This window comes from Vibrio sp. D401a (assembly GCF_030248515.1).
Lineage (GTDB): Bacteria > Pseudomonadota > Gammaproteobacteria > Enterobacterales > Vibrionaceae > Vibrio > Vibrio rotiferianus.
Window position 1 is genome coordinate 285,346 of record NZ_JAHGAI010000001.1, and the last position, 57,671, is coordinate 343,016.

Below are 57,671 nucleotides of genomic sequence, written 5' to 3' on the forward strand. Positions count from 1 at the left end.
TTGTATCTAAATCATGTTTAGCCGATGTGATTTGCGGCACAATATCAAATTGTGCTTAATCACATATTTAGTAGGCGGCACTGTTTGCGTCTACACGCTTTTATAAAAGGAATTAGGAAGTCTCTATGTCATCAAAGCAGAGAGCGATATCTAGGTTAGTCGCTCAGTCTGGACAGATGTTATTGGCCCATGGTGCAGAAAGCACTTTGGTGAGTGACATCATGCGTCGTATCGGTCTTGCATGTGGAGTATCTGAAGTTGCTGTAGCACTCTCTGCTAATGCACTTGTTGTGACCACTGTTATGGAAGATCACTGCATCACCACTGCGCGGAGCTGTGCTGATCGCGGCATCAATATGCGTGTGATAACCCAAATTCAGCGTATCTGTATCCTAATGGAGCGTGGACTGCTGGATTTCAATATGGCGCAAAAAAAGCTCAATCATATTAGCCCTGAACGTTATAACAGATGGTTGGTGGTATTTATGATTGGCCTATCGTGCGCTGCCTTTAGTCGCCTTGCCGGAGGGGATTGGGGGGTGTTCGCTATGACGTTTATAGCCTCAGCAGTTGGTATGACTGTACGTCAAGAGATAGGTCATCGTCACTTCAACCCATTACTTAACTTTGCTGCAACGGCTTTTGTTACCACTCTTGTTTCTGCTCAAGCGGTTATCTTGGATATCGGAAATCTGCCCACGGTCGCTATGGCGTCATCAGTACTGATGCTAGTTCCGGGTTTCCCACTCATTAACTCGGTTGCTGATATGTTGAAAGGCCACATCAACATGGGGATCGCGCGATTCACTATGGCGAGCTTGCTTACTTTAGCAACCTGCCTTGGTATTGTGGCGGCAATGGAGGTGACTGGCATTTGGGGGTGGATGAGCTAATGAGTGTGTTTGAACTGGCTTTAGGTCTTTTAAATGACATGTTTTTTGCAGCGATTCCAGCTGTCGGCTTTGCTATGGTGTTCAATGTGCCACAGAGAGCTTTAGTCTATTGTGCAGTGGGTGGTGCTATTGGCCATGGCAGTCGATATTTGATGATGCATTTTGGCTTACCGATTGAGTGGGCTACTTTTTTTGCCGCTACTCTGGTTGGCATGATTGGTGTTCATTGGTCGCATCGTTTTCTTGCTCATCCTAAAGTATTCACTGTTGCAGCCTTAATCCCTATGGTTCCTGGGGTATTTGCTTATAAAGCGATGATTGCCATGGTAGAGATAAACCACTTGGGTTACTCACCTGAACTTATTGCGACGTGCATGGAAAACTTTCTTAAAGCGATGTTTATTATTGCAGGCTTAGCGGTTGGCTTGGCAGTTCCGGGGCTGCTATTCTATCGCCGTCGACCAATAGTTTAAGGACCCAATATGATCATCAGCATGATTGCCGCGATGGCAGACAATCGTATTATCGGTAAAGATAACCAAATGCCTTGGCATCTTCCTGCCGATTTTGCATGGTTTAAGCGTTGCACCATGGGTAAACCAGTAGTGATGGGACGCAAAACTTATGAATCGATTGGGCGTCCATTACCTGGTCGTTTGAACATTGTCATCAGCCGTGATGCATCGCTTACAATCGAAGGGGTAACGACTGTTACGTCGATTGAGAATGCGCTTGACGTTGTTGGCGAGGTAGACGAAGTGATGATCATTGGTGGCGGGGCGATTTATTCTGCTTGTTTACCAATGGCTAACAAGCTGTATGTCACTCATATTGAAGCCGAAATTGATGGAGATACTCAGTTCCCAGATTGGGGAAGTGAGTTCAAAGAAACATACTCTGAAGCGTACCAAGCGGATGAGAAAAACGCTTACAACATGCGTTTTACTGTCCTAGAAAAGTAATCGGATAGAATTAGAAAAGCACCGCAAATGCGGTGCTTTTTGTTTTCTAGTCCGGCAATCAGAGCCGTTAACTGAGAGCTTGTTGAGTGAAGACTTGCTTGTCTTCCCAACGAATCATGGTTAGTGAGCCACCCCAAACGCAGCCCGTATCAAGTCCGATAATGCTTTCATCGATATGACCTTGAAGGGCTGCCCAGTGCCCAAATAGAATTGCTTTTTCTAGAGGGACTCGTTGTGGCAGTTTAAACCATGGCACAAGTTCATCTTCTGACACTTCTTGTGGTGGCAGTTTACAATCCATATCCAAGCGGCCATCTGGAAAGCAAAAACGCATACGAGTAAAGGCGTTGATGGTGTAGCGGTAACGGTCGAGCCCTGATAGGGATTCATCCCATAGGTCAGGTTGGTTGCTGTACATATTTTCTAGCAGCCAAGGCAATTGCGCACTTTGAATCATTGCTTCCACTTCACGAGCGCAGCTTCTAGCGGTCACCAAGTCCCATTGTGGAGAGATGCCCGCATGACACATGACAAAGTCATCGTGTTCTGCCAATAGTGGTTGTTGTGATAGCCAAGTTAGCAGTTCATCTTTGTCTGGCGCTGAGAAGATAGGCGCGGTTTTATCCTTATCTTTGACTTTTTTTAGCCCTTGAGAGACGGCCATTAGGTGCAAGTCATGATTACCCAGTACGACTTTTGCGTTATCTCCGAGAGATTTAACAAAGCGTAGTGTTTCTAAAGATTTAGGTCCGCGAGCGACAAGGTCGCCTGCTAACCACAGTTGATCGTGGTTGGCTGAGAAGTTGACCTGCTCTAACAGTTGTAACAACTCATCGAAACAGCCTTGAATATCACCAACAATATAGGTAGCCACTGACTCTCCTGATTAATTTAAAACATTGGGAACAGCCAAGCGGAATGGATCAATTTCGGTGATAAATTCCTGCCCTTTTTCGTCCAGAAGTATGTAATGCCCTTGCATTACACCAACGGGCGTTTCAAGTGCGGTGCCACTGCTGTAGGTGTATTCGTCGCTACCGGGAATAAAAGGTTGCTGACCGACAACACCTTCGCCTTCTACGGTCATTTGCTTACCATTGGAATCGGTAATCAACCAGCGGCGGCTGATTAATTGTACGGTTTGTTGGCTGAGGTTTTTTATCGTAATGACGTAAGCAAAAACGTAGCGTTGTAGTTCAGGGTTGGACTGTTCTTCAATGTATTTGGTATGAACTTGAATCTTGATGCAAGGTTGAATGACGTCCATGTGCACTCCTCGTAAACGACTATCTCAATAATAATAAGCCAAACCGCAAAGGGTTTGGCTCATCGTTTGAGTTATTGGTGCTGCGGGTTATCCGCAAGCCAGTTTGCCATGGCAACAAACTGCTGTAGCGTCAGGTTCTCTGGGCGCATGCTTGGGTTTACGCCCAACTCTTCCAATACTTCTGTGCTCAACAGTGATTTGTAGCAGTTACGTACTGTCTTACGGCGTTGGTTGAAGCCTTCGCGACATACACGCTCCAACAAACGCAAATCTTTTGCTGGATGAGGAAGGACTTCGTAAGGAACCAAGCGAACCACTGCTGAATCTACCTTCGGTGGCGGAACAAATGCAGTCGGCGGTACTTCTAGTACGGGCACAACTTTACAGTAGTATTGAGCCATTACCGTTAGACGGCCGTAAGCCTTGCTACCAGGGCCTGCTGCCAAACGGTTTACCACTTCTTTTTGAAGCATAAAGTGCATGTCTTGAATGTCTTTATGAAATTCAAATAGGTGGAACATCAATGGTGTAGAGATGTTGTATGGCAAGTTACCGAAGATACGTAGCTTGTTGTTTGGCTTCACTAATTGAGTGAAGTCGAAGCGCATCGCATCGCCTTCGTGAATGGTCAGCTTGTCAGCCAATTCTGGATGGTTGCGTAGACGCTCTGCTAGATCGCGGTCTAACTCGATTACGGTGAACTTATCGACTTCACGGCCGACAGGTTCAGTAATTGCACCAAGACCTGGGCCGATCTCAACAAGGTTCTGACCTGGTCTTGGGTTAATTGCTGATACGATGCCATCAATAATGTATGGGTCGTTCAGGAAGTTTTGACCAAAACGTTTACGCGCTTTGTGTCCTAAATGGACATCATTTCTCATTGTTTCTTCTCTACCAATTCTATCGCATGCGTGAGCGCTGTTCGGAAGCTCCCTGTATCCGCTTGACCTGTCCCTGCCAGTTCTAATGCAGTACCGTGATCCACCGACGTTCTAATAAATGGTAGACCAAGCGTAATGTTTACTGAACGACCAAAGCCTTTGTATTTTAATACAGGCAACACTTGATCGTGGTACATGCCTAAAACAGCATCAGCATCGTTTAAATACTTTTCATTGAAAATGGTGTCTGCCGGCAAAGGGCCGATCAGATTGATTCCTTTTTCTTTTTGAATCTTTTCCAATGTCGGAGTGATGGTTTCGATCTCTTCGCGACCCAAACAGCCATCTTCTCCCGCATGTGGATTTAACCCGCAAACATAGATGTTTGGTTGAGAGATGGCAAATTTTTCTACAAGATCTTTATGAAGAATATCGATGATTTTCTCTAATCGCTCTTCCGTGACGGCTTTTGAAACATAAGCCAAAGGAATATGTGTAGTAACAAGTGCCACTCTCAGACCTTCAGTTGCCAGCATCATCACGACCAACGGTGTGTTGGACTTCTCGGCGAAGAATTCTGTATGACCGCTGAACGCAACGCCTGAGCGATTAATCACCCCCTTATGTACAGGGCCGGTGACAATAGCATCAAATTCATCATTCATACAGCCCAAAGCGGCTCTTTCTAACGTTTTTAACACGTAGTGGCCGTTGGCTTCATTAAGTTGACCGGCTACCGCAGTCTCTGCGATTTCGATGTGGTCTACAATTAAAGTGCCAGCTTGTTGCGCTTTGGGTGCTTCTTCTGGATTGTAATCAAACAGTTGAACGTCTATGCCGAGCTGATTGGCTCTTTTTGCCAATACATTTTTGTCTGCACAAACGACAATTTGGTGTGCCCAGTCTTCCTTAGATAGGGCCAGCACCAAATCAGGGCCAATCCCCGCAGGCTCACCTGCGGTGACGACGATTCTACGAATCGAGTTAGTTTTCATCATTGTCATCCACGATTTCAACGAATGCACTCGCTCGAAGCTCTTGCATCCATGCGCCTACTTCTTCATTAAACTTGCGATTAAATAGAATACGGTAAGCTTTGTTCTTCATCGCTGAGTCAGTGCGGTCTACTTGACGGCGGTCTAGCACTTCAACAATATGCCAGCCATGTACTGTTTTGAACGGTTCACTGATTGAGCCGACTGGTAATGTCTCAACTTGATGTTTGAACTCTGGCACATAAAGATCCGGAGTTTGGTAGCCCAGCTCACCATCTTGTGCTGCTGAACCAGGATCTTGGCTGTATTGTGTTGCCAGTTGAGCAAACGTTGCTTCACCAGCTTTAATACGACGAATGAACTCGTTTAGCTGTTTTTTCGCACCATCGTCACTGAGAATAACCGTTGGTTTAATAAGAATGTGGCGAGCATTTACTTCGGTGACTGCAACAGTCTCAAGACCTTTTACATCCTCAATTTTTAGGATGTGGAAACCAATGCCGCTGCGGAATGGACCGATGATGCTGCCCTTATTTTGCATTTTGATTTGGTCAGCAAAGATGGTTGGCATTTCTTCTTTACGCATCCAACCCCAATCACCACCTTGCAACGCTTTAGGGCCTTTAGAATACGCGTATGCCATTTCTGCAAAGTCGGCACCCTTGTTCAACTCTTTGACCAGTTCTTTTGCTTGCGCTTCAACTTCTGACTTTTGCTTGTCATCGGAGAATCGTAGCTGGATATGGCCAATTTTGTATTGAACCGTCGCGTTGGTTTCTTGTGCAAGTTGCTCAGCAAGACCATCTACCTCTGCTGGAAGGATATTAATTCTGCGACGGACTAGCGCGTTACGAGCTTCGGATGCAGCAATTTCTTTACGAATTTGCTCTCGGAACTCCGCGTAGCTTAAGCCGTCTTGCTGGATTGAAGTCGTTAGCTGCTCAATCGTTTGGTTGTTGTTACGCGCAATTTCCGCAATGGCTTGGTTTAGGCGGTTGTCGTCAATGCGGACACCAATACGTTCTGCTTCTTGCTCTTGCAATGTATCCATGATGAGTTTTTCAACGACTTGTTCCTTCAGTACACTTGCAGAAGGTAAGCTTTGCCCGCTCTGTCTGGCATTGGCTTGAAGTGTTTTCATCGCGGTGTTGATGTCACTTTGTAGTATCACACCATCGTTTACAATTACGGCAACCTTATCTAGCTCAACAGGTGCAGCTACAACACCACAAGATAGTAGGGTGGTGAATAAGATGGATTTCCAAATTTTCATTAAATATTCCGTTGTTAAAATTGAGCGTCATCGATATATATGACGCTTAATTTGATTAATTGTTCAGATAGAATGGTCGGCCGTATTTGATCGCGTTGTCGGCTTGAGAAAGTTCATTAAATGCGGTTACACCTTGCTGCGTCGTTGAGAAGCCTTGAATACCGAAGTTGACACTGATGTTGTTGTCATACTCCGGATCTGCACCGTCTGCACCAATGATTGCGTTGTTCCAACCCAATAACTGATTTGTGTATGTTAGGCCCACATACCAACAATCAGAGGTATATCTCAAGCTTGCTAACCACTCTAAGTCGATTTTCTCATTTAGATCGTAGTAGTACTGACCACTAGCTGACCAGTTTCTATTTATCTCATATGAGGCGATCAGACCTGCTTGAGAAATACCATCTTTGGTGATTCGATCTAAGTCGGGTAGTTCGATGGTATCTTCAATGTAATCTCTTGTAACGTAACGGTAGTTAGCCTGTACAAAACCACCTTGGAACTGGTACTCCAAGGTGCTATTAGCAAGTTGCATTGCGCTTAGATCAATGTCGTACTGGATGCCACCATGGTAAAAAAGGTAGTCATCGTAGTTAAAGTCAGCTTCAACAGCCCATGATGAATAGTTAGATGTTTCGTCTGGTAAGCTAGGGTTATTGCTTAGCTTGGTCTTCTTGTCAAAATAGTAAATTTGGCCAAAAGATATGTTTAGACGCTCTTTATAGTCATCATCAAAGAAACGAGTACTGGCACCATAGCTTAACTGGTTAGCTGAGGCAATTTTGTCTATGCCACTGTATTTACGGCTACGGAACAGTCCGTAGTAGTCGGTTTGTAGCAGGGTTGTATCGTAGTTATATATGTTGCTTTGATCTTCATCAGGTACATATAGGTACTGAATTTGGGGTTCCAAACTCTGGGTGTAGCCTTTTAACCAACTTGTGTCGCGCTCTAAATAAATGCGAGCGTGGGAACGAAACTCAGGAATCAATCGACTTACACTCTCGTCCAAAGTTTGTTTTAGATTCGCGTCGGTTAAGCTATCTAACTTCTGTGAGTAATAGGTTGAAAGTACTCGAGCTTCAGTTGTCCATGATGCCCATGTAGTCGAGAGAGGAATCGTTAAGCCCGGCTCAATGTGCACTCGTGTAGCATCAGGTTTTGCATTATCCTCAGTATCGAACTGGCTCACTTGCCCGATAATATCGAAGTTTAGGTATGACCTCCAAAGAGGTGCGTAGTAATTAGCTTCTAGCTGAGGAAGAAGGCGATAAGGTTTATTACCGTTTTCTAATAGAATCTGAAAATCACGAACAGTAAGGCTAACATCCCAGTTTTCCTCTCGGTATTGGACGAACCCTTCATGAAGCAATTGGCCATCTTCACGATTACCAATGTCTGAGTCTAAGTCTTGGAAAAAATCGATATCACTTACTTCTGAGTAGTCTGCTTTGACTAACCAGTGCTCGTTAATTATTCCATCATGTCTAAATTGGTAACCCCAACGAGAACTTTCTGACTTTTTCTTAGCATCATCCGCAAGATACTCTGCTTTTAAAGAGCCGCCTCCCCATCCATCCGTTAGGTAGCGGAAGTCTGTGTCTAGCTTTGTTCCACGTTCCTGCATGTAGAGAGCAGTGATCGTCATGTCATAGTTTGGGGCTATATTCCAGTAGAATGGTACTTCTACTTCTAAGCCATCACTTGAACCATAGGAGATCGATGGAAACAAGAAACCAGTTTTGCGTGTGTCACCAATTGGAAGAGTAAGATATGGTGAATACATCACTGGTATGTTTAGTATCTCAAAGCGAGGATTATAAAGCGTTGCCATTTCCTCATCTTGGTCAATATCAATACCTGATGCAACGAGGCGCCAAGAGTTATCACCTTCAGGACAGGCTGTCATAGAGCCATCTTCTATTTCATACAAAGATTGACCAGTTCTAGATATGTAGGCTGCTCTACCACGCTTTGATTCACATAAAAACTTGTAGTCAGTGTTCTCTAGCGAAAAAGTGTTTTGATCTATGTCGTTGGTAGCGCGTGTGGAATTCGCTTTTACTTCGCCATCATTGAACGTTACGTTGCCTTCAGCTACGACGACATTGTCTTGCTGATGTAAAGTGACATTGTCAGCTGTGATACGCTTACGGCCCTGAGTGACTTTAACATTGCCAGAATAAATTGCTTTATCACCATTTATGGCTTGGAGGTTATCGGCTTCCACTTTGACAGGAATGCTTTGCGTATCTTCATTGTCGGTTTGGACCAAGCATTGATCTGTGGTGGGCATTTCCTGCACACTATCATGCATATTAGCTTCAGCGTGAGTTGTGGGTACAAACAGAGCGGTGCTGATAGAAGCCGCTAAAAACGTGCGGGAGAAATGTTGCATGGAATTGAACTGTCCTGTGTCACTGCTGCTCGATGGCTATTGGGGTCGTTATCCCTTCGCTACATAGCCAAATGAATCTAACTATAGCGGCGCGTATCTCAGAGCTCATATAGTTATGGCATAATTGCCAAATACATAAGTCACAAAGATAAATAGGCGAAATGGCCTGGCCGAAATAAAAACAATTCCCTTATCATAAAGGAAATCATCGCGTCCAGCACTATAAGACCGTCGTCGTCGATAAAAATTCATTGATAGAGAACACATAATGCATATTTTTGGCAAAATATTAGGAGCCTTTTTTGGCTTGTTGCTTGGAGGACCATTCGGTTTATTGTTTGGCCTATTTATCGGTCATCAATTCGATAAAGCGCGCCGTTTAAGCCAAGCTGGATTTTCTACAGGTGGTTTCGGTAAAGGGCCTAGCCAAGCACAGCGGCAAGAAGAGTTCTTCAAAGCGGCGTTTGCGGTAATGGGCCACCTAGCAAAAGCCAAAGGTCAAGTGACTAAAGAAGAGATTCAATTAGCATCAGCGATGATGGACCGCATGAGTCTTCATGGCGACCAGCGCCGCGCAGCACAAGACGCGTTTCGTGAAGGGAAAGAAAGTGACTTCCCTCTAGATGATGTGTTGGTACGTGTAAAGATATCTTCAGGCGGTCGTTTCGATTTATTGCAGTTCTTCTTAGAGCTGCAGATCTCGGCAGCATTTGCTGACGGTTCGATTCATCCAAGTGAGCGAAATGTACTACATAAAATTGCACGTGGCCTCGGGTTTTCTTCGGAGCAATTAGAGCGTCGTCTGCACATGCAAGAAGCGGCGTTCCGTTTCCAAAGTCAGGGTGGATTCCAAGGACAACATCAAGGCCAGTACCAGTCATCAGGTTCAGGTTGGCAACAAGCTTCGCAAGCGGATCAATTGGCTGATGCTTATAAAATTCTGGATGTGTCTTCAGATTCAGACGGTAAAACCGTTAAGCGCGCTTACCGTAAACTGATGAATGAGCATCACCCAGACAAGTTGATGGCAAAAGGTCTACCACCAGAAATGATGAACGTAGCGAAAGAAAAGTCGCAGGAAATTCAGAATGCTTACGATCTGATTAAAAAGGTCAAAGGCTTTAAATAAGTGCGTATTCTTATCAAATCTCAATAAAAAGGGCACCTAGTGCCCTTTTTTAGTTTCTGTCTGGTCTTTGGTTTGGTGATGGTTTCGAGCTTTCGGGTTAGCATGATCCAAAAGCGTATAGACCTACCAGTCCACATCAATTGGCTTGATTTAAATTCCAATCGTATTCGTATTTTACTTTTCCAGAAAAGCCTTGGTATTGCGGAGCATATTGAGCAATGTGATTAAATACTTGCTTCTCACCACCAAAATCTTCGGCAAACCAATCATAAATGGAAGAAAGCTGTGCCGTGTTTCCTTGGATGGATACGCCTTTGCTGCTGTTGATAAATGTTTTGGCGGCACTATCCAGTAGAGCTTGTGTGTTTTCAGCAGTGAATGCTTGAGTTTGTAGGTTTGGGCAACCTAAGCTGGCACAGTTAACCGCGTAATGGGTTCTTGGGTCATTCCAAATCGGGCGCAAAATTCGATGCTCAATATCGTTTAAAGTCAGCTCCTTACCGTTGACCACGACCACATCATCTCCCCAAGGTCCAAAGCTAAACAAGCCACCCAGCTTGGTTATCGATTTGACGGGATAGTTATCCAAAATCAGATCAATCGTGATGGCGTTGTAAAGGTTCACCCAATAGGCGTATTGCTCTGCTTGGTTGTATTGTAGAGGGTCAAGTTTCGCCAATCGTTGGATGTACTGCTTCAACTTCGCTTTGTCGGAAGCTGTGACTTTGCTGTAACGAAACAAGGTATTCTCTCCTTGTTCAACTAAATAAGCATCGAGTAATTGCTGCCAATCTTGATGAGAGATTTGACTTTGATTGGCTTGATTTGATTGTTTCCAATACGGCCATAAATCCGATTTAGGTGCGGCAAATGTTGAGAAAGAAACCAGAGCACACAATAGCAATAACAGACGCTTCATAGAGAGACCTTTGGGTTAAACCTTGTTGATAGTGTAGACCTGTCTACGATGGGATTTCTTTCCTGACACAATGAATATAAAGAAAAAAGGCTGGCCAATGCCAACCTTGTATTTGCTTCAATTACGATTTGAATTAGCTCAAGAAGCTTGGGATATTCGCCTCGTACTCGGCAATCTTGTCTTCGTGTTGAAGGGTAAGACCGATATTGTCCAAACCGTTTAGCAGGCAGTGACGACGGAATGAGTCGATTTCAAAGCTGTACTCTTTGCCGTTAGCACGAACGACATTGGCTTCTAGGTCGACCTCGATTTCTGCGCCTTCATTCGCCTCAACAAACTGGAAGATTTCATCCACTTCTTGCTCAGTCAAACGAACTGGCACCATTTGGTTGTTGATCGAGTTACCGTAAAAAATATCGGCAAAGCTTGGTGCGATCATCGCTTTGATGCCGTAATCCGCTAGTGCCCACGGAGCGTGCTCACGAGAAGAACCACAACCGAAGTTTTCACGCGCTAGCAAGATAGAAGCGCCTTGGTAGCGAGGAGCATTCATCACGAACTCTGGGTTTGGTTGTTCGCCAGCATCGTCCAGGAAGCGCCAGTCATGGAATAGGTGTTTACCAAACCCTAGGCGAGAGACCTTTTGCAGGAACTGTTTTGGAATGATGGCATCAGTATCAACGTTCGCTGCATCTAGAGGAACAACTAAGCCTGTGTGTTGTTTAAACCCTGACATTTGTTTGCTCCTTAGTCTAGTTCACGGATATCTACAAAGTGACCAGCAATTGCTGCCGCCGCTGCCATCGCAGGGCTCACTAGGTGGGTACGGCCATCACGACCTTGGCGGCCTTCAAAGTTACGGTTTGAAGTAGACGCACAACGTTCATGTGGACCCAAACGGTCGTTGTTCATTGCTAGGCACATTGAACAACCTGGTAGGCGCCACTCAAAGCCCGCTTCTTTAAAGATAACGTCCAAGCCTTCCGCTTCTGCTTGCGCTTTCACTTGCTCAGAGCCAGGAACGATTAGCGCTTGAACGTGAGATGCGACTTTGCGACCTTTCGCTACTTCAGCGGCTGCGCGCATGTCTTCGATACGTGAGTTAGTACAAGAACCAACGAAGACCTTATCGACGTTGTAATCAGACAATGATTTGCCTGCTTCTAGACCCATGTACGCCAACGCTTTTTCTGCCGAGGCTTTTTCTACTGGATCGGCAAAGCTTTCTGGTGCTGGGATTGGTTGGTCTACCGCGATCACTTGGCCGGGGTTAGTACCCCAAGTGACTTGTGGTTTGATGTCTGCTGCGTTTAGCGTCACGACCGCATCAAACTGAGCATCATCGTCAGTTTTTAATGTCTTCCAGTATTCTACCGCTGCATCAAAGTCCGCACCTTGAGGTGAGAATTTACGGCCTTTAATGTATTCGAATGTGGTTTCATCTGGTGCAATCAAACCGGCTTTCGCACCTAGCTCAATCGCCATGTTACATACGGTCATGCGGCCTTCCATTGAAAGGTCGGTGATCGCTTCACCACAGAATTCAACCACGTAGCCTGTACCGCCAGCAGCTGTGGTCTCACCGATGATCGCTAGCACGATGTCTTTCGCCGTGATGCCCGGCGCCACTTTGCCTTTCACTTCGATCTTCATCGTTTTAGCGCGCGCTTGTTTTAGCGTTTGAGTTGCTAATACGTGCTCAACTTCAGATGTACCAATACCAAAAGCCAGAGAGCCGAATGCACCATGTGTAGCCGTGTGCGAGTCACCACAAACAATGGTCATGCCCGGTAGGGTAATACCAAGCTCAGGGCCCATGACGTGGACAATACCTTGGTATTTGTGGTTGATGTCGTAAAGCGTAACGCCAAATTCTTCACAGTTTTTCGATAGCGTTTCCATCTGGATACGTGCCATCTCACCGGATGCGTTGATGTCTTTGGTTGTAGTAGAAACATTGTGGTCCATGGTGGCAAAAGTTTTGCTGACCTGGCGCACTTTACGACCTTTTTCACGCAAGCCGTCAAATGCTTGCGGAGACGTCACTTCATGTACCAAGTGACGGTCGATGTACAAGATTGGGTTTTCCCCTTCTGCTGCGACGGCAACGTGTGCGTCGTAGACTTTTTCGTATAATGTTTTGCCCATTGTTTGCTTCCTTTCCTCGTTATCCTTGTCGCTTTGTTTTAGCACCAATGACTTAGAGGTAAGCCATTGGTGGATAGAGGATTTAGTATTTATTATGAATCTGTTCTGTATTATGAGTTTAAGATGTACTCAGCGATCTTATCGCCCATCTCAGACGTCGAAAGTGCTGGGTTGTCACCGGCAAGGTCGCCTGTTAGCTCACCCGCTGATAGTGCTTTTGAAACTGCCGCCTCAATGTCTTGTGCCGCCGTTTCTTCACCTAGGCTGTAACGCAACATCAGTGCCGCTGATAGGATTTGCGCCACTGGGTTAGCGATGTTCTTACCTGCGATATCTGGTGCACTGCCGCCTGCTGGCTCGTACAGACCAAATTTGCTTTCGTTTAGGCTCGCTGAAGGCAGCATGCCCATAGAGCCAGTGATCATCGCGCACTCATCAGAAATGATGTCGCCGAAGATGTTTGAACATAGCATTACGTCGAATTGTGCTGGGTCTTTGATAAGCTGCATAGTTGCGTTATCAATGTACATGTGTGACAGCTCAACATCTGGGTAGTCTTTTGCGATTTCTTCGACTACTTCACGCCATAGGATAGAGCTTTGTAGAACGTTCGCTTTGTCGATAGAGCACACTTTCTTGCGACGTAGACGAGCAGACTCAAAAGCGATTTTTGCAATACGTTCGATCTCAAAGCGGTGATACACCTCAGTGTCGAACGCTTTTTCTGTTGGACCTTCACCTTCACGACCTTTTGGTTGGCCGAAGTAGATACCGCCTGTTAGTTCACGGACAACCACGATGTCAAAGCCGCGACCTGAGATGTCTGCGCGTAGTGGTGAGAAAGCTTCAAGACCTGAGTGAATTTGTGCTGGGCGTAGATTACAGAACAGTTGGAAGTGCTTGCGCAGTGGTAGTAGGGCACCGCGTTCAGGTTGGTCATTTGGTGGCAAGTGTTCCCACTTAGGACCGCCAACAGAGCCGAATAGGACTGCATCAGACTCTTCACACGCTTTTACTGTGCTTTCTGGAAGTGGACAGCCGTGATTATCGATAGCGATACCACCTACATCGTGCTCGTCACGCTCAAACGCAATGCCGTGCTTCTTTTCGATTGCATCCAACACTTTATGTGCTTGCGCCATTACTTCTGGGCCGATGCCGTCGCCTGGTAAAACGGCAATTTTGTATGATTTGTCTGTCATGTTAATCCTTTAAATTTTCTAATTTTTTTGAGCTTGTCTAAAACGAATTTGGTTGGAGCCTGCGTTGTGGGACTCAAGCTCCTTGAATTAATGATTAAACCGTCGCAATTCTCTTTTGCTTCATCTCTTCAATCTTGTCGGCACGATGAATGCTGTTGATGACGTGTAATAGCGCTTGGCCAGATGCTTCTACAATATCGGTAGAAACGCCTGTACCGTGGTACTTACGGCCTTTGTAGTTAGCGATGATGTCTGCTTGACCAAGACCGTCTTCACCTTCGCCTTTTGCGGTTAGGTCGAACTTGTCTAGGACGATCTCGTAACCGGTCACGCGGTAGATACATTGGTATAGCGCATCAACTGGGCCATTACCGACGGCAGCTTCACACATTTCTTCATCGCCACATTGCATTTTGACGCTGGTGGTTGCCATTACGCTGCCAGATTGCACGCTTAGGTAGTTCAACTTGTAGAAGTCGTCTTCTTCGCGCAAGTTCGAGAAGTGCATTAGTGCTTCTAGATCGTAGTCGAACACCTGACCTTTGCGGTCAGCAAGCTTCAAGAAGTCTTCGTACAGCGCATCTAGGTTGTACTCTTCTTCTTTGTAGCCCATCGCGTCCATGTGGCTCTTAACCGCAGCACGGCCACTGCGACTGGTTAGGTTCAATGCTTGGTTCTTAAGGCCAATTGACTCAGGCGTCATGATCTCGTAAGTGTTTTTGTTCTTTAGCATGCCATCTTGGTGGATCCCTGAAGAATGGCTAAATGCGTTGGCACCAACGATCGCCTTGTTGCTCTGGATTGGCATGTTACAAAGCTGGCTGACCAACTTGCTGGTACGATGGATTTCGTCGTGTTTTAGACCGGTATGCACGCCCATGAATTCTTGGCGCGTTTTTAGGATCATCGCGATTTCTTCAAGAGAACAGTTACCCGCACGCTCACCGATACCGTTGATAGTGCCCTCTACCTGACGAGCGCCCGCTTGAACGGCAGCGATAGAGTTGGCAACAGACATACCCAAATCATCGTGGCAGTGAACAGAGATGATCGCTTTGTCGATGTTTGGTACACGGTTGAATAGCGTCTCAATGATGCCGCCAAATTCACTTGGTACTGTGTAGCCAACGGTATCTGGGATATTGATGGTGCTTGCGCCAGCATCAATAGCCGCTTCAACCATACGACATAGATTGTCGATAGGGGTGCGACCAGCATCTTCACAAGAAAACTCAACGTCATCGGTGTAGTTACGTGCGTGTTTTACGGCTTTCACGCCCATTTCTACAACATCGTCGTAGCTGCGGCGCAGTTTGTCTTGAACGTGAACAGTCGAAGTCGAGATGAAAGTGTGGATTCGGAATGCGTCTGCGACTTTTAGCGCTTCAGCGGCAGCATCAATGTCTTTCGCAACGGCACGCGAAAGGGCACAAACTCGGCTGTTTTTAATGTGTTTTGCGATGGTTTGTACGGACTCGAAATCACCCGGAGAAGAAACAGGAAAACCCGCTTCAATAACATCAACGCCTAGCCTTTCCAGCGCATAGGCAATCTGCAGTTTTTCTTTAACCGTCAAGCTTGCTGACAACGCTTGTTCGCCATCACGCAACGTGGTGTCGAATATAATGACCTGATCGTTCATGTTTGCTTCCTTCATGATTTCTGCACTTTTCGTGCAATTTAATCGTTTACTTCCGGTATTTAGATATAAAAAAACCCGCATTTGCATGCGGGCTTCTTAGAAATTGGTGTGGTTATTTTTCTTCCACAGCCTACCCGCGCGAATTGGTCACGATCAGGAGGAGGCTAAGCAGGATAGAAAAACGTGCTGACATAGTTGTTAAGCATTCCACAAAATTAAGTTAACAAATTAGTACCGCACTCAATGGAACACGTCAACCCTAAAGTTGATTTTTTATTCATATTGGATGAGGTTTAGCTTATCTGACATGGGCTTTGCTATTCGGATAAAGGCTATGGGAGCGCCGTATTAGTTTCATATCCTTTAAACTTTGTTACATATAGCTTTTCCATGATTACCTTAAATGATGGATGTCAGCCGAATGGGAATTCAAGTTCTTATATAGATATATCGTTTGCGACTTAGCACACAAACGTCAGATTTTATTGAGATAATTCAATCCTTGCATTTTATAGTAGGGGCGTTACCAGGCAGATAGAATTAGGCGAAGGAAGGTGCCATGGGCTTAAGAAAACAACTTGGTCACTCAATGTTAGTTTTGAGTGCATTGCTTTTAGCAGGGTGTCAGATGCTGCATTTTCAACCGAAGATACAATCCGATCAAATATCAAAAGAAAAAGCGGCGAGCCACTCTGAGAGTGTCATGATAATGACCGAACAGATGGACCTGTACTTAAGTCAGCAGGGGCGAGATTATTTTTTAAATCAGATACTAGAAGCATTAGAGTCTGATTCTAAAAGTAACTGGAAAGGTAAAGACCCGTCCACTTATGCTTGGTGGAAAATTCACGTTCAACCAGTTGAATATAAATCTAAATCTATTAGTAAGTACACTGAAGAGGAAGTGAGGGGCTATCAGAATCTAGAGTTTTTGGGGGTTTCCTACCGCTCTAAAACTGTACTGAATTTAAGATCTGAGCCGGGCAAACATGCTGATAAACTTGGTGAACTTCAAAAAGGTGAGGTTTTTAATGCACTAGCCAAAGTTGTAGGTAAACCATGGTTGTTGGTAGAGCAAAAAGGAGTGATAAGAGGTTACGTTCATCGTGATTACGTGCGAAGCAACGTCGTTCAAAGAGATATTTTATCTACTCAACCTAACCCTTTATTGTCTGTAAACTACCACACTCAAGCTAATTCCGAGATTGATTTGCCGTTGAAAGGCTTCTTTGGTAACTACACTTGCAGATTCTTAAACTATGAACTTACTAAAGAAGGAGAACAATCATCTGGTGCTATTAAGGCGTGCCGCAAAGATCGAAAACTGTGGTTTATTGCAGATCCTATCTCTTCCCAAGATATTCATAGAACTTACTAATCCCTCTCATTATTTTATCGCTTTAGCCTCTTTACACTGATGATAAAGGGGCTTTTGTCATTAATTGTCCAACTTCTCGTCATGTAGTTGTCACCTTCAACGCCTACTTTTTCATACAAAGTCGTTGTCAAAGTAAAGGACAGTTACATGCGAGCTTTAGAGACAATTACCCAGCCAATCGCAAGCATTGCCAAGTTTGATTTGGCATTTTCCAGTGTGTGTTTGCAACACCGCTTCAATCAGCAAGTCGCGAATATTAGTAAAGGTGTCTCCCACAGTGGTGATGGGCATCTCTACATAGTGTTAGGCCTATTGGCTTGGTTTCTTGATAAGCAACATGGTCATTGGTTCTTATTTGCTGGATTGACCGCATTTGCCATCGAGTTACCCATTTACTGGATGTTGAAAAATAGTTTTAAGCGACGTCGCCCTGAAGAGTTAAGTGCTTTACTGCCTGCTTTTATCACCCCTTCAGATCGTTATAGCTTACCTTCAGGTCATACCGCCGCTGGATTTTTGATGGCTACGCTTATCCACCATTTCTACCCAGAGTTAGGTATGTTTGCTGTTGCTTGGGCTAGCTTGATAGGGATATCGCGTATATTGCTCGGTGTTCACTTCTTTACCGATATCATTATTGGAGCACTGCTAGGTAGCATGTGTGGTTCGCTTGCTATTGCTATCGTAGGAGGCTAGTTCATGAAAATACTATATGGTGTTCAAGGGACGGGAAATGGTCATATCGCACGTGCAAGAGCCATGAGTGAAGCATTTAAGGTTCACGATGTGCAGGTTGATTTTTTGTTTTCTGGCCGCGCTCCAGAGAAGTACTTTTCGATGGAGCCATTTGGAGATTATCAAACTCGCCGAGGCTTTTCTTTTATTACTGAAAAGGGGTCAGTTAATTACGTTAAAACGGCATTGAACTCCAACTTTATTCAGTTCTTCAAAGAGGTGAATCAGCTTGATTTATCGCCCTATGATTTGGTTATCAATGACTTTGAACCTGTTTCGGCATGGGCGGCACGCAAGCAAAATACACCTTGCATTGGCATTAGCCATCAGAATGCATTCCGCTACCCAGTACCTTCAAAGGGTGCTAACTGGCTTGATAAGTCGATGATTAAGCATTTTGCTCCATCACAGTATCTGCTTGGATTACATTGGTATCATTTTGAGCAGCCCATCTTGCCGCCTATCGTTCATACGCTTGACTATACAGCTGATAGTCAAGATTTTGTTTTAGTGTACTTGCCATTTGAGTCAATAGAAGACATTTGCGATTTGTTATTCCACTTCAATCAACAAGCGTTCATCTGTTATCACCCTGATGTAATTGAAAGTGAACGTATTGAGAATGTTGAATTGAGGCCGCTGAGTCACACTCACTTTCAACATCACCTCCAAAGTTGTATTGGAGTGATTGCGAATGGTGGTTTTGAGTTGCCATCAGAGGCGCTCTCTTTAGGAAAGAAGCTATTACTCAAACCTTTATCCGGGCAGTTCGAGCAACAAAGCAATGTTGCAACATTGGAAGCGTTAGGCCTGGCATATTCTATGGACGCTCTAGATGTTGGGACGGTGAGGCAATGGCTATGTGAGGAACAAGCTGAAAGTATTCATTATCCGGATGTAGCCAGTGCGATTGCCGAATGGGTTGTTCAGGGCGTATGGGACTCACCTGAATCTCTTGCAAAACAGTTATGGGATAAAGTGGATTTCCCCAGTTATGCAGAAGTGTCTCTATAGCTATTTGATTAATACAATCAGTCAATATGACTTATCAGTGAGCGTTTGCCCGTGCGCTTCTAGACTTATACTCAAGTAACCTCGAGATGCTTGGTTTAGTGAGAATGATTTGGTTTGAAGGCGAGGCATTAATTTGAAGCTCGTTCTTTGATAACTAAGTCGCATCGCCAAACAACTTGGAAAGAGCGAGCTATTCCGCTTCGTTGTTTTTCTTGCTTATTTTCACTAAACAGGGAAACAGTGACAACGCTTTGAATCCTGTATCTTGAAGTGACTTGAGTATATATATTTACGCTTTCTATCATTCATCTTATTCAGCTGAAAAAGTGTCCCTTTTCTCCACCTTCTCTCAGTGGATGAGAATTACTCCTGCCTTGCATATATATCTAGGTTGAACAAATTGGTTATGATCTGGCTTAACTGTTGAGATTTGCATCGGAACCATAACCCCCAGTTTGTGAAAGTTTGTCGAATTAATAGCTGTCGTCAATTTGTATTCTTCGGCCATTCGATAGCCATAACTCTCCTCAATAGATTGCTTTACTTCCTCATTTTATCTTTTTTATGGTTTTTTATATTTTTATCAACTGGTTGATTTTTAATGATTAAATAATAAAAAGGCTAAAATATAGTGATTAAATATCAATCTAGTTGATAAACCATGATTGATTAGTTGATAGTACGGGTCGAGCCGGAATTATCCGGACGATAAATATAATAATAACTCGGTTTTCTATTCGTTAAATATGTGAGAACTCAATGAGTGCCAGTGGTGCGTAAACTTGAGTCCATATTTAATAAGAATTCACTGAACCAAATTGACGATTACACAAGAGGCGCACTCAATGTTAGACAAAAAAGACGCGATGAGCGCAATTGCAAGCTACCGTATGGAAAGTACCCTACGTGGGGTAGATTTGAACCTATTAACGGTTTTTGATGCAGTGATGCAAGAACAGAATATTACCCGCGCAGCGCATAACCTAGGTATGTCACAGCCAGCGGTTAGTAATGCCGTTGCACGTCTAAAAGTGATGTTCAACGATGAGCTATTTATGCGTCAGGGCCGTGGTATTCAGCCAACACAACGCGCTCGCCAACTGTTTGGCCCAATCCGCCAAGCACTACAGCTTATTCGTAACGAACTACCAAGCTCAGTATTCCAACCAGAGTCTTCGACTCGTCTATTTAAACTGGCGATTTGCAGCCCGTGTGATATGCGATTCGCGCCTAAAATTATGGCTAGCATTAATGAGCAGGCACCGAGTGTGCAACTTCATTTGGATGCAGAATTCGACCGCCTTCTATCTGAGCGTATGCGCTACCAAGAAATCGACTTTGTAATTGACTATGCGCGCTTCGATGATCAGGGCTTCTCAAGTACTGAGATCTTCAAAGATGAGTTGGTTGTGATTGCTTCTAAGACTCACCCTCGTATCCAAGGCGGTGTTTCTGCAGAGCTACTGATCAACGAAAAACACGCAAAACTATCACGCGTACACGGTCAACGTAGCTTCTCTGAGCAAGCATACCGTGAGCTTGATTGCCAAGCAGCATACGAAGGTTCAAGCCTAAGCAACCTACTATACGTAGTGAGCCAATCTGAGCTTGTGACTATCGCACCACGCTGGATGGCTGAGAACGCAGTAAACAGCGATCAACTACAAATCCTAGATTTCCCATTTGAAAACAAAGAAATCAGTGGTTACCTAAGCTGGCATGAATCAAGTGAGAAAGATAAAGGTCACATTTGGCTACGTGATCAACTTATGATCACTTGTGGTGAAGTGGTAGCGCTTAAATAAGCTGGATTTTTAGCCTGACTAACTGGTCAGACTGGATTTGTAATCATCAATTTTTACAATTCCTTGGCCCCGAGAGAACTTAGTCTCTCGGGGTCTTTTTATTTCTACCAATTAATAGCTGAAACAGCGACTTAACTTGATTAAACCTTCAGCAGTTAAAGGCATGCTAAGCTCTCATTAGTGATAGTGCTCTCTTAATAATGATAAGTTTGATAATGGTCAGTTGCGTTTTTAGGCGTCGAGGTTACACTTGTTCGCTCAAATAGCTTACGCCTGTAAGCCAAAAGGTAATGTAGAGAATGGCCAAGTTAGATTTTCATATCGTTAAACGTATTCGTGAACAAATTGCGAAAGGTGGTACCCGTGTTGCACTCAAACATAAAGTGGGTGATGCGTGGCAGGGTATTACTTGGGAGCAGTTTGGGCAGCAAGTAGATGCTTTGTCACTTGCTCTTTTGGCTCAAGGATTGGGCGTTCAAGATAAGATCGGTATCTTCTCAAACAACATGCCGCAATGGACCATCGCTGATTTCGCGGCGTTGCAATTACGTGGTGTGACTGTTCCTATCTACCCAACTAATACCGCTGCACAATCGGCTTATATTATTGATAACGCTGATGTAAAAGTGCTGTTTGTTGGTGAGCAGCCGCAGTTTGATGCTGCCGTCAGTATTTTCGATGAATGTAAGCAGCTTGAGCTAGTCGTAGCGATGTCTGACGATATTGAGTTGGGTGAGCATGCATTTGCCATGACTTGGCGAGACTTCGTTGCAAAAGGTGACAATTGTCATCAACCAGAACTTAATGCTCGTTTAGAGCAGGCGCAAGAAGCAGACTTGCTGACGCTGATCTATACCTCGGGTACAACGGGGCAGCCAAAGGGTGTGATGTTGGATTACGCTAACATCTCAGCTCAGCTTGAAGGCCACGATGAGCGCTTGAGTTTGACTGAAGATGACGTATCGCTGTGCTTCTTGCCACTATCACACGTATTTGAGCGTGCGTGGACATTTTACGTACTCTATAAAGGTGGCACTAACTGCTACCTACAAGACACTATGCAAGTGCGAGATGCGCTGAGCGAAGTGCGTCCGACGGTAATGAGTGCCGTTCCTCGCTTCTATGAGAAGATTTTCTCTGCGATCCACGAAAAAGTGTCGCGTGCTCCATTCCACCGTAAGATTATGTTTACTTGGGCAGTGAATATGGGCGCGAAGATGGCTGCTTGTCATCAAGAGAAGCGCAAGCCATCACTCATGCTGCGTAAGTCATACGCTTTAGCTGACAAGTTGGTTCTAAGTAAGCTACGTGCATTGTTGGGTGGACGTATTAACTTCATGCCATGTGGTGGTGCAAAGCTTGATGAAACCATTGGTCGCTTCTTCCATGCAATCGGTATTAACGTAAAACTTGGTTATGGTATGACTGAGACCACTGCAACGGTTTCATGTTGGGATGACCAGTGTTTTGACCCAAGCTCTATCGGTATGGCAATGCCGGGTGCGCAAGTTAAGATCGGTGAAAATAACGAGATCTTAGTGCGTGGTCCTATGGTGATGCGCGGTTACTACAAAATGCCGGAAGAAACCGAAAAAACGTTTGATGAGCACGGTTTCTTAAAAACAGGTGACGCAGGTTACATTGATGAAAATGGTAACTTGTTCATTACTGACCGTATCAAAGAGTTGATGAAGACCTCCAACGGCAAATACATTGCTCCGCAAGTTGTAGAAGGTGCAATCGGTAAAGATCACTTTATCGAACAAATTGCTGTGATTGCTGATACTCGTAAGTTCGTATCTGCCCTGATTGTTCCTTGTTATGACTCATTAGAAGAGTACGCAAAAGAACTGAATATCGCTTACCACGATCGTGTTGAACTTATTAAGCATCACCAGATTGTTGAGATGCTTGAGAAGCGAGTGAATGACCTACAAAAAGAACTGGCTAAATTTGAACAAGTTAAGAAATTCAAACTGTTACCAAAAGCGTTTTCGATGGATGATGGTGAGTTGACCCCAACACAAAAACTTCGTCGTAAAGTCATTAATGACAAATACCAAGATGAAATTGAAGAAATGTACAAAGAAAAGTCAGATAAAAAGTAACTTAAGCTGACTTAGATTTCAGATTGATGAAAAATTCCCCAGTTGCCTAGTATTGTGCTGCTGGGGATTTTTTATGACCGCTTTTCACACTTCTTTCCTCTCAATAAAGAGAAAAAAACACGCTACGCCGCTATTTTGAGTGAAATCATTCACTTTATTTTTGGCTTGTTTGTTCTATTGGTTCTGATTTTGCCGTTCTTAGTAGCGTCTAACCCTGTCTTTGTTCTGATTTGTAGCATCTTGTTTAAAATTTGATTCAACTCTCATTAGACCCGTTGATAATAAAACGTTACATTTGTTGTGTTACCTTGCGTTTTGTTATGACAGGCGCAAGACATAGCTGAAAAAGTGGAAGTATTTCTATTAGGCTACGAATAAGACCTAGACTATGTAAAACCAGACCAAACCGTTGGCCTTACGGAGAGGAATACTGGTAAGGAGAGCAATTATGACAGCAATGTTGTCAGGTGCAGAGATGGTTGTGCAATCTCTGATTGAAGAGAGCGTAGAACAAATCTTTGGTTACCCAGGTGGTTCCGTATTAGATATCTACGACGCACTGCACGCCAAAACCGATCAAATCAAACACGTACTAGTAAGACACGAACAAGCCGCTACCCATATGGCAGATGGCTATGCACGAGCAACGGGCAAGCCTGGTGTAGTACTGGTATGTTCAGGTCCAGGCGCGACCAATACCATCACAGGTATTGCAACCGCGTATATGGACTCCATTCCAATGATCGTTATCTCTGGTAACGTACCGAACAACCTGATCGGTAATGATGCCTTCCAAGAGTGTGACATCGTGGGTGTTTCTCGCCCAGTCGTTAAACACAGCTTCCTAGTGAAAAAAGCGGAAGATATCCCTGAGACGATCAAAAAGGCGTTTTACATCTCGACAACTGGTCGTCCTGGCCCGGTTGTGATTGATTTGCCAAAAGACATTTTGAATCCGCAAATCAAGCTTCCTTACGAGTATCCTGAAAGCATCTCGATGCGCTCTTATAAGCCAACTACGTCTGGTCATAAAGGCCAGATCAAGAAAGCGCTGAAATCGTTGGTTGAAGCGAAGAAGCCGGTATTGTATATCGGTGGTGGTGCAGTGATTTCTGGCGCTTCTGAATATATTCAAGAGTTGTCAGAGCAACTGAACTTGCCAGTAGTGAGTACATTGATGGGGTTAGGTGCTTTCCCTGGTACGCACAAGAACTCATTGGGTATGCTAGGCATGCATGGTACCTATGAAGCCAATATGGCAATGCATGAAGCGGATCTGATCTTTGGTATTGGAGTGCGTTTTGATGATCGTACCACCAACAACTTAGAAAAGTACTGTCCTAACGCGAAAGTGATGCATATCGATATCGATCCTTCTTCTATCTCGAAAAACGTAAAAGTGGATCTTCCGATCGTAGGTTCTGCCGACAAGGTTTTAGCAACCATGGTGGGCTTACTAAACGAGCAAGGTAGCAGCAGCGATCAGGATGCAATTGCTAACTGGTGGGAAGAGATCCAAGTTTGGCGCAACCGTAATTGCTTAGCTTACGAAACATCTTCTGAACGTATTAAGCCTCAACAAGTGATTGAGACGCTGCATAAGCTAACCAATGGTGATGCTTATGTTGCATCGGATGTGGGGCAGCACCAGATGTTTGCTGCGCTTTACTACCCATTTAATAAGCCACGCCGTTGGATTAATTCTGGTGGTCTTGGCACGATGGGCTTCGGCCTACCTGCCGGTATGGGCGTGAAATTCGCAATGCCAGAAGAAGAAGTGGTCGTGGTCACTGGTGATGGCAGCATCCAAATGAATATTCAGGAGTTGTCGACGGCCATGCAATACGACATCCCTGTAAAAATCATTAACTTGAATAACCGTTTCCTAGGCATGGTAAAACAATGGCAAGACATTATTTATCAAGGTCGTCACTCCAATTCATACATGAGTTCTGTTCCTGATTTTGCAGCGATTGCAGAAGCTTATGGTCACGTCGGTATTCGTATCGAAACGCCAGATCAGCTTGAAGCGGGTCTACAAAAAGCGTTAGATATGAAAGATCGTTTGGTGTTTGTTGACATCAATGTAGATGAAACTGAACACGTTTACCCAATGCAGATCAAAGGCGAGGGTATGGACAAGATGTGGCTAAGCAAAACGGAGCGTACTTAATATGAGACACATTATTTCTTTGTTAATGGAAAACCAACCTGGTGCTTTGTCTCGTGTTGTTGGTTTGTTTTCTCAGCGTGGTTACAACATTGAGTCTTTGAACGTATCACCAACCGATGACGAAACACTGTCGCGTTTAAACATTACGACTACATCCGATGAAATGCAGCTTGAGCAAATTCAAAAGCAGCTTCATAAGCTGATCGATGTACTCAAAGTTCAAGAAGTGACAGAGTTTGAGCATATTGAGCGTGAACTGATGATGGTGAAGGTGAAAGCAAGCGGTTTTGCTCGTGCTGAAGTCAAGCGCACCGCTGATATCTTCCGTGGTCAAATCGTCGATGTCACCGCTTCTCAGTATACGGTTCAGCTAGCGGGAACGAGTGAGAAATTGGATGCTTTTATCCAAGCGATTTCAGAAGTTACTGAAGTGGTGGAAGTTGCGCGAAGTGGTGTTGTGGGTATTGCGCGTGGAGAGCGTTGCCTCAAACCGTGATGTAAATGGACACATTTTAGAAAAGCCATCGCTAGTCGATGGCTTTTTGTTTAGAAATTAGTAAACAGTGATATAATTGCTGCTTTAGTAACCAGTAAGAGTAGTAGAACGCGTGAAAGTCAGGAAGTTGGTCAGTGCTTTGCTGGCAACGACGCTATTTTTTAGCGCGCTCATCTCAGTCTATTACTATCAGAAGTACCAAAATCTGCTGGCAAATAACATTGAAAATACGGCAAAAGAAGCCTTACATCAGCTAGCTTACTCTGAACGTGAGTATGAGAACGTTCAGGATCAAATCTTTTCTATCAGTGATCTTCTCGGTCACAGCCAAAGCCTATATGACTACTTACACCAGCCCAACCAAAAGAATCTTGCTATTTTGGAAGAGGTATGGAGCTCCGTTGCCGTTAACCAGAAGTGGTATCGTAAGATTCGCTTTCTAAGCCTTGAGGGGCAAGAGCGTGTACGTATCAATTATGACTTCAAAACAGGACAAGTGACATCAGCGGACAAGTTGCGAGACAGTTCTGGTCGTCGTTACTTCCAATACGCAAAAAATTTAAAAGATGGGCAAATAGGCTCATGGGGTATTGAGCTAGAAGAAAATGATGGTGTGCCAATATACCCTTATAGTCCATCTGTCCGGATCATGATGCCCGTTGCTATGGATGGAATCCGTCAGGGGTACCTTATTCTCAATATCGATGTCCAGTATTTGTCATCTCGCCTAAACTACTCTCCAGTGAAGGATTTTAATATCGAGCTGCTTAATCAAGCGGGTTATTACGTCACTAGTCCGCATAGCGAAAAGCTGTATGGCGATATTATTCCAGACCGCTCGCGCTTTAACCTTGGGTTATTTTACCCGCAGATATGGCAGCAAATGGGAACTGAGAAAATAGGTTATGAGTACATTGGTAAGCATTTGATTGTGTTCAACACAATAGAGTTTGTGCGCGGTGAGTATCTACACCTTGTTATTGATTTATCCCAAGAAAAATTGTTACAGCGTGCGGAACGCGACATAGATGATTTGGTACAAGAGGCATTATTTGTTCTTAGCTTGATGCTCGTGTTTGCTTTGCCTATTACCGGCGTCGCATTGCACTATCGTCGCTTTAGTATCGAATCTAAGCTCGCTCGTGCGGCATTGGATGGTATGACGGCTGTGATGATTACAGATACTTCTCATCGCATCATGATGATCAACCAAGAATTCGAGAATATGATGGGGTATTCCACCAAGAGGGTAGAAGGATGGAATGCTCAGAAGCTGCTCTTTTTGCCAGAAGATTTCGAATACATTCTGCAAATCTGGGGACTGCTTGGTAAGGAAAATATGTGGGAAGGAGAGGTGCGTTGTCGAACCAAGCTCAACCATGTGTTTACTGCAATTATGCGTGTGCAAGCGATCAAAGCAAAATCAGGTAAGGTTCGCTATTACATTACTTCACTTGTTGATATCTCTGAACGTAAGCAGCTCGAAGATCAGTTGCGTAAATTGAGTGAAAAAGATGGTCTCACTGGCCTTTGGAACCGCCGTAAGTTTGAAGAGCAACTGACATATAATGCGAATATGTTAGAGCGATACCCAGAGACGCCGACATCTTGCTTAGCACTGGTCGACATCGATCATTTTAAACGTATAAACGATGAACGTGGGCATGACGAAGGCGACCGAGTCATTAAACTTGTTTCGAAAGTGCTTCTTCAAGGCGTACGAAATACCGATTTTGTCGCTCGGGTCGGTGGCGAAGAGTTTGCTGTCATTATGCCGCATACCAGTGCAAAAGAAGCTGAGATCGTATTAAGTCGATTGAGAGTTGCTGTCGAAATACACGTAGAACTTAGTGTGACTATTAGTCTTGGTTATACGGATTTAACAGCGAACAGTACACGAAGCTACAAGTGTGCCGATATTGCGCTTTATGAGGCAAAAAGCAGCGGAAGAAACTGTGTCTCTTTTTGCTATAGTGGTGATGATATTGCGTAAAAAAAATCGGGCATGTGCCCGATTTATAGTCATTGTTACTACGAAGTACGCGTTACGCTATCTCAAGTACAGATTCGATGCGCTGCATCGATTTTAGTAAATGATCATCCAGTAATTGCATCGCTTCTTCGCTGTTTTTTGCTAACACGAGTTTCATGATCATCTCATGTTCATCGATATCAAATATTGCGCCGTTCTCCGAACTAAGAGTTTGCATAGCAAAGTAACGGTAACGTTTGATCTGGTGGATCAAATCACTGAAGAACTCAAACATGTTTTGTGAATCTGCACCTTCTAACAGCGATACGTGAAACTGATGATGTCGCTCTTCCCATTCTTGCCAACAAAAAGTGTCGTCAAAATTAACACGAGAAAGTTTATGGTAAGAGGTTAGTACATCTAGTTCCCAAGCTTCATCTCCAGCAAGAATCGCCTTTTTCAATAGTACTGAAGAGACGACACGCAGACTTTCATAAAGATCGTTGAGCTCTTTTTTGCATACTGGAGCGACCCAACAACCTTTTTGTGGTTCAAGTTTGACGTATTTAGTCCAAGATAGTTGTACTAAGGCTTCTCGAATTGGTGATGCCCCAACGTTGTATTTATTTTTTAGTTCGGCAACAACGAGCTTTTGACCTGGCTTTAACTCGCCTGTCAGGATGTCTTGGCGAATCATTTTCGAGACTTTATCAGTAAGAGTTGGGCTAGACACATGCACCTCATAGATTTTTATCGTGACGACAATTAAACAGTACGTAGTTCTGTTGTGGTTGATAATATAGCGTACTGAATACTAGGGCAAGTGAAATATATAAAAAAAGAGGGCCGAAGCCCTCTTTTTTATTTAACTGATGATTGAATTCTTCAGTCTTATAGAACGTGTACAGAAGCTGTGTTTGTTGTGCCTGAAGCTACTAGAGCACCAGAAACCATAACAACGATGTCGCCTTTGTTACCTAGACCAGATTCTAGAGCAAGCTCTTTACCTGTTACGTAGAACGCATCAGTGCTTTGGATAGAATCAACAACTACTGGAGTAACACCTTTAGTTAGAACTAGCTGTGCAGCAGTCTTAGTGTTAGTTGTTAGTGCTAGGATGTTTGCAGTTGGGAAGTATTTACGTACTGAACGTGCAGACTTACCACCTTCCGTTGCAACAACGATAAGTGGAGCAGCTAGTTTCTCAGCTGTGTCTACTGCGCCTTTACATACTGCTTCAGTGATGCGTAGACGTGGGCTGTCTAGACGAGAACCTAGCTCAGCTTTTAGAGCTGAATCAGTACGGTTCGCGATTTGAGCCATGATAGTTACCGCTTCAACTGGGTACTTACCTTTAGCAGTTTCACCAGAAAGCATTACTGCGTCAGTACCGTCCATTACTGCGTTAGCAACGTCGCCAGCTTCCGCACGAGTAGGACGTGGGTTGTTGATCATAGAATCAAGCATTTGAGTTGCAGTGATAACCATCTTACGTGCACGGTTACACTTCTCGATCATCATTTTCTGAGCGAAGATTACTTCTTCAGCTGGGATTTCAACACCTAGGTCACCACGAGCAACCATGATGCCGTCAGAAAGCTCTAGGATCTCGTCGAAGTTATCAACACCTTCTTGGTTTTCGATCTTAGAGATGATGTGGATGTTCTCGCCGCCGTTTGCAGCAAGTACTTCACGGATTTCTTGAACGTCAGAAGCTTTACGGATGAAAGAAGCAGCTACGAAGTCAACGCCTTGCTCACAACCGAATTTAAGGTCGTTCTTATCTTTTTCAGATAGTGCAGGTAGGTTTACAGAAACGCCAGGAAGGTTAACACCTTTGTTTTCGCCTAGAGCACCGTTGTTAAGAACTTTACACTTAACTTCAGTTTCAGAAGTTGCAAGCACTTCCATTTCGATTAGACCGTCGTCTACTAGGATAGTGTTACCAACGTTTAGGTCGTTAGCAAAACCAGCGTAAGTTACTGCAACTTTGTCTTTGTTACCTACAACTGAGATGTCAGTTGTGAAAGTGAATTCTTGACCAGCTACTAGATCAACGTCGTTGCCGTCTTCTAGTTTGATAGTACGGATTTCTGGACCTTTAGTGTCTAGAAGGATTGCAAGTTGCTTGCCTGTAGCTTCCATTACTTGGCGGAAGTTCGCGATACGAGTGCCGTGTTCTTCGTAGTCACCGTGAGAGAAGTTAAGGCGCATAACGTTCATGCCAGCATTTACTAGTTCAGTTAGCTTCTCTACAGATTCAGTTTTAGGGCCAATCGTACATACGATTTTGGTCTTTTTCATGGAAGATACTCTCCGGTAAGTATTGTTACAATTTGAAAGTCGGTTGTTTACTCTGAAGTTTAGGCGTTTTGACGACATTTAGAGCCTGCCATCTATCGATTTTTCGCCACATTATTGGAACTTCAGATTCTGAAAGTCTTTCACCAAGTTTAGTCATTTTATGACTAAAAGATCGGCAATTTTGGTTACCTTTTTGTGACTAATCCCACTTTATATGCAGAAAGTTGCAAAAAAATAACCGTCAATTCTGTAATTTTTTTTCTTTTCGGTGGCGAATTCTACCACTGAATGAATCCAATATCACTGTTTAAGAATTGTCTTAGGACAAGGTTTTATCGAGAAATATTAATTTTTTGGATCGAAATAAATGGACTTAAAAGTTTCGACTTGACTATAATAAATTTCAAATCGAAACTTATAGTCAAAGAAAAAATGTCGAAACGAAACACTCAACTAAGAAGACATACTATTTCTAATCTAGTAAATGAGCTTGGGGAAGTCAGTGTTGATGAACTGGCACAAAAATTCGAAACCTCAGAGGTCACGATAAGAAAGGATTTAGCCTCTTTGGAGAAAAATGGACAACTATTGCGTCGTTATGGTGGTGCAATTGCGATTCCAACGGAAGTTATCCATGAAGAAATGAGTTCAAATGTTTCGGTTCGAAAGTTGAGATTGGCAAAAGCGGCCGCATCACTGATCCGAGATCATAACCGTATTGTGATCGATAGTGGCAGTACGACAGCGGCGTTGATCCAGCAATTAAATGAAAAACGTGGTTTGGTCGTGATGACAAACTCATTGCACGTCGCCAATGCACTTAACGAATTAGAAAGCGAACCAACTCTGTTAATGACAGGCGGTACTTGGGATACGCACTCAGAATCCTTCCAAGGCAAAGTAGCCGAATCTGTATTAAGAGCTTACGACTTTGACCAGTTGTTTATTGGTGCAGATGGTATCGATTTAGAACGCGGTACCACCACGTTTAACGAATTAGTTGGCTTAAGCAAAGTCATGGCAGAAGTGTCGCGTGAAGTCATCGTCATGATTGAGTCAGAAAAAGTAGGACGCAAGATCCCGAACTTAGAACTCGCTTGGGACCAAATTAATGTGTTGGTTACTGATGCAGAGTTACAGCCAGAACACAAAATACAGATTGAACAACATGGCGTTAAAGTCATTTGCGCCTAATCTAATAATGTAAACAGTTTCATATTTCACTTCCCTCTGGATAAAGGCCTTTGCTTGCTGCCTCTATTTGAAATCATGGTCAGGGAAGAACAAAACTACAAACGGAGACAAACACATGTGTGGAATCGTAGGTGCAGTAGCACAACGAGATGTTGCAGAAATTTTAGTTGAAGGCCTACGTCGCTTGGAATACCGCGGTTACGACTCTGCGGGCGTTGCGATTGTTGATGGTGAGACGAACCTAACGCGTATTCGTCGTCTAGGTAAGGTACAAGAGCTGGCAGACGCAGTAGACGAAGCGAAAGTGATCGGTGGTACCGGTATTGCGCACACTCGTTGGGCAACACACGGTGAACCTTCAGAAGTGAACGCACACCCACACATGTCTGGTGACATCGCAGTGGTACACAATGGCATCATCGAAAACCACGAAGAGCTGCGTGAGCTACTTCAATCTCGTGGTTACGTATTTGAATCTCAAACGGATACTGAAGTTATCGCTCACATGGTTGAGTGGGAACTTCGCACTTCAGAAACGCTACTAGAAGCGGTACAGAAGACAGCAAAACAACTGGATGGCGCATACGGCACGGTAGCGTTGGATCGTAAAGATCCTTCACGCATCGTTGTAGCACGCTCAGGCAGCCCAATCGTCATTGGTTTTGGTGTGGGTGAAAACTTCCTTGCTTCTGACCAACTTGCGCTTCTTAACGTAACACGCCGTTTCATGTACCTAGAAGAAGGTGACGTAGCAGAAATCACTCGTCGTGACGTGACTGTATTTGATGCAACAGGTGAGCGCGTAGAACGCGAAATCACAGAATCAAACGCGGAACACGACGCAGGCGATAAAGGCCAATACCGTCACTTCATGCAGAAAGAAATTTACGAGCAACCAACAGCGCTGATCAACACAATGGAAGGTCGTATCACGGCTGATTCTGTTGTTACTGAGGCAATCGGTGTTAACGCGGCAGAAATCCTAAGCAAAGTGGAACACGTACAGATAGTAGCTTGTGGTACGTCTTACAACGCCGGTATGACAGCACGTTACTGGTTCGAAGACATTGCAGGTGTCAGCTGTGACGTAGAAATCGCTTCTGAATTCCGTTACCGCAAGTTTGTGACGCGTCCAAACAGCTTATTGATCACGCTTTCTCAATCTGGTGAAACCGCCGATACGCTAGCAGCACTTCGTCTAGCAAAAGAGAAAGGTTACATGGCGGCAATGACCATCTGTAACGTAGCGGGTTCTTCTTTGGTTCGCGAGTCTGACTTCGCATTCATGACTCGTGCAGGCGTGGAAATCGGCGTGGCATCAACTAAAGCGTTCACGACTCAGCTTTCAGCACTACTGATGCTGGTAACTGCTCTTGGTAAGCAACAAAACCGCATCAGCAGAGAGAAAGAAAAAGAGATCGTAGAAGCGCTTCACGCTCTACCAAAACAAATCAATGCAGCGCTGTCTTTCGAAAAAGAAATCGAAGCACTAGCACCAGACTTTGCAGATAAACACCATACTCTATTCCTAGGTCGTGGCGAGTTCTACCCAATCGCGATGGAAGCATCTCTAAAACTGAAAGAGATCTCTTACATTCACGCAGAAGCGTACGCAGCGGGTGAGCTGAAACACGGTCCTCTAGCGTTGATCGATGCAGATATGCCAGTTGTGGTTGTTGCACCAAGCAATGATCTTCTGGAGAAACTGAAATCAAACGTTGAAGAAGTACGTGCTCGTGGTGGTCTGCTTTACGTATTCGCAGATGCTGATGCAGGTTTCGAAGGCGATGAGACCATGAAGATCATCACTATGCCACACGTTAGTGAAATTACGGCGGCGATCTACTACACCATCCCAATGCAGCTACTGTCTTACTACGTAGCGTTGATCAAAGGTACGGACGTAGACCAACCTCGTAACCTAGCGAAAGCGGTAACCGTAGAATAAGCAACGCGAGGTGTGATTAAGATTACACTTGTTTATGTTGTGCTATGTAAGTAGCGAGTACCTAGAGCGAAGTCATATGACTTCGCTTTTTTTCTCGGTCCAAAATAACCTACTTCAGTCGCTGGTTATCACCCACTTAGGCTATTGCTGATAGAACTGCTAATGCTAAATGTCAATGTACCTTTTATTTTTCCAGAAGTTAAAGAGTACAAACAACATTAGTAGATGCGTTCAAGTGTTCATGTCTTGTAGGGGAGGGGCACACTATATAGTGCAAGCTCTAAAGTATCGATTTAGGTTCTTGAAGAACAATATAACTAGAGAAGTTAATCGATGTATTTGTTTATGTTTATTGTAATCAAATGGAATATGAAGTAATGCAGTTAGATGTAAAAGCGATTCAGTCGTCTTCCTTACCTCAGAAAGATAAGCCTTTAGGCTCAAAATTTCTAAAAAAAGAGGATGTTCTTGATGTCGCCGAACTAATAAGAGAGGTATAAAAAGCGCCTTCTTTAGAAGTTAGTACTTTATAATCTAAAAGTAGTTTTTCTTCTTAACTGCCCAAGTTAACCTTCTTACTCCCCTTCAGGGTTTTAACTATTACTCATAAAAAATACACCTGCTCTTTCTTGATAATTAAGTCTCTTAGTAGAAATATAGCTGTTAAATTTTGGATAAAAGTCACTATAAATGTGGCTAATTTGTTGTTATTTATATGATTTGTTGTTGTTTTTTATTGTGTTTCGTTTGTGATTTTAATATTAGTAATATCAATTATAAGAAAATCAATAAATACTTGACTTTAATTCATTTAATTAATTGACACATTACTTTATAAAATTTAATTTTTTTATTTATTAAGTATAAATATGCAATTCAATTATTAAAATTAAAGGATAAGACATGATTAAAAAATTTTCGCTTGTAGCTGTTGCTGCGTTGCTTACAGCGTTTAATGCTAACGCAGGAAGTAGTTGGTATGTCGGATTTGATGTTCACCAAAGTAAATTGGATCTTGATTCAAATATTGATTCCGCTGCTACAGTGAGTTCCGGAGTAAAAAAACTTGATGATACTGGCGCCGGTGTGAGTATTTTTCTTGGTCGTCAGATCAATTCTTGGCTTGCATTAGAATTTAGCGGTAGTAGTGATCATGTTGATCTTTTAGATTACGAAAACTACTACAATTCAGGTTCAAGCTATGAATATGCTTTGTACCGAGCGAATATATATTCGTTCGGGGTTTCAAGTAAGGTTAGCTACAATACAGCATTTCAATTAAGTTTGTATGCAAAACCTGGCCTAGGTTACACAATCACTGATCTTGAACTAAATGGCGGGGCGTCAGATCCGAACTATAAAGTAGATATTGATGAAAAAAATACAACTCTTCATTTTAACTTTGAAATCGGTGCCGAGTATTTCCTAACTGACTCATTTTCAGCAAGTGTTGCGTATGAACGTAGGTTCGATGCAGTCGATGTCCCTAACGTCGATGAGATGTCTCAAGACTTGATCAAAGGTGGCATAAGATACCACTTCTAAGCCCTCGAAAAGCGGTTCAGTGTTTGAGCCGCTTTTTTGCATCTTTTGGAAGGTGCTTATATATTAGATTAGTTGTTGGGTGACAATACAGTTTTTATTCCACGCTTTCTTATAGCGACAATATAAGAGTAAATCCTCTTTGAAAGAATGAGGAAAGTTAGTGTTATTCAGTATGACTTTAAGTTAGAGCTATTGAGTGGTCACCAACACTAACTTGGAGTGTGTCCTAGCCTAGTTAGCCAAACGGGTCTACTAGTGGAATCACTTCCTCAAGAGACGCTTTAATGATGACTTTGTCTTCGAGCTCTGGCAGAGGTGGAAGTAAATCCGGAATCATTACAGCTTGGCATTTCGCAGCGAGTGCGGCTTTGATGCCGTTGTTCGAATCTTCCAATACTAAGCACTGCTTGGCGTCCACACCTAAGTGGCGATAAGCCATCTGATAGCAATCAGGGTTTGGTTTGCCACGTTCTACATCTTCTGCGGTAATCACTAAATCGAACTGTGCAAGGTACTCGCTGCCTGAGAAATTGTGTTTTACCTCAGGAAGGTGAGAAGAGGTAACAATCGCGGTTAATAAGCCATGTTGTTTGATGGCATAAAACAGTGCGTCGAATCCGGGTTTGAGCGCAATGCCTTGGTTTCTTAGATTATGGAAGTGCTCATCTCGCACGGCTTTATAGCGTGTCATATCGATGGCGTCTTGAAAATGCTCGGCGAGTATTTTTTCACATTCAGGATCTTGGACACCGATGAACTGTTGGTAGAAATCATCGGTGATGGTTAAGCCTTGCTCGGTCGCGGCGTATTGCCAACTTTGCTTGTAGATGGATTCGGTATCGAAAATCAGTCCATCCATATCAAAAAGTACAGCTTTTAACATTGGGTAGGGCTCCTACGTTTTTGGGTGTAGAGCGGCTGACATTGTTATTTTGTTATACCTAAGCAACCTCGAATCCTTTTGAAGGTAGCTTGGGTATAAAATGTGGCGTTAGAATGGGCTCTCTTTGCCGAGTTCATTGCAGATCTCGACAATCGCAAGCGAGAGCCCTGACTTAATGATTTGTTGTTGACGTTGCAGTTGTAGCTGATAAAACTCAAGGTCGATGTCGTCATCTGGTTCGTTGACTTCCAGTTGCACCATGCCCATCTTCTTCACCAAATGCAGCTTTTTGATTGGATCTAGAATATTAGGGTCAGTGAACTCGTAGTCAGAAGCGTCACTATTGAGATGGTTTTTGAGCTTAATGATGTCTTCGATGTCGTGGTAAATATCATCGGGAAGCACACCCAAGCCAAACAATAACTTCAAACGAACAGACAGATCGCCCAGCGGTCCCGAGTCTTGTAACAGCGGACCGACAACCGATTGAACAGCGAAGTTATCTTTACGAAAAATTCTTTGCACTAACCCGTCGATCGAATCGTTAAAAACGTCGACTGCTGCAATGAAAAAGCCTCGTACCGATGGTGCGCTGTTTAATCGCTCAATGATCTCGGTTTCGTTGATGTTATCTGCCATATACTGAATACATTTCTAATTATTAGCTATTCCAACTCTTCATGGAGATGGATATAGAAGGGGAGCCAAGCTCCCCCTAGGTAAATCAAAGTTGGTTGTAAAGTGTCTCGATTTGAGTCACTTCAGCACTGTTTTCTGCAAGACCTGTGTATGTCGCTAGCGTCTTCTTCACACCCACTTCTTTTAATGAGTTTTGTAGCTCTACGGCTTGTGGGTCAGTGTCGTTAGTGTACTTCAACGCAGCGGCAATGCCTTTCAAAAGTGTTTTATTTTCAGTGCCATACTCAATTGTACCGAGTAAAGGCTTCACTAATCTATCGTTTGCACCTAATTTACGAATTGGTTGACGACCTACGCGATCAACCTCATCCACTAAGTATGGGTTGGCAAAGCGTCCTAGAATCTTCTCGATGTAAGCATTGTGCATGTCACGGTCGAAACCGTAACGTTTGATCAGCACTTCACCACTCTCTTGCATCGCCTGTTTTACTTCAGCATGAATACTTGGGTCTTCAATCGCTTCACGAATGGTGCGATGGCCTTTCAAGCAACCTAGGTAAGCGGTAATGCAGTGACCTGTATTGAGAGTGAACAGCTTGCGTTCTACAAATGCCATTAGGTTGTTGGTTTTTTCCATGCCTGCGATATCAGGGATTTCGCCCTTGAATTGCTGTTCATCCACAATCCATTCGCTAAAGCTTTCTACCGTCACTTCTAGTGGGTCATCGTTCGCCGCTTCTGCTGGTGGCACGATGCGGTCTACCGCTGAATCGACAAAGCCAACCAACTCGTCTGCTTTTGAATGCAATGATTCATCTAAGTGTTTGTACACCTCACCTTTTAGGTGTGTGGTGCCACGAACCATGTTTTCACACGCGATGATGTTCAATGGTTTATCGTTACCTGCTGCAAAGCGTTTAGCAATGCCGGTGGCGATGGTTTTTGCAATGATGTCCAGTACGTTAGGGCCCACTGCTGTTGTTACCAAGTCGGTTTTTACAATGCGGTCGATGACATCTTCACTGGCTGAGTTAACCGCGGTAACGTGAGTTACTGTGTCGATTTGGCATTCAGTACCCACCACTTTTACTTTGTATTCTTGCTTGTGGCTCAGCTGATCGACGAGTGGTGCATCAACGTCTGCAAATGTCACCTCGACTTCTGCGTCTGCTAATAGTTTACCGATGAAGCCACGACCAATGTTACCTGCGCCAAAATGAACTGCGTTTTTCATAATTCTTACCTACCAATGTCTGAAATGTTGACTAAACGAATTTAGGGTGAGGCCAACCGCATAGGGGGTGACAGCTGACCTCGGTTTGCTCAGGAGCAAATAAAAGGGAGTGTTTAAGCCGCTTGCTGGCCGCCAAGGATGTTCAGAATCTCTTCTACATCGTTGGTGCTAGTTAGCTTCTCAATTGCCTCCGGCTCATCGAGCGCGTTTGTAATGGTGGTAATCACCTGGATGTGCTCATCGTTCTTAGCGGCAATGCCGATAACCAGTTTCGCTACATCATCGTCGTCTTCAGTAAATTGGATACCCGATGGGTATTGGCAGATTACAATGCCGGTTTTCTTCACGCGGTCTTTCGCTTCTACCGTACCGTGAGGTACTGCGATAGATTCGCCTAGGTAAGTTGGAACCAACGCTTCACGCTCAAACATCGCGTCTACGTATTCTGGTTCTGCGTAGCCAAGTTCAACCAATTTGTTGCCTGCAAAGCGAATGGCTTCTTCTTTGTTGGCTGCTTTCAAACCTAGGTGAATGTTCTCACGTTGGATTTGGAATACCGATGGTTGTTGTGGCTCAAAGCTGTCGTCGTTCGCCGCCATGACTGACACTTTTACCATCTGGTCGTCATTGGCTGCGGATTGGTTTTGTGCTGCTAGTAGTTTGGTGACTAGCTGGTTGTACATTTCGCTGTCTAGGAAGTTAGTCAATGAAATGTGGTGTGCGTTTGGAGCATGCTTACGTGCACGATCCGTTAAGTCTTTATGAGTAATCACGATATCTGCACTCTCTGGTAAGCTGTTAATGGCAAGGTTGGTTACGTGGGTGTTCAGACCTGCGTCTTGAACCTTTTTGCGTAGCATGCTTGCACCCATTGCGCTTGAACCCATGCCCGCATCGCAAGCGACAATGATGCTTTGTACTGTCGCTAGGTCTACGTCACCTTTGCTTTGGCTGTTTACCACCGCATCGTTTTTAGATGCAGATTTCATGTCTTTCATTTGTGATGTTGCTTTCTCTAGTGCAGCTTCATCACCGTCTTCTTCTGTTGACGTTTGCGTCTTCATTAGTAGTGCCGCTACTGCGAATGACACACCTGTTGCTGCTGCGATAGACGCTAGAACACCTACGATTGAACCTTTCTGAGTCATCAACAAGATAGCGAAGATTGAACCTGGTGATGCTGGAGAAACGATACCTGCGTTAAACATTGTTAGAACGAATACGCCAGTCATACCACCTGCAATAGCTGCTAGGATTAGGCGAGGGTTCATTAGGATGTATGGGAAGTAAATTTCGTGGATACCGCCGAAGAAGTGGATGATTGATGCACCACCGGCAGTTTGACGAGCCGTTCCTTTACCAAACACCATGTAAGCCAGCAAGATACCTAGACCAGGACCTGGGTTCGCTTCGATTAGGAAGAAGATAGATTGACCTGTCTCAGACGCTTGTTGGATACCTAGTGGAGAGAAGATACCGTGGTTGATCGCGTTGTTTAGGAACAGGATCTTCGCAGGTTCAACGAAGATTGAAGTCAGTGGTAACAGGTGAGCAGATACTAGGAAGTTAACGCCAGCTGCTAAGCCACCAGATAGAATTTTTACGAATGGACCGATAAAGATAAAAGCAAGAATCGCACATAGCATGCCGATGATGCCTGCAGAGAAGTTGTTAACCAACATCTCAAAGCCACTTTTTACTTTACCGTCGATGTAGTTATCGAATTTTTTGATCGCCCAGCCGCCCATTGGACCGACCATCATTGCACCCATAAACATTGGGATGTCTGTACCGACAATCACACCCATTGTTGTGATTGCGCCGACTACCGCACCACGATCGCCACCAACTAATTTACCACCGGTGTAACCGATAAGTAGTGGCAGCAAGTAGGTAATCATTGGGCCAACCATAGAGGCTAACGTTTCGTTTGGTAGCCATCCAGTTGGGATAAATAGAGCAGTGATAAAGCCCCACGCGATAAACGCGCCGATGTTTGGCATTACCATGTTTGACAGAAAACGACCAAAATTTTGTATCTTGATCTTGGCATCTGGTGATATCATAACAATTCCCCGTTCGATGTTCTGATGAATCTTGTTGTAGTAAACGGTTCGCCAAAACCGTTTGTTTGATTGCTTAGTACCCAATCAATTTACCACACATTTTCCAATTGGAACTGACAACGGGTTTTTCGTGATCTACGCCCGCATTTCTTAGGCTGAGAAACGGTTTTTAAGTGACCAAGTTCAACTTATTAACTTGTAACTTAATAACAAAAAGCCACTTTCAAATCTGTCAATAAAAATCTTAGTGATCAATTCGATCTTCTGACAAATTTAAAATAAAAATATTTTGTGACTTAGATCACCTTTGATTTCTTTTGAAATTCAAATTAAATACCAGTGACGATCAATGTCACATTTTGTGTTGGTTTGGTCTGGGTATAAAGTGTGATCTGAGTCGTTTTTGGTGTTTTGTGAAAGTTTGCGACGGGATTGGTGTGATCAATGTCATTGCGACTCTTCGATAGAATGTATTTATAAGAGTCTTTTCGGCGTACTTCACGAAGCGTTCTTATCTAATTGATAAAAAAGTAAAAGAGAGTCGCTACACTGCTTTTTATTGACTCACAACTCCCTTCTTACTCACTGTTCTTACTTATGGTTGCTATTAGCATGGTAGGTGAGGTATTCATGAGTTTGTTCGCGCCCCATATACCTTGCCAACGTCTTTTCTTGAACATCGCGCAAGTCCACCGTAATTAACCCATCTAGAGCGTTATTGAATGCAGGGTCGACATTGAAGCACACCAGTTTGCCATTGAGGCTTAAGTACTGACGCAGTAAAACGGGGACACCTTTTCCTTCATCGATTCTGGCAATTACGCGTGATAGTAACTGTAAATCTCCCAGAGCAGTAAGCATGCTGGTGTTCCAGTCACGGTGGTGCTCGGGAAGTGGGTTAGAAGGCGTGACGTACTCTGCGCAATTGTTGTCGTAGTGGTGCAGCGTCATTGATTGGGCAAGCAGTTGGCGTGCAGTATCGCTATAGTCGTTGCTAATGCTTACCGGACCAAATAGGTGAGTGTAATCTGGGTTTTGATGCACGAAGGTTGCGATGCCTTTCCACAGCAGCAGCAGCGCGCTCATGCTCTTTTGATATTGCTGCGCAATCACTGAGCGCCCCATTTCGATGGATTTACCCATTTGGTCGATAAAGCGTTGGTCATAGTTAAACAACGTTCGTGAATACAGACCTGCTACACCCCGCTTTTCAATCAGTTGATCAACCAGACCTAAACGATACGCGCCCACCAAGCATTGGTTTTCTCTGTCCCACACAAACAGATGCAGGTAATCATGATCGAAATGGTCAATGTCTATTGCTAGTCCCGTCCCTTCACCAACCTGTCGAAAATTGAGCTCACGTAGGCGACCAATTTCATGCAGTAGGGAAGGGATATTCTGCGACTCCGTGCAGTAGACATCGAACTCACCACTTGTTAGCAGCTTGGACTCTTTTGGTAAGTTGTTCAGCTCTTCAAGCAATTCGCCTACGGGTAACCCTGCCGCTATTGGAGAGAGCCGTTCTGATGAGGAAGAGGGTTTCACCGATTGGGTTTCACGATTGAGTAAGTATGTGTTGAGCCGCAAGTAGTTCACCACTTGATCATCGTTAAGCGTGTTGAGCTCTTTGAATTTGATCGCTTGGCCAAAAGACAAGTTGATGGTTTGCGCCTGTTTGTTTAGCAGTTCTCGCCCGAGCAGTAGGGTACGCAAAAGAGGATGGATTTTCCCTGCCATATAGAAGCGTTTCGAGTTCTGGCCTCTGATGAATGCTGGAACTGTCGTTGCTTTGTTTTTGCGGATCAGGCTACTTACGCTTCGACTCCACGCTTTGTCTTCCAAGCGTTGCTGTTTGGCATCGACTAACTGGGACACTTCACCGGCAGGAAAGACAAGCAATAAACCACCATTTGCGAGGTGTTTATTGGCCGCTCTCAGGGCTTTCATATTCGATTTGACGGCGTCTTTACCTTCAAACACATCAACACCAATAAAGAGCTGATCTAACTCCGGCACGGTTTTAAGGTATTGATTGGCTAGGATCTGGATATCGTCTCTGACCATCAATAGCAGTTCAGCCAAGATCACGCCTTCCACACAGCCAAGCGGGTGGTTCGCCACAATGACGGTAGCACCTTGTTTAGGAACTGAATCGAGTGAACCATGGGCAATGCGATAGTCGATACCTAAGATATCCAGCGTGAAGCGAAGAAAAGTTTTGGTATCGGCATTAACGGGGCGTTGGGCGTAGAACTTATCAAGTTGGCTTAAACCGGTTGCCCATTCAGCAACGTTTTCACCAATGCCAAACGGCGTTCTACGTGGGAGACGAAAAGGGGTCGAACTATCCATATTTACCTCAGCGTACAAGTTGCTGATTGGATAGTAGAAATTACAGATGACAGTTAAGAGGCAAAAGCATGAGCCTTTGGTGACAAACCAATGAAGCTTTATTGACCAAAGGCATTGAGGCAAGAGTTACCAACGGTTGCGTTAGGTTTTATCCCCAGCAAACATTAAAAAACTCAGCGAGTTCAGCGTTTCACCCAGGCTTTCGAGAGAGCTCAATACCTGCTTGGTTGGCTCGTTGTCTAACAGAATACGCCCATCAAAGCCCTTACCTTCGCAATGTTCCTCAGTACAAGCAATCGCTGACTCGTCTAGAGCTGCGTTTTCGACAATTTGTTCTTCATTCATCTCTTCAGAGGCAATCTCGTCAGCACTCAGACAAGACGCAGAGACGAGTAGGCCACTGAGCAACACCATCAACTTTGTTTTTAACATAGTAATGAAACTCGAAAATAAAACACTGTTCGATTTTATGTTATTGTGATCATCATTTCGAGTGATATGACACAAATTTAGCTTTCGATCGCTATTTTTTTGCCATTAGCGAGTTATCTTATCTACATGACAAATCGTTTTGTTTAATGAAATCAGGAGGATGAATGGAGCGCATTTCTAATAAGGCGTCTATATGGTTAGGGCTATGCTTAATTATAGGTTTGGGTACTCTAGGTTATTTTATCCAGCAGACCGCAGTTAAATACAGAACATATGAGCGAGTTGTTACTGTTAAAGGTCTATCTGAAAGAGAGTACCCAGCCGATACCGTAATTTGGCCAATCCAATTTACGGTAGCGAGTAATGATGTCGGTACCATGTTTGATGAAATTGATAAACAAACTAAGTTGGTTGTTAGCTACTTAACGAGTAAAGGGCTGGATAAAGGAAACATTTCATTTTCTTCTCCAAACGTATTTGACAAGAAAGCGCAACAGTATGGGAGTGAGCAAGAAGCGGAGTTCCGCTACATTGCCTCTCAAACAGTGACGGTGTTTAGCCATGAAGTAGAGCTTGTAAGAGGCGCAATAACTGAGATTGGACAGCTAGGTAAACAAGGGATTTTGCTAAATCAAGACCCATACTCAAATCGCATTGAGTATAGCTTTACTAAGCTGAATGATATCAAGCCAGATATGATTGAAGAAGCGACCAAGAACGCACGTGAAGTGGCAGAGAAGTTTGCCAAAGATTCAGAGAGCTCACTAGGAAAAATCAAACGTGCAACGCAAGGTCAGTTTTCGATCTATGACCGTGATAGCAATACGCCTTATATCAAGAAAGTACGTGTTGTTTCGACCGTTCAGTATTACCTCTCGGATTAGGCCTTTCGCTCCTTTCCTAGTTTTATACACTTACACAAAACCAGCGCTTATGTGCTGGTTTTTATATTTAGTTAATTGCACTTTGACTGATGGGCTCTTGTGGCTTTGTGCAAGCGATTTTTTATAAAACTAAGTTCTTATTTGTTTGTCGATGAAGTTGATAAAAGTCAATTCAGCGAGTGAATTAGAGGCGTAATTTTGAGCGCACTAATTAGCTAGAAGGAATTACTACGATGACATACAAATATTACCTCAGAGAGCTTGTTGGCTTAGCCATTGTTGTTTCTGTGGTGTTTGGAGTGTTGAGTGTTTTACTTGATTTATATGCGTTGATGGCATGGTGCGAACATCAAGACAGTATTGCTCATGTCTTTTTCCACGAATCATTCTACTTTATCGCTTTTCTTATCCCACCTTACTTCTTATGGAAGTTCATCAATCGCCCTGATTTGGTTTCAGCAGCGCAGCAGTACCAAGCGAGTAAGCTTGAGTTAGAGCGCTCATTATAAAAGCGTTGTGGGCAGAAACGAGAAAGGCTCGTAGATTTCTCTACGAGCCTTTCAGAATATGGTGGCCCCTCCCAGACTTGAACTGGGGACCAATCGATTATGAGTCGACTGCTCTAACCACTGAGCTAAGGGGCCTTAATAGGTCAACGATTATAGGGGAAGCGTTGCAAGCTGTCTAGATACTAGGTAGGGCAATTGCGCTTAGTTTTTATTCACTTAGCTTCACGGATAATAAAAAAGGTGACACTCGGTCACCTTTTTTGCTTTTAATCGTTGCGATTACTCGTCTAGGAAGCTGCGCAGCGTTTCTGAGCGGCTTGGGTGACGTAGTTTACGTAGTGCTTTCGCTTCAATCTGACGAATACGTTCACGAGTAACGTCGAACTGTTTACCAACCTCTTCTAGAGTGTGGTCAGTGTTCATATCGATACCAAAACGCATGCGAAGTACTTTTGCTTCACGAGGAGTTAGGCCTGCAAGAACGTCTTTTGTTGCACCTTTCAAGCTGGTCATTGTTGCTGAGTCTACTGGTAGCTCAAGCGTTGTATCCTCGATAAAGTCACCTAGATGCGAATCTTCGTCGTCACCGATTGGTGTCTCCATTGAGATAGGCTCTTTAGCGATCTTCAGTACTTTACGGATCTTATCTTCTGGCATTTGCATACGCTCTGCCAGTTCTTCCGGTAGCGGCTCACGACCCATCTCTTGTAGCATTTGACGAGAGATACGGTTTAGCTTGTTGATCGTTTCGATCATGTGCACCGGGATACGAATTGTACGTGCTTGGTCTGCGATTGAACGAGTGATTGCCTGACGGATCCACCACGTTGCGTAAGTCGAGAACTTATAACCACGACGGTATTCGAACTTATCTACCGCTTTCATCAGACCAATGTTACCTTCTTGGATAAGATCCAAGAACTGTAGACCACGGTTGGTGTATTTCTTAGCGATAGAAATTACTAGACGTAAGTTCGCTTCAACCATCTCTTTCTTAGCACGGCGAGCTTTCGCTTCACCGATAGACATACGACGGCTGATGTCTTTGATGTTTTGTACTGTCAGAGAGGTTTCATTCTCAATCATCTTTAGTTTAGCGATTGAGCGGCGAATCTCTTCTTCGTTACGTTTAATCTTTTCAGCGTATGGCTTGTCAGAAGCTAAAACTTCATCTAGCCATGCATCTGTAGATTCATTACCAGTAAACAGTGCAATAAACGATTTCTTCGGCATTTTGCCGTATTCAACCGTTGACTTCATGATCAAGCGTTCTTGAGTACGAACACGATCCATAGAAGTACGCAGTTCGTTTACTAGGTGATCAAACTGTTTTGGTGTCAGACGGAATTCTTTGAATACGTCTAGCATCAACTCGTTTGCAACGGTCGCTTTCGGGCTTTCGTAGCCGTGTTCGTTGATTGCAAGTTGAAGGTTTTGGTATGTGCTGCGTAGCTGGTTGAATTTCTCAAGCGCTAGCTCAGGGTCGATACCTACATCTTCCTCTGCATCATCATCGCTATCGTCACCATCTTCGTCTTCATCAACGTCTTCATCATCTTCATCTTCTAGCTGAGATTCAGTTAGTTCAGAACCAATGTGCGTTGCTGTCGGAGCTGTCGTATCGTCAGCATCTGGATCGACAAAACCAGAGATTAGGTCAGTAAGACGTAATTCTTCTGCTTGTACTTTATCAAACTGCTCAAGGATGTATGGGATAGTGCCTGGGTATTCAGCAACAGACGATTGAACTTGGTTAATACCTTCTTCAATACGTTTTGCGATGTCGATTTCGCCTTCGCGAGTCAACAGCTCAACCGTACCCATTTCACGCATGTACATGCGCACTGGGTCAGTGGTTCGGCCGATTTCACTCTCTACGCTTGATAGCGCAGCAGCAGCAGCTTCAGCTGCATCTTCATCGGTAATGTTGTTGTCATCGTTCAGAGCTAGGTCATCAGCATCAGGAGCAGTTTCTACTACCTTGATACCCATGTCGTTAATCATCTGAATGATGTCTTCTACCTGTTCTGAATCTACGATTTCAGCAGGTAGGTGGTCATTTACTTCGGCGTAGGTCAGATAGCCTTGTTCCTTGCCTTTAATAACAAGTAATTTTAGCTGTGACTGCGGATTTTGATCCATAGACGGTATCCAACTTCGTAATCTGGTGAAGGAATCAGTATGCGAAATGCAAACCACTTACTATAACAAATTAAATTGTTGCTGACTAATTAAACAGGGTTACGCTTTTAAATCTAGCATAAGTGCTAGCAGCTCCCTTTTCTCTTCGGCTGATAAACCGACACTTCTTGCTTTGGCCTGCAGGTTTTCAATTTGCTTTTCTACGCACTGGGCAATTATTTTGTCCAGTGAGTCTAAAAATATTTCTTCTTGGTTGTCCTCATCAAGTGGGATATCCCAACTCGCGAGACGAGACAGAAGGGTCTCATTTTGGCTATTTCGCCAATGCTCTAATAATTGGCCTGTGTTGATATGGGGATGTGCCTGACATTTATCAAGTACATCAACAAATAAACTTAGGCCTGGTATGGATAAATCTCTCACTGAGGAAAGATCCGGTACCATTTGAGCATAGCTTGGATTCTGAATAAGTAGAGCGATTACCTCACGCATTGGAGTTCGTTTGATCTCTTTGTGCGGCTGAGGTCGAGTTTCGCTTGCTTTCTTACGTGGTTGGCGTAAACGGTTATCAAAACCCGTGCGCTCATCAAGCAATTTTTCGAGTAACTCCTGAAAGTATGGATCAGGAATCTTGTCGATCAAGGCGCTAGCATAGGCACGTAGTGCCGACTTACCTTCATTGTTGCCCAAGTTAATTTGGTGCAATTCAATCAAGTTATCAAATAAGTAGCTTGATAATGGAGTTGCTTGCTCAATTTGTTGCTCGAAGGCCTGTTTGCCATATTTGCGAACATAGCTATCTGGGTCTTCACCATCAGGCAAGAACAAGAACTTCAATGTGTTACCTGTTTTTAGGTATTGAAGTGCGTTCTCTAATGCGCGCCATGCAGCTTCTTTACCTGCGCGGTCACCATCGTAGCAACACACTACGGTATTGGTCTGACGGAACAGCATTTGGATGTGATCGCCAGTTGTTGACGTGCCCAATGAAGCGACAGAGTAATCTACGCCATATTGCGCTAACGCGACAACATCCATATAGCCTTCAACCACTAAAACTCGTGGTGGTTCACGATATGCCTGCAAAACTTCATATAGGCCGTAAAGCTCTTTACCTTTATGAAAAATAGGTGTTTCTGGTGAGTTGAGGTATTTCGGAGTACCATCACCAAGTACACGGCCACCAAAGCCAATCACTCGACCACGGCGGTCACGAATCGGGAACATAACACGACCACGGAAGCGGTCATAGCGGTTACCTTTATCGTTTTCAATCAACATGCCGCCAGTAACCAGCATGTCTTGGTTGTCTTTATTCTGGCCAAAGTTCTTACGGACTAAGTCCCATTCATCCGCTACATAGCCGATGCCAAACTTCTGCACGATTTCGCCAGACAGCCCACGATCTTTTAGATACTCAATGGCGACTTTGCTTGCTGGTTGCTTGAGTTGGTTACGATAGAACTGAGCAATACTACCCATCAAATCGTACAGGCTACGTTTCTCGCTGCTGCTTGCTTGAGGGGCAGAGTTAAATTGACCACCGCCGCCGCTGCGCTGTTCGCGTGGCACATCCAAACCAAGATAAGACGCCAGCTCTTCAATCGCTTCGACAAACTCTAAGCGCTCGAACTCCATGATAAAATCGATGGCATTGCCGTGCACGCCACAGCCAAAACAGTGATAAAACTGCTTTTCTTGGCTTACGCTAAATGATGGGGTCTTTTCGTTGTGAAACGGACAACAAGCACCGTAGTTTTTACCTTTTTTCTTAAGTTTCACGCGTGCGTCGATGATATCGACAATATCGAGTCGAGCTAGGAGGTCATCAATAAAACTGCGAGGGATGTGTCCAGCCATAAAACCTAACAAAAAAAGAAAATCATGATTGGTATGAATGGTTTACAGGGAAAAGCATGAGCACTGCTTTTGTTATTCCATTCTGCCAGATACAAACAAGCCGTGCGTTCCAAAGGATAGCACGGCTTGCTGCAATTGGGTGGGGTATTAAGCCAATTTAGCGCGAACTAGACCGCTTACTTTACCCATATCTGCACGCCCTTGAATTTGCGGTTTCAGAACGCCCATTACTTTGCCCATGTCTTGCATGCCAGCTGCACCAGATTCAGCAATTGCATTCTCGATAAGAGTAGCAACTTCTTCGTCTGTCAGTGGTTGAGGCATAAAGTCCTCAAGAACCGTAATTTCAGCTTGTTCCGCATCAGCTAGATCTTGACGACCCGCTGCTTCAAATTGCGTTACAGAGTCGCGACGTTGTTTAACCATCTTAGTCAATACAGCAAGAATGTCGTCGTCGCCCAGAGTGATCTGTTCGTCAACTTCACGTTGCTTAATTGCTGATAGAGCTAAACGAATAGTACCAAGGCGCAATTTGTCCTTGGCTTTCATCGCTAATTTTTGCTCTTCTTTGAGTTTATCAATCAGAGCCATAACTAAATTCCTTTCCGGAGCTCAGTTATTAGTACAGGCGAACGCGACGAGCGTTTTCGCGAGCAAGCTTCTTAGCGTGACGCTTTTGAGCTGCTGCTTTAGCGCGTTTGCGAACTGTAGTTGGTTTTTCGTAGTGCTCACGACGACGCACTTCAGAAAGGATACCTGCTTTTTCGCAAGAGCGCTTGAAACGACGTAGAGCAACGTCGAACGGTTCGTTTTCACGTACTTTAACTACTGGCATATGCCTTTCACCTCAGGGGTTATTCGTTAACGCTGGAATTTAATGAACCAAATCACAATTGTTTGGTCAGTTACCAGCTTGATCAAAAATGGTGCGGAATTTTAATCCGATCAACACAGCTTTGTAAAGCCTTTTATCGCTTATTGTCTGTACAAAATTTGTTTGAAGCATCAAGGCAGGGTAATATGACGCCCAAATTTCCTCTATATAGAAAGCATACTGAGATAACCATGCGCATTATTGGTATTGAAACCTCTTGTGACGAGACTGGCATCGCGATTTATGATGATGAAAAAGGTCTTTTATCACACAAGCTTTACAGCCAAGTAAAACTTCACGCAGATTATGGCGGCGTGGTGCCTGAGTTGGCTTCACGTGACCATGTTAAGAAAACCATCCCTCTTATCAAAGAGGCGCTGAAAGAAGCAAATTTGACTTCTAAAGACATCGACGGTGTAGCATACACAGCAGGCCCTGGTTTGGTGGGCGCACTGCTTGTTGGTGCAACTATTGGTCGCAGTATTGCTTACGCTTGGGGTGTGCCAGCGGTGCCAGTTCACCATATGGAAGGTCACCTATTAGCGCCTATGTTAGAAGATAATCCACCACCGTTCCCATTTGTGGCGGTATTGGTATCGGGCGGCCACTCAATGATGGTGGAAGTGAAAGGCATCGGAGAGTACAAAATCCTAGGTGAGTCTATTGATGACGCTGCGGGTGAAGCATTCGATAAGACCGCGAAACTAATGGGCTTGGATTACCCTGGTGGCCCACTATTATCTAAGCTGGCAGAAAAAGGCACGCCGGGTCGCTTTAAATTCCCACGTCCTATGACCAACGTACCTGGCTTGGACATGAGTTTCTCTGGTTTGAAAACTTTTACTGCGAATACCATAGCTGCAAATGGTGATGATGAACAAACGCGTGCAGATATTGCTTTAGCATTTGAAGAAGCGGTATGCGCTACTCTAGCAATCAAATGTAAACGTGCATTAGAGCAAACAGGCATGAAGCGCATTGTTATTGCCGGTGGTGTAAGTGCTAACCGTCGTTTACGTGCAGAGCTAGAAAAACTCGCGAAGAAAGTAGGCGGTGAGGTTTACTACCCTCGTACTGAGTTTTGTACCGACAACGGTGCGATGATTGCTTATGCAGGTATGCAGCGCCTTAAAAATGGCGAAGTATCAGATATGGCAGTAGAAGCGCGTCCACGTTGGCCAATTGATCAGTTAACACCAATCGCTTAATCAAACTTTTGAGTAAAGGTTTGAAATAGATATAAGCCAATAAAGGTCTCTGCTTATCAGAGGCCTTTATTTTTAGCTATTTTGCTGAAAAATATCATGAAGGGCATCGACTGATGGGAGCAGTTCTGCTTCTTTTCAGTGATAGGATAGTGCGCAAGAATAATAAATGGACATAACAATGAACAAGTTTGAAATTGAAGGCCAGCAACTTGCTTACCTCGATAAGGGGGAAGGCCCAGTTTTGCTATTTGGTCACAGCTACCTTTGGGATTGCCAAATGTGGGCACCACAAATTGAAGTGTTGAGCCAATCTTACCGCTGTATTGTGCCAGACCTTTGGGCACACGGTGAGTCGGATGCTGCACCCGCTTCAACACGATCTTTGGTGGATTACGCTCAACATATGCTGGCGTTGATGGATCATTTAGAGATCGAGCAGTTTTCTATTGTGGGCTTATCTGTGGGCGGTATGTGGGGGGCTGAACTTACTGCTCAAGCACCGCAGCGCGTGAAATCATTGGTTTTGATGGATACATTCATTGGTCTAGAGCCAGAAGTGACGCACAAAAAGTACTTTGCAATGCTAGATACTATTAGCCAAGTTCAAGCCGTGCCAGCTCCGATTGTTGAAGCCGTAACACCGCTGTTCTTTGCCAACAATGCCGAGCAAGTGAATCCGGAGTTGGTGGCTTCATTCAAACAAAGCTTAGCAGCATTGCAAGGTGAGCGCGCAGTCGAAGTGGCTCGTGTTGGGCGTATGGTGTTTGGCCGTCGTGATGTGATTGAAGATTCTGAAATGTTCGCATTGCCAACTTTGATTGCGGTTGGTCGTGAGGATAAGCCACGTCCGGTCTTTGAATCTTACTTAATGAATGATTGCATTACGGGCAGTGAGTTAGTGGAGATTCCCGAAGCGGGGCATATTAGTTCTCTGGAGCAGCCAGCTTTTGTGAACCAAATGCTATTGAGCTTTTTAAACAAAGTACACGCATAGTTCAGCTATCAGCGGCTCAAGACGAAAAACTCGGCATTAGGCCGAGTTTTTTTCTGCTAATTTTTTCTCACCGATTTTAGGTTCTTCTCCTGACAAGAGGCGACGAATGTTCTGATGGTGCTTAAGTACGATTAAGCAACAGAGCATAGCTACGGGGAGAGTATATTGCGGTTTAAACATCCAAGCATAGAAGGGGGTTACCAATACCGTGACGAGAGCCGCCAGAGAAGAATAACGAAACAGAATGGCTACTGAGAGCCAAGTCAGCATCACGAGTCCTGTTAGATCTAAACCTATCGGGGCTATCGCACCAAGTGCTGTTGCGACGCCTTTTCCACCTTTAAAATGGAAGAAGATCGGATACATGTGACCAAGACACGCTGCAATAGCGACTACGCCAAGAATGATAGGATCGATACCAAGAAAGTAACCACTCCAGACGGGGATGGTACCTTTTAGCATGTCACATAATAAAACTGCTGCTGCTGCTCCTTTACCTCCAATCCTTAATACATTGGTGGCTCCGGGGTTGTTTGACCCTACATCCCTTGGGTCTGGCAATTTAAGCAGACGACAAATCAGCACCGCACTAGAGATTGACCCCAGTAAATAGGCTGCCATCGTCATTATCAGTGCCAGTGCGTCCATAGAAGTCCTTGATGGATTGGAATTTAATGCTCATATCCCCGGTTGTTGGTATCATACCGCGAATTTACATATTGCAAAAATACTCTCTGCGATTGAACTTGCATTGTGTCATGTTCTGTATATAAAGAATTCTCGCAGATAGCTAATTTTACGATCAAAACCCTTCAGTCGGGTATCCGACCTCTGCAATAAAGGACAGAAGATGGCTCTGGATAAAGTATTTATTGAACAGTTAGAAGTAATCACCACTATCGGTGTATACGATTGGGAGCAGCAGATTAAGCAAAAGTTGGTTCTCGATATCGAAATGGCACACGACAACAAACCGGCGGGCAAAAGTGATGATGTTCAAGATGCGTTAGATTACTCTCAAGTGAGTGAAGCGGTATTGAATCACATCGAAAATGGTCGCTTTTTGTTAGTTGAGCGTGTTGCAGAAGAGGTCGCAGAGCTAATTATGCAACGCTTCTCCGTGCCTTGGGTAAAAATTCGTTTGGCAAAACCAGGCGCAGTTCCTCAAGCTCGTGCTGTTGGTGTGGTCATTGAGCGAGGCGCCGCATGATAAAAACGTATATCGGCGTGGGCTCCAATATAGATAGAGAGCATCATGCGCATGTTGCTTATCAAGAACTGCAAAAGTTAGGATTCGATCTTTGTGTGTCGCCGATATATGAATGCGAGCCAATCGGCTTTAGCAGTCAAAATTTCTACAACTTTGTAATTAGTTTTGTTACGGAGTTGTCACTCGAAGAGTTGAGTGTTCGTTTACGCGAGATTGAATTTAAGTGGGGACGTGAGGAAAATGCGCAGAAATATCAGGATCGAACCTTAGATCTCGATATAGTCCTATTCGGTGAGAGCATATCGCAGCAAAAGCCCGAGCTGCCGCGCAGTGACATCTACAAATATCCTTTTGTCACGAAGCCCTTATATGATCTCGAACCAAATTTAGTGATCCCCGGCGATGGACGAACAATCGCAGATATTTGGCAGACCATGAAGTCAGTATCTTCGCTTAAACCCGTTTCTTTTTCGCTTTAATTTTTGAGTTGTTTACATGAGTTACTTTGAAGCCTTTATTTTGGCTCTGATTCAGGGGCTGACAGAGTTTTTGCCAATTTCCAGCTCTGCTCACTTGATCCTGCCATCAGCCATTCTTGGTTGGGAAGACCAAGGCTTGGCATTTGATGTTGCCGTTCACGTTGGTACGTTGATGGCGGTGGTGATCTATTTCCGACAAGAAGTGATCACGCTTTTCCAAGCGCTATTTGCCTCGATCTTTAAAGGCGATCGCAGTAAAGAAGCAAAACTAGCATGGATGATCGTGATTGCGACGATCCCGGCGTGTGTGTTCGGTTTGCTGATGAAAGACATCATTGAGGTTTACCTTCGCAGTGCTTACGTTATTGCGACCACTACGATTATTTTCGGCCTGCTACTTTGGTGGGTGGATAAGAATGCCAAGTTGGTTGCCGATGAGTACCAAACAGGCTGGAGGAAAGCTCTATTTATTGGTATCTCACAAGCGCTGGCAATGATCCCTGGTACGTCACGCTCTGGTGCAACAATTACGGCAGCACTTTACTTAGGCTTCACCCGTGAAGCTGCGGCGCGTTTCTCATTCCTAATGTCTATTCCAATCATCACTTTGGCTGGTGGTTATCTAGGCATGAAGTTGGTGACCAGTGGTGAACCAGTACACATCGGTTTCTTGCTGACAGGTATCGTGACTTCATTTATCAGTGCCTACATCTGTATCCACTTCTTCTTGAAGATGATTTCACGTATGGGCATGACTCCATTTGTGATTTACCGTTTGATTCTAGGTTTCGGTCTGTTTGCGTTTCTGCTAACGGCTTAAATCCAATCCAAATGAAAACGCCCGCTTTCTATAGCGGGCGTTTTTGTTTGTTCGTTATGTACCTATTGGTCTATTTTCCTAGCGTGACCCTGACCGCTTCAATGCGACGTTTCTCTTGTTCATCGCGAATCGCTGGGCCTTTGAAGCCATCTTTGATAATCACTTGTACATCGACCGCTGCTGCGGCTTGGTAAGCTTGCATAAACAGCTGTGCTTGTGGGTAAGGTTGGTTTTCTAACCCTTTACGGCCAGCGTGGTCGGCTTGGCAGCAAATCAAGATATCTTGTAAGCGTTCGGGCTTACGCCATACATCAAATTTGTTAAGGATCTTAATGATGGTTTGTGGTTTGAGTTCACCAGCACGATGGATATTCGAGTGCTGCTCACACACCATTAGCGCTAAGTCGCGGAACTCATTCGGTACGCGTACACGATCACATAACTTTTTAATCAGCTTCAAGCCAGTGTGACAATGCATTTTATGGCTTGGCCACTCATTCTCTGGCGTCACACCTTTACCCAGGTCATGTACTTGCGCTGCAAATCTGACTGGCAGCGAGTTACTGAGCTTTGCAGCCTGTTCTGCCACCATTAAGGTATGGATTCCAGTGTCGATTTCTGGATGCCATTTTTCAGGTTGAGGTACACCAAAAAGTGCATCAATTTCAGGCAATACGACTGCTAATGCACCGCACTCTTTAAGTACAGATAAGAATACATCTGGACGTGATGTAGAAAGCGACTTGTACCATTCTTGCCAAACACGTTCTGGTGTCAGCGTGCTCAGCTCACCAGATTCCGCCATTTCGCGCATAAGCTGCATGGTTTCATCTGCTACACTGAAATTTAAGTGCGCTAACTTAGCTGCAAAACGGGCTACGCGGAGGACGCGAAGAGGATCTTCGCTAAATGCGTTAGAGACGTGCCGTAACAGTTTAGCCTGTAGATCTTGCTGGCCTCCGTAGGGATCGTAAAGTTTGCCGTTATCATCCATTGCCATGGCATTAATTGTGAGGTCTCGACGGATCAGATCATCTTCTAAGGTAACACTTTGATCAAAGAAACACTCAAAGCCGGTATAGCCAGAGCCTGACTTTCTCTCAGTTCGCGCAAGGGCGTGCTCTTCTTTACTTTTGGGGTGCAAGAACACAGGAAAGTCTTTACCTACTGCTGTATAACCTTGGCTGAGCATGATTTCTGGCGTTGCTCCAACCACAACCCAGTCTTTGTCATAGCTATCAATGCCAAGTAAATGATCTCGAACCGCACCGCCAACTAAATAAACTTGCACGCATTACCTCTTAATTTATTGATATGACGTTGGACATTGTAGCAAGCAATGGTAATTTGCATTACTCCTAAAAGAACTAAAACGAAGATGTCGAGTCTCTTTTAGGTCTATGAAGGAATTTCCCGATTCAATTACGGGAGGGTTTTAGCTGGAGATCCTATGTATAAGGACTTTTTCGGGTTTGTTGAACTGCCATTTTCTATTGTTCCAAACTCGCGTTATCTGTATTTGAGTCAACGTCACAAAGAGGCAATTACGCATCTTCAGGCGGGGTTAGGAGATGGTGGTGGTTTTGCCATGCTAACCGGTGAGGTAGGAACAGGTAAAACCACGGTTGCAAAAGCCATGCTCGCCAACCTGAATGAGGACACTAAAGCAGGGTTAATCCTTAACCCGACGTTCTCAAGTCGAGACTTACTAGAGGCTATTTGTGACGAATTCAACGTTGCCTATCCGCAAGAAGCGACGCTTAAGCAGCTCAATCAAGCTATCTATGAATATTTGAAGCACAACCATAAATCTGGTTGGCAAACGCTACTAGTGATTGATGAAGCACAGCATTTAGCAGCAGATGTGCTTGAACAATTGCGTCTGTTGACCAACCTAGAAACGGATACTCGAAAACTACTTAAAGTACTTTTGGTCGGTCAGCCAGAGTTGCAACGCTTATTACAAACGACACAGCTACGTCAGCTTGCGCAGCGTATTACAGGTCGTTATCACTTGCTACCACTGGATGAAAAGGAAACCGCAGACTACATCACGTTCCGACTGCATACTGCTGGTGGTGATAAACAGTTGTTTGATCGCAGTTCGACCAAGTTGATTGCAAAATACAGTCACGGTATTCCGCGTCTGATAAACCTGATTTGTGATAAGTCCCTGAACATCAGTTACCACAAAGGTAGCGTGGTCGTGGATAAACAAACGGTGCATCAAGCTTGTGAAGAGGTGATGCAGTTCCAAGCAGAGATTTATCAGCAAGATAAACCGATTCGCCGCAGTTTTGAATGGCCTGCGTGGGGCTCTGTCGCCATCGGTGTATGTGCTGCAATTGGTATTGGTTGGGTAGTGACGCAAAACGTGCCTCTGAAGCCGAGCCTGAATCCTGTGGTTGCTGAAGTCGCACAGACCACCCCTCACGCCGCCGCGCCTGTCGTTTATGAGCAATTGACCAATGATCAGCGCGATACGTTGCTAGAGCAGACACAGTCGAACCTTGCGGTGAATGAGCTTTATAAGCTTTGGGGTTATCGTGCTTCAGTGCGTGATAACTTATGCTTATCTGAGCCTCAATCGACCATGCGTTGTGAACGTAAAATGGCGACATGGCCATTGCTGGTACAACAAAACCATCCGGTTATTTTGGAGTTGAACTACCAAGGCCAAGTTGGCTATGTGATTCTTTATGCGATTGGTGATGACAAAGTTGAAGTGCTTAATGGCACTCAACGCCTTCGTTTGCCAGTTTCATGGCTCAAGCCATTGTGGCAGGGCAATATCATCGAGCTATGGCAAGCTCCGCTGAAAGATACGCTGCGCATGGATATGCAAGGACCTGCGATTGAAGTACTAGACCAGCTTTTAGCTGAGGCTGTAAGTGAACAGCCTTTAGGCACTGATATCTTTAATAGCCAGCTCAAAGAGCGGGTTGAATTGTTCCAACGCTGGCAAGGGATTGGCGTTGATGGTATTGCGGGTCAACGTACATTGGATCGCTTACAACAGAGTGTGCAGTCCAATGCTCCGGTGTTAGAACTTATCAATAAGGAGGGAGCATAATGTCAGTAATGAAGCATGTCGGACTCTTCTTATTACCTGTTAGCCTTACTGCCGTTGGTGCTGCTTGGTATTTAGATTTGTTTTCGCAACCACCTGCGGTATCTGATGCGGTAGAGACTCGAGACCCGCAGACTATAGCGGATGTAACTCAAGCGAGTCCAAGATTTGAAAGTCTGAGTTACCCCCAAGAACAGCAACTAGCGCAATTGCCTCGCGAATGGCCAACGGCAGAGTGGCCACAGAGCATTGGTACATTTGTTGAAGAGGGGCTCGCTGATAATGATGTGGTACAAGGTGAGAGTGAGTTATTAGCTTCGTCTATGCGTACGGAACAAACGAGCCCAACCATTCAGAGTCAAGATGATCTTGGACTATCACTTGATGATTTGGATTTGTCCTCACTATCTCCGGATTTGGCAATGAAAGTCGAAAACGCCCTGACGAATAATCAGCAGCAAGCAATCACACAAGATGTTGCGGTTAATGACTTAGAGCGAGATGCTCAACAATGGCGTGGACGTCTTCCTGCCCTAAATCTTCAAACTCACATGTATTCCAGTGATACTCAGCGACGCTGGGTGAAGATCAATAATGTCGAGTACCACCAAGGTGATGTTGTTGATGGGCAAGTCACGCTAAAAGAAATTCAACCTCAAGCCGTCATTGTTGAGTTCCAAGGTGAACAAATTCGTATTCCGGCTCTGTATGAGTGGCAAGGTTAGTTTGGTAACTTAAAACGAAAAAAGCCAGTCTAGTCGACTGGCTTTTATTTTATCTAAGTAGGATGTTCTATGCCCAACCTGCTGGCGATTTCTTTCTACGTGGCATCACGTGAGGCAGAATCAAACCAAACAGAAGGCCAATACCAGCTACACCACCACCGTAAGTGAAATACTTAAGCAGCATGTCATCTTTCTGTGTATCTAGTTTTGCACGAAGTTCGCGGTTTTCAGTTTGTGCCGACGTTAGTTGGTCACTGATCTCTGAGTATTTTTTTTCTAGATCAGAGATCTGTTGGTTGCGCGTTTCTAGTGACGTGACTAGACCTGCTTTTTCAGTATCTGAATTCTGACGTGCGTTTGCTAGTTGTTCTTTTACTTCTTTCAACTCTTTTTCAACACGAGGTAGGCGGATAGCCATGCTCTCTTGGTTGGTCACGAACTTGCTTTGCACCCAACCAGTACGGCCGCGTGAGTCACGAACCTGAGTGTAACCCGTGTCTTTATTTGTTTGAAGAAGTTGTACTTTAGAACCTGCGTTAACACTACCCATAATGCGGTAGGTGTTGTTTGGACCAGAGTGCATAAAAGTGAATAGGTCATCAGAAATATAACGGTCTGCCGCTAGTGCCGCTGGCGCTGCTAGCAAAGTAAACAAAACCGTGATGATTAGTTTTTTCACAGTAAATCCCTTAACGATTTTCTTGGATACAGCTTTGGCACCGAATTATTGGAGCCGGAAATAGACGAATATTATGCAGTTTCAAACGTTGGTGCAACAAAGAAGGGAGGCAAAGCCTCCCTTTCTGTGCGTTTGAGTCAATAATGACAATACGCTAACAATCTATAGACTCGTGATTCTTACGAGAATGCCGCTTGCAAACCGTAGAAGAATACCACTGC

At 44.3% G+C, this 57,671-nt stretch carries 51 protein-coding genes and 1 tRNA gene (1 of these 52 running past the window's edge); 24 read left to right on the plus strand and 28 right to left on the minus strand.

Translation table 11 applies throughout. The features are described from left to right. Positions 1-125 precede the first annotated feature (125 nt). The 3 genes from KIV41_RS01370 to folA are packed head-to-tail and all read left to right on the plus strand — an operon-like array spanning position 126 to position 1,855. Positions 126-893 carry a threonine/serine exporter ThrE family protein gene (locus KIV41_RS01370; RefSeq protein WP_252041540.1) on the plus strand — a complete coding sequence of 256 codons (768 nt, stop codon included), beginning with the start codon at positions 126-128 and terminating at the stop codon, positions 891-893. After that, positions 893-1,366, plus strand: a complete 474-nt coding sequence (locus tag KIV41_RS01375; protein ID WP_029560911.1) for a threonine/serine exporter family protein — start codon at positions 893-895, stop codon at positions 1,364-1,366. Before KIV41_RS01370 ends, KIV41_RS01375 begins: the two co-directional genes overlap by 1 nt. 9 nt (positions 1,367-1,375) lie before the next feature. Further along, on the plus strand, positions 1,376-1,855 hold the full coding sequence (gene folA, locus KIV41_RS01380) for a type 3 dihydrofolate reductase (RefSeq protein ID WP_138941763.1): 480 nt from the start codon (positions 1,376-1,378) through the stop codon (positions 1,853-1,855). 67 nt (positions 1,856-1,922) lie between these two features. On the opposite strand, the gene apaH is transcribed toward folA, so the two are convergent. From apaH to lptD, 6 genes are all read right to left on the minus strand, one after another. Next, complete coding sequence (apaH, locus tag KIV41_RS01385) at positions 1,923-2,729, minus strand: bis(5'-nucleosyl)-tetraphosphatase (symmetrical) ApaH (protein ID WP_252041541.1); 807 nt, start codon at positions 2,727-2,729, stop codon at positions 1,923-1,925. A gap of 12 nt (positions 2,730-2,741) precedes the next feature. Then, positions 2,742-3,122 (minus strand): Co2+/Mg2+ efflux protein ApaG, encoded by a 381-nt coding sequence (gene apaG / locus KIV41_RS01390; RefSeq protein WP_010445614.1) that lies wholly within the window; start codon positions 3,120-3,122, stop codon positions 2,742-2,744. A 71-nt stretch (positions 3,123-3,193) separates the two neighbouring features. After that, the gene (rsmA, locus tag KIV41_RS01395) at positions 3,194-4,006 is read right to left on the minus strand and encodes a 16S rRNA (adenine(1518)-N(6)/adenine(1519)-N(6))-dimethyltransferase RsmA (RefSeq protein ID WP_010445616.1); all 813 of its coding nucleotides are present in this window, start codon (positions 4,004-4,006) and stop codon (positions 3,194-3,196) included. Continuing rightward, on the minus strand, positions 4,003-5,001 hold the full coding sequence (gene pdxA / locus KIV41_RS01400) for a 4-hydroxythreonine-4-phosphate dehydrogenase PdxA (RefSeq protein WP_252042095.1): 999 nt from the start codon (positions 4,999-5,001) through the stop codon (positions 4,003-4,005). Before pdxA ends, rsmA begins: the two co-directional genes overlap by 4 nt. Beyond that, complete coding sequence (gene surA, locus KIV41_RS01405; protein ID WP_088881367.1) at positions 4,991-6,274, minus strand: peptidylprolyl isomerase SurA; 1,284 nt, start codon at positions 6,272-6,274, stop codon at positions 4,991-4,993. Before surA ends, pdxA begins: the two co-directional genes overlap by 11 nt. 55 nt (positions 6,275-6,329) lie before the next feature. Then, positions 6,330-8,675 (minus strand): LPS assembly protein LptD, encoded by a 2,346-nt coding sequence (lptD, locus tag KIV41_RS01410; protein WP_252041543.1) that lies wholly within the window; start codon positions 8,673-8,675, stop codon positions 6,330-6,332. Positions 8,676-8,943: 268 nt separating this feature from the next. Between lptD and djlA the strand changes: the two genes are divergently transcribed. Continuing rightward, positions 8,944-9,804, plus strand: a complete 861-nt coding sequence (djlA, locus tag KIV41_RS01415) for a co-chaperone DjlA (protein WP_038885329.1) — start codon at positions 8,944-8,946, stop codon at positions 9,802-9,804. A 136-nt stretch (positions 9,805-9,940) separates the two neighbouring features. On the opposite strand, the gene KIV41_RS01420 is transcribed toward djlA, so the two are convergent. The 5 genes from KIV41_RS01420 to leuA form a co-directional block, all read right to left on the minus strand. Further along, positions 9,941-10,723 (minus strand): DUF547 domain-containing protein, encoded by a 783-nt coding sequence (locus KIV41_RS01420; RefSeq protein ID WP_252041544.1) that lies wholly within the window; start codon positions 10,721-10,723, stop codon positions 9,941-9,943. Between the two features lie 133 nt (positions 10,724-10,856). After that, positions 10,857-11,459 carry a 3-isopropylmalate dehydratase small subunit gene (gene leuD / locus KIV41_RS01425; protein WP_045379478.1) on the minus strand — a complete coding sequence of 201 codons (603 nt, stop codon included), beginning with the start codon at positions 11,457-11,459 and terminating at the stop codon, positions 10,857-10,859. An 11-nt stretch (positions 11,460-11,470) separates the two neighbouring features. After that, positions 11,471-12,871, minus strand: coding sequence for a 3-isopropylmalate dehydratase large subunit (leuC, locus tag KIV41_RS01430; RefSeq protein WP_039841408.1), 1,401 nt, complete (start codon positions 12,869-12,871; stop codon positions 11,471-11,473). Positions 12,872-12,981: 110 nt separating this feature from the next. After that, positions 12,982-14,073 carry a 3-isopropylmalate dehydrogenase gene (gene leuB, locus KIV41_RS01435; protein ID WP_010445638.1) on the minus strand — a complete coding sequence of 364 codons (1,092 nt, stop codon included), beginning with the start codon at positions 14,071-14,073 and terminating at the stop codon, positions 12,982-12,984. A 94-nt stretch (positions 14,074-14,167) separates the two neighbouring features. Beyond that, positions 14,168-15,715, minus strand: a complete 1,548-nt coding sequence (gene leuA / locus KIV41_RS01440) for a 2-isopropylmalate synthase (protein WP_010445640.1) — start codon at positions 15,713-15,715, stop codon at positions 14,168-14,170. Between the two features lie 559 nt (positions 15,716-16,274). Between leuA and KIV41_RS01445 the strand changes: the two genes are divergently transcribed. From KIV41_RS01445 to KIV41_RS01480, 8 genes are all read left to right on the plus strand, one after another. After that, on the plus strand, positions 16,275-17,093 hold the full coding sequence (locus KIV41_RS01445; protein WP_010445641.1) for an SH3 domain-containing protein: 819 nt from the start codon (positions 16,275-16,277) through the stop codon (positions 17,091-17,093). Positions 17,094-17,240: 147 nt separating this feature from the next. Continuing rightward, entirely contained in the window at positions 17,241-17,789 is a 549-nt protein-coding gene (locus KIV41_RS01450; protein ID WP_252041546.1) for a phosphatase PAP2 family protein, read from the plus strand. Between the two features lie 3 nt (positions 17,790-17,792). Continuing rightward, positions 17,793-18,842 carry an MJ1255/VC2487 family glycosyltransferase gene (locus tag KIV41_RS01455; RefSeq protein ID WP_285335553.1) on the plus strand — a complete coding sequence of 350 codons (1,050 nt, stop codon included), beginning with the start codon at positions 17,793-17,795 and terminating at the stop codon, positions 18,840-18,842. Between the two features lie 845 nt (positions 18,843-19,687). After that, positions 19,688-20,647: a LysR family transcriptional regulator CalR gene (gene calR / locus KIV41_RS01460; protein ID WP_010445651.1), complete on the plus strand. Its 960-nt coding sequence runs from the start codon at positions 19,688-19,690 to the stop codon at positions 20,645-20,647. 299 nt (positions 20,648-20,946) lie between these two features. Beyond that, positions 20,947-22,755 (plus strand): long-chain fatty acid--CoA ligase, encoded by a 1,809-nt coding sequence (locus KIV41_RS01465; RefSeq protein ID WP_038885807.1) that lies wholly within the window; start codon positions 20,947-20,949, stop codon positions 22,753-22,755. A gap of 448 nt (positions 22,756-23,203) precedes the next feature. Further along, entirely contained in the window at positions 23,204-24,928 is a 1,725-nt protein-coding gene (locus KIV41_RS01470) for an acetolactate synthase 3 large subunit (protein ID WP_285335554.1), read from the plus strand. Between the two features lies 1 nt (position 24,929). Next, positions 24,930-25,424 (plus strand): acetolactate synthase small subunit, encoded by a 495-nt coding sequence (gene ilvN, locus KIV41_RS01475; protein WP_005430438.1) that lies wholly within the window; start codon positions 24,930-24,932, stop codon positions 25,422-25,424. A gap of 112 nt (positions 25,425-25,536) precedes the next feature. Then, a complete protein-coding gene (locus tag KIV41_RS01480; protein WP_285335555.1) occupies positions 25,537-27,417 on the plus strand; it encodes a diguanylate cyclase in 1,881 nt (626 codons plus the stop codon). A gap of 52 nt (positions 27,418-27,469) precedes the next feature. Here the strand turns inward: KIV41_RS01480 and KIV41_RS01485 are convergent, their stop codons facing one another. Then, positions 27,470-28,129 (minus strand): GntR family transcriptional regulator, encoded by a 660-nt coding sequence (locus KIV41_RS01485; RefSeq protein ID WP_285335556.1) that lies wholly within the window; start codon positions 28,127-28,129, stop codon positions 27,470-27,472. 158 nt (positions 28,130-28,287) lie between these two features. Beyond that, entirely contained in the window at positions 28,288-29,700 is a 1,413-nt protein-coding gene (pykF, locus tag KIV41_RS01490) for a pyruvate kinase PykF (RefSeq protein ID WP_010445663.1), read from the minus strand. A 432-nt stretch (positions 29,701-30,132) separates the two neighbouring features. Between pykF and KIV41_RS01495 the strand changes: the two genes are divergently transcribed. The 3 genes from KIV41_RS01495 to KIV41_RS01505 all read left to right on the plus strand — a co-directional run bounded on the left by KIV41_RS01495 (position 30,133) and on the right by KIV41_RS01505 (position 34,387). Then, entirely contained in the window at positions 30,133-30,894 is a 762-nt protein-coding gene (locus tag KIV41_RS01495; RefSeq protein WP_045386457.1) for a DeoR/GlpR family DNA-binding transcription regulator, read from the plus strand. 115 nt (positions 30,895-31,009) lie between these two features. Then, positions 31,010-32,842 (plus strand): glutamine--fructose-6-phosphate transaminase (isomerizing), encoded by a 1,833-nt coding sequence (glmS, locus tag KIV41_RS01500; protein WP_045386459.1) that lies wholly within the window; start codon positions 31,010-31,012, stop codon positions 32,840-32,842. A 903-nt stretch (positions 32,843-33,745) separates the two neighbouring features. Beyond that, positions 33,746-34,387 (plus strand): outer membrane beta-barrel protein, encoded by a 642-nt coding sequence (locus tag KIV41_RS01505; protein ID WP_171356723.1) that lies wholly within the window; start codon positions 33,746-33,748, stop codon positions 34,385-34,387. Positions 34,388-34,622: 235 nt separating this feature from the next. Here the strand turns inward: KIV41_RS01505 and KIV41_RS01510 are convergent, their stop codons facing one another. The 6 genes from KIV41_RS01510 to KIV41_RS01535 form a co-directional block, all read right to left on the minus strand. Further along, positions 34,623-35,270 carry an HAD family phosphatase gene (locus KIV41_RS01510; RefSeq protein WP_252041550.1) on the minus strand — a complete coding sequence of 216 codons (648 nt, stop codon included), beginning with the start codon at positions 35,268-35,270 and terminating at the stop codon, positions 34,623-34,625. Between the two features lie 108 nt (positions 35,271-35,378). After that, complete coding sequence (locus tag KIV41_RS01515; RefSeq protein ID WP_005437418.1) at positions 35,379-35,909, minus strand: MltR family transcriptional regulator; 531 nt, start codon at positions 35,907-35,909, stop codon at positions 35,379-35,381. An 85-nt stretch (positions 35,910-35,994) separates the two neighbouring features. Next, positions 35,995-37,143 carry a mannitol-1-phosphate 5-dehydrogenase gene (locus KIV41_RS01520; RefSeq protein WP_171305138.1) on the minus strand — a complete coding sequence of 383 codons (1,149 nt, stop codon included), beginning with the start codon at positions 37,141-37,143 and terminating at the stop codon, positions 35,995-35,997. A gap of 113 nt (positions 37,144-37,256) precedes the next feature. Next, entirely contained in the window at positions 37,257-39,209 is a 1,953-nt protein-coding gene (locus KIV41_RS01525) for a PTS mannitol transporter subunit IICBA (RefSeq protein WP_285335558.1), read from the minus strand. A gap of 591 nt (positions 39,210-39,800) precedes the next feature. Continuing rightward, positions 39,801-41,564: a lysophospholipid acyltransferase family protein gene (locus tag KIV41_RS01530; protein ID WP_285335559.1), complete on the minus strand. Its 1,764-nt coding sequence runs from the start codon at positions 41,562-41,564 to the stop codon at positions 39,801-39,803. A 141-nt stretch (positions 41,565-41,705) separates the two neighbouring features. Then, entirely contained in the window at positions 41,706-41,996 is a 291-nt protein-coding gene (locus tag KIV41_RS01535; protein WP_171356718.1) for a hypothetical protein, read from the minus strand. Between the two features lie 164 nt (positions 41,997-42,160). Here KIV41_RS01535 and KIV41_RS01540 point away from each other — a divergent pair, with 164 nt between their 5' ends. Further along, positions 42,161-42,880: an SIMPL domain-containing protein gene (locus tag KIV41_RS01540; RefSeq protein ID WP_038885799.1), complete on the plus strand. Its 720-nt coding sequence runs from the start codon at positions 42,161-42,163 to the stop codon at positions 42,878-42,880. A gap of 233 nt (positions 42,881-43,113) precedes the next feature. Beyond that, complete coding sequence (locus KIV41_RS01545) at positions 43,114-43,389, plus strand: D-fructose-6-phosphate amidotransferase (protein WP_088881351.1); 276 nt, start codon at positions 43,114-43,116, stop codon at positions 43,387-43,389. A 59-nt stretch (positions 43,390-43,448) separates the two neighbouring features. Here KIV41_RS01545 and KIV41_RS01550 read toward each other — a convergent pair. From KIV41_RS01550 to rpsU, 5 genes are all read right to left on the minus strand, one after another. Next, positions 43,449-43,524: transfer RNA gene (locus KIV41_RS01550), tRNA-Ile, on the minus strand. Between the two features lie 144 nt (positions 43,525-43,668). Next, entirely contained in the window at positions 43,669-45,531 is a 1,863-nt protein-coding gene (rpoD, locus tag KIV41_RS01555) for an RNA polymerase sigma factor RpoD (protein ID WP_010445683.1), read from the minus strand. Positions 45,532-45,630: 99 nt separating this feature from the next. Then, on the minus strand, positions 45,631-47,391 hold the full coding sequence (dnaG, locus tag KIV41_RS01560) for a DNA primase (RefSeq protein WP_285335560.1): 1,761 nt from the start codon (positions 47,389-47,391) through the stop codon (positions 45,631-45,633). A gap of 147 nt (positions 47,392-47,538) precedes the next feature. Continuing rightward, positions 47,539-47,982, minus strand: coding sequence for a GatB/YqeY domain-containing protein (locus tag KIV41_RS01565; protein WP_005436031.1), 444 nt, complete (start codon positions 47,980-47,982; stop codon positions 47,539-47,541). Positions 47,983-48,010: 28 nt separating this feature from the next. Then, entirely contained in the window at positions 48,011-48,226 is a 216-nt protein-coding gene (gene rpsU / locus KIV41_RS01570) for a 30S ribosomal protein S21 (protein WP_001145625.1), read from the minus strand. A 230-nt stretch (positions 48,227-48,456) separates the two neighbouring features. Between rpsU and tsaD the strand changes: the two genes are divergently transcribed. Both tsaD and KIV41_RS01580 read left to right on the plus strand, forming a co-directional pair. Next, a complete protein-coding gene (gene tsaD, locus KIV41_RS01575; RefSeq protein WP_038885795.1) occupies positions 48,457-49,473 on the plus strand; it encodes a tRNA (adenosine(37)-N6)-threonylcarbamoyltransferase complex transferase subunit TsaD in 1,017 nt (338 codons plus the stop codon). 178 nt (positions 49,474-49,651) lie between these two features. Further along, positions 49,652-50,467, plus strand: coding sequence for an alpha/beta fold hydrolase (locus KIV41_RS01580; protein ID WP_138941483.1), 816 nt, complete (start codon positions 49,652-49,654; stop codon positions 50,465-50,467). Positions 50,468-50,503: 36 nt separating this feature from the next. Here the strand turns inward: KIV41_RS01580 and plsY are convergent, their stop codons facing one another. After that, entirely contained in the window at positions 50,504-51,115 is a 612-nt protein-coding gene (gene plsY / locus KIV41_RS01585) for a glycerol-3-phosphate 1-O-acyltransferase PlsY (protein WP_010445793.1), read from the minus strand. Positions 51,116-51,317: 202 nt separating this feature from the next. On the opposite strand from plsY, the gene folB reads away from it, so the two are divergent. Genes folB through KIV41_RS01600 form a run of 3 tightly spaced genes read left to right on the plus strand, consistent with a single transcriptional unit; the run spans position 51,318 to position 52,976 of the window. Continuing rightward, entirely contained in the window at positions 51,318-51,677 is a 360-nt protein-coding gene (folB, locus tag KIV41_RS01590; protein ID WP_045386484.1) for a bifunctional dihydroneopterin aldolase/7,8-dihydroneopterin epimerase, read from the plus strand. Beyond that, complete coding sequence (folK, locus tag KIV41_RS01595; protein ID WP_038885791.1) at positions 51,674-52,156, plus strand: 2-amino-4-hydroxy-6-hydroxymethyldihydropteridine diphosphokinase; 483 nt, start codon at positions 51,674-51,676, stop codon at positions 52,154-52,156. Before folB ends, folK begins: the two co-directional genes overlap by 4 nt. Positions 52,157-52,172: 16 nt before the next feature. Further along, complete coding sequence (locus KIV41_RS01600) at positions 52,173-52,976, plus strand: undecaprenyl-diphosphate phosphatase (RefSeq protein ID WP_285335561.1); 804 nt, start codon at positions 52,173-52,175, stop codon at positions 52,974-52,976. Positions 52,977-53,046: 70 nt separating this feature from the next. On the opposite strand, the gene KIV41_RS01605 is transcribed toward KIV41_RS01600, so the two are convergent. Further along, entirely contained in the window at positions 53,047-54,267 is a 1,221-nt protein-coding gene (locus KIV41_RS01605) for a multifunctional CCA addition/repair protein (protein WP_285335562.1), read from the minus strand. A 159-nt stretch (positions 54,268-54,426) separates the two neighbouring features. On the opposite strand from KIV41_RS01605, the gene KIV41_RS01610 reads away from it, so the two are divergent. Together KIV41_RS01610 and KIV41_RS01615 are read left to right on the plus strand one after the other, a co-directional pair. Next, positions 54,427-56,049, plus strand: coding sequence for an ExeA family protein (locus tag KIV41_RS01610; RefSeq protein WP_285335563.1), 1,623 nt, complete (start codon positions 54,427-54,429; stop codon positions 56,047-56,049). Further along, on the plus strand, positions 56,049-56,771 hold the full coding sequence (locus tag KIV41_RS01615; protein ID WP_285335564.1) for a general secretion pathway protein GspB: 723 nt from the start codon (positions 56,049-56,051) through the stop codon (positions 56,769-56,771). Before KIV41_RS01610 ends, KIV41_RS01615 begins: the two co-directional genes overlap by 1 nt. Before the next feature lie 67 nt (positions 56,772-56,838). On the opposite strand, the gene KIV41_RS01620 is transcribed toward KIV41_RS01615, so the two are convergent. Both KIV41_RS01620 and KIV41_RS01625 read right to left on the minus strand, forming a co-directional pair. Further along, positions 56,839-57,450 carry a TIGR04211 family SH3 domain-containing protein gene (locus tag KIV41_RS01620; protein WP_010445800.1) on the minus strand — a complete coding sequence of 204 codons (612 nt, stop codon included), beginning with the start codon at positions 57,448-57,450 and terminating at the stop codon, positions 56,839-56,841. A gap of 179 nt (positions 57,451-57,629) precedes the next feature. Next, on the minus strand, positions 57,630-57,671 hold the 3' portion of the coding sequence (locus KIV41_RS01625; protein ID WP_045386495.1) for an inorganic phosphate transporter. The gene runs 1,218 nt beyond the window's last position; the window shows 42 of its 1,260 coding nt (coding positions 1,219-1,260); its start codon lies beyond the right edge, outside the window; its stop codon occupies positions 57,630-57,632.

Excerpts from the sequence above, each read along its gene's own strand:
- KIV41_RS01520 (WP_171305138.1), bottom strand. The coding sequence starts at position 37,143 with ATGAAAAACGCAGTTCATTTTGGCGCAGGTAACATTGGTCGTGGCTTC.
- leuB (WP_010445638.1), bottom strand. The coding sequence starts at position 14,073 with ATGACAGACAAATCATACAAAATTGCCGTTTTACCAGGCGACGGCATC.
- rsmA (WP_010445616.1), bottom strand. The coding sequence starts at position 4,006 with ATGAGAAATGATGTCCATTTAGGACACAAAGCGCGTAAACGTTTTGGT.
- rpoD (WP_010445683.1), bottom strand. The coding sequence starts at position 45,531 with ATGGATCAAAATCCGCAGTCACAGCTAAAATTACTTGTTATTAAAGGC.
- KIV41_RS01565 (WP_005436031.1), bottom strand. The coding sequence starts at position 47,982 with ATGGCTCTGATTGATAAACTCAAAGAAGAGCAAAAATTAGCGATGAAA.
- KIV41_RS01375 (WP_029560911.1), top strand. The coding sequence starts at position 893 with ATGAGTGTGTTTGAACTGGCTTTAGGTCTTTTAAATGACATGTTTTTT.
- plsY (WP_010445793.1), bottom strand. The coding sequence starts at position 51,115 with ATGGACGCACTGGCACTGATAATGACGATGGCAGCCTATTTACTGGGG.
- KIV41_RS01545 (WP_088881351.1), top strand. The coding sequence starts at position 43,114 with ATGACATACAAATATTACCTCAGAGAGCTTGTTGGCTTAGCCATTGTT.
- rpsU (WP_001145625.1), bottom strand. The coding sequence starts at position 48,226 with ATGCCAGTAGTTAAAGTACGTGAAAACGAACCGTTCGACGTTGCTCTA.
- KIV41_RS01535 (WP_171356718.1), bottom strand. The coding sequence starts at position 41,996 with ATGTTAAAAACAAAGTTGATGGTGTTGCTCAGTGGCCTACTCGTCTCT.
- KIV41_RS01540 (WP_038885799.1), top strand. The coding sequence starts at position 42,161 with ATGGAGCGCATTTCTAATAAGGCGTCTATATGGTTAGGGCTATGCTTA.
- KIV41_RS01510 (WP_252041550.1), bottom strand. The coding sequence starts at position 35,270 with ATGTTAAAAGCTGTACTTTTTGATATGGATGGACTGATTTTCGATACC.
- apaG (WP_010445614.1), bottom strand. The coding sequence starts at position 3,122 with ATGGACGTCATTCAACCTTGCATCAAGATTCAAGTTCATACCAAATAC.
- KIV41_RS01580 (WP_138941483.1), top strand. The coding sequence starts at position 49,652 with ATGAACAAGTTTGAAATTGAAGGCCAGCAACTTGCTTACCTCGATAAG.
- leuA (WP_010445640.1), bottom strand. The coding sequence starts at position 15,715 with ATGAACGATCAGGTCATTATATTCGACACCACGTTGCGTGATGGCGAA.
- djlA (WP_038885329.1), top strand. The coding sequence starts at position 8,944 with ATGCATATTTTTGGCAAAATATTAGGAGCCTTTTTTGGCTTGTTGCTT.
- KIV41_RS01420 (WP_252041544.1), bottom strand. The coding sequence starts at position 10,723 with ATGAAGCGTCTGTTATTGCTATTGTGTGCTCTGGTTTCTTTCTCAACA.
- KIV41_RS01610 (WP_285335563.1), top strand. The coding sequence starts at position 54,427 with ATGTATAAGGACTTTTTCGGGTTTGTTGAACTGCCATTTTCTATTGTT.
- ilvN (WP_005430438.1), top strand. The coding sequence starts at position 24,930 with ATGAGACACATTATTTCTTTGTTAATGGAAAACCAACCTGGTGCTTTG.
- KIV41_RS01530 (WP_285335559.1), bottom strand. The coding sequence starts at position 41,564 with ATGGATAGTTCGACCCCTTTTCGTCTCCCACGTAGAACGCCGTTTGGC.
- dnaG (WP_285335560.1), bottom strand. The coding sequence starts at position 47,391 with ATGGCTGGACACATCCCTCGCAGTTTTATTGATGACCTCCTAGCTCGA.
- pykF (WP_010445663.1), bottom strand. The coding sequence starts at position 29,700 with ATGAAAAAGACCAAAATCGTATGTACGATTGGCCCTAAAACTGAATCT.
- KIV41_RS01450 (WP_252041546.1), top strand. The coding sequence starts at position 17,241 with ATGCGAGCTTTAGAGACAATTACCCAGCCAATCGCAAGCATTGCCAAG.
- surA (WP_088881367.1), bottom strand. The coding sequence starts at position 6,274 with ATGAAAATTTGGAAATCCATCTTATTCACCACCCTACTATCTTGTGGT.
- KIV41_RS01445 (WP_010445641.1), top strand. The coding sequence starts at position 16,275 with ATGGGCTTAAGAAAACAACTTGGTCACTCAATGTTAGTTTTGAGTGCA.
- KIV41_RS01600 (WP_285335561.1), top strand. The coding sequence starts at position 52,173 with ATGAGTTACTTTGAAGCCTTTATTTTGGCTCTGATTCAGGGGCTGACA.
- KIV41_RS01515 (WP_005437418.1), bottom strand. The coding sequence starts at position 35,909 with ATGGCAGATAACATCAACGAAACCGAGATCATTGAGCGATTAAACAGC.
- leuD (WP_045379478.1), bottom strand. The coding sequence starts at position 11,459 with ATGTCAGGGTTTAAACAACACACAGGCTTAGTTGTTCCTCTAGATGCA.
- KIV41_RS01455 (WP_285335553.1), top strand. The coding sequence starts at position 17,793 with ATGAAAATACTATATGGTGTTCAAGGGACGGGAAATGGTCATATCGCA.
- KIV41_RS01495 (WP_045386457.1), top strand. The coding sequence starts at position 30,133 with ATGTCGAAACGAAACACTCAACTAAGAAGACATACTATTTCTAATCTA.
- KIV41_RS01465 (WP_038885807.1), top strand. The coding sequence starts at position 20,947 with ATGGCCAAGTTAGATTTTCATATCGTTAAACGTATTCGTGAACAAATT.
- glmS (WP_045386459.1), top strand. The coding sequence starts at position 31,010 with ATGTGTGGAATCGTAGGTGCAGTAGCACAACGAGATGTTGCAGAAATT.
- calR (WP_010445651.1), top strand. The coding sequence starts at position 19,688 with ATGTTAGACAAAAAAGACGCGATGAGCGCAATTGCAAGCTACCGTATG.
- KIV41_RS01370 (WP_252041540.1), top strand. The coding sequence starts at position 126 with ATGTCATCAAAGCAGAGAGCGATATCTAGGTTAGTCGCTCAGTCTGGA.
- pdxA (WP_252042095.1), bottom strand. The coding sequence starts at position 5,001 with ATGAAAACTAACTCGATTCGTAGAATCGTCGTCACCGCAGGTGAGCCT.
- KIV41_RS01505 (WP_171356723.1), top strand. The coding sequence starts at position 33,746 with ATGATTAAAAAATTTTCGCTTGTAGCTGTTGCTGCGTTGCTTACAGCG.
- leuC (WP_039841408.1), bottom strand. The coding sequence starts at position 12,871 with ATGGGCAAAACATTATACGAAAAAGTCTACGACGCACACGTTGCCGTC.
- KIV41_RS01615 (WP_285335564.1), top strand. The coding sequence starts at position 56,049 with ATGTCAGTAATGAAGCATGTCGGACTCTTCTTATTACCTGTTAGCCTT.
- KIV41_RS01525 (WP_285335558.1), bottom strand. The coding sequence starts at position 39,209 with ATGATATCACCAGATGCCAAGATCAAGATACAAAATTTTGGTCGTTTT.
- lptD (WP_252041543.1), bottom strand. The coding sequence starts at position 8,675 with ATGCAACATTTCTCCCGCACGTTTTTAGCGGCTTCTATCAGCACCGCT.
- KIV41_RS01470 (WP_285335554.1), top strand. The coding sequence starts at position 23,204 with ATGACAGCAATGTTGTCAGGTGCAGAGATGGTTGTGCAATCTCTGATT.
- folK (WP_038885791.1), top strand. The coding sequence starts at position 51,674 with ATGATAAAAACGTATATCGGCGTGGGCTCCAATATAGATAGAGAGCAT.
- folB (WP_045386484.1), top strand. The coding sequence starts at position 51,318 with ATGGCTCTGGATAAAGTATTTATTGAACAGTTAGAAGTAATCACCACT.
- folA (WP_138941763.1), top strand. The coding sequence starts at position 1,376 with ATGATCATCAGCATGATTGCCGCGATGGCAGACAATCGTATTATCGGT.
- tsaD (WP_038885795.1), top strand. The coding sequence starts at position 48,457 with ATGCGCATTATTGGTATTGAAACCTCTTGTGACGAGACTGGCATCGCG.